This is a genomic window from Micromonospora sp. NPDC049230 (assembly GCF_040647875.1).
Classification (GTDB): domain Bacteria; phylum Actinomycetota; class Actinomycetes; order Mycobacteriales; family Micromonosporaceae; genus Micromonospora.
Window position 1 is genome coordinate 124682 of sequence record NZ_JBEZCZ010000007.1, and the last position, 56282, is coordinate 180963.

The 56282-nt window shown below is 70.9% G+C and carries 47 protein-coding genes, 2 tRNA genes and 1 riboswitch (1 of these 50 cut by a window edge); of the genes, 31 read left to right on the forward strand and 18 right to left on the reverse strand.

The genetic code is table 11. The features are described 5' to 3' along the window. The 3 genes from AB0A95_RS08995 to AB0A95_RS09005 form a co-directional block, all read left to right on the forward strand. Window positions 1-2676, forward strand: partial view of a hypothetical protein gene (locus AB0A95_RS08995; protein WP_357555050.1) — the 3' portion only. The gene continues 168 nt to the left of window position 1, outside the view; the window shows 2676 of its 2844 coding nt (coding positions 169-2844); the start codon falls outside the window, past its left edge; the stop codon is at window positions 2674-2676. A gap of 103 nt (window positions 2677-2779) precedes the next feature. Further along, on the forward strand, window positions 2780-3370 hold the full coding sequence (locus AB0A95_RS09000; RefSeq protein ID WP_357555051.1) for a TetR/AcrR family transcriptional regulator: 591 nt from the start codon (window positions 2780-2782) through the stop codon (window positions 3368-3370). A 71-nt stretch (window positions 3371-3441) separates the two neighbouring features. Then, the gene (locus AB0A95_RS09005; protein WP_357555052.1) at window positions 3442-4779 is read left to right on the forward strand and encodes a biotin carboxylase N-terminal domain-containing protein; all 1338 of its coding nucleotides are present in this window, start codon (window positions 3442-3444) and stop codon (window positions 4777-4779) included. Window positions 4780-4882: 103 nt separating this feature from the next. Here the strand turns inward: AB0A95_RS09005 and AB0A95_RS09010 are convergent, their stop codons facing one another. Continuing rightward, window positions 4883-5710, reverse strand: a complete 828-nt coding sequence (locus tag AB0A95_RS09010) for a hypothetical protein (protein ID WP_357555053.1) — start codon at window positions 5708-5710, stop codon at window positions 4883-4885. Window positions 5711-6610: 900 nt separating this feature from the next. Between AB0A95_RS09010 and AB0A95_RS09015 the strand changes: the two genes are divergently transcribed. Continuing rightward, window positions 6611-7531 (forward strand): hydroxymethylglutaryl-CoA lyase, encoded by a 921-nt coding sequence (locus AB0A95_RS09015; RefSeq protein ID WP_357555054.1) that lies wholly within the window; start codon window positions 6611-6613, stop codon window positions 7529-7531. Between the two features lie 54 nt (window positions 7532-7585). Here AB0A95_RS09015 and AB0A95_RS09020 read toward each other — a convergent pair whose 3' ends face one another. Further along, window positions 7586-8146: a snapalysin family zinc-dependent metalloprotease gene (locus tag AB0A95_RS09020; protein ID WP_357555055.1), complete on the reverse strand. Its 561-nt coding sequence runs from the start codon at window positions 8144-8146 to the stop codon at window positions 7586-7588. A 170-nt stretch (window positions 8147-8316) separates the two neighbouring features. Between AB0A95_RS09020 and AB0A95_RS09025 the strand changes: the two genes are divergently transcribed. From AB0A95_RS09025 to AB0A95_RS09035, 3 genes are all read left to right on the forward strand, one after another. Beyond that, on the forward strand, window positions 8317-9849 hold the full coding sequence (locus AB0A95_RS09025) for an acyl-CoA carboxylase subunit beta (protein WP_357555056.1): 1533 nt from the start codon (window positions 8317-8319) through the stop codon (window positions 9847-9849). A gap of 78 nt (window positions 9850-9927) precedes the next feature. Then, a complete protein-coding gene (locus AB0A95_RS09030; RefSeq protein ID WP_357555057.1) occupies window positions 9928-11076 on the forward strand; it encodes an acyl-CoA dehydrogenase family protein in 1149 nt (382 codons plus the stop codon). Window positions 11077-11254: 178 nt separating this feature from the next. Continuing rightward, window positions 11255-13945, forward strand: a complete 2691-nt coding sequence (locus AB0A95_RS09035; RefSeq protein ID WP_357555058.1) for a helix-turn-helix domain-containing protein — start codon at window positions 11255-11257, stop codon at window positions 13943-13945. A gap of 228 nt (window positions 13946-14173) precedes the next feature. On the opposite strand, the gene AB0A95_RS09040 is transcribed toward AB0A95_RS09035, so the two are convergent. After that, a complete protein-coding gene (locus tag AB0A95_RS09040) occupies window positions 14174-14695 on the reverse strand; it encodes a MarR family transcriptional regulator (protein ID WP_357555059.1) in 522 nt (173 codons plus the stop codon). 100 nt (window positions 14696-14795) lie between these two features. Here AB0A95_RS09040 and AB0A95_RS09045 point away from each other — a divergent pair, with 100 nt between their 5' ends. Next, window positions 14796-15377, forward strand: coding sequence for a YceI family protein (locus AB0A95_RS09045; RefSeq protein WP_357555060.1), 582 nt, complete (start codon window positions 14796-14798; stop codon window positions 15375-15377). 271 nt (window positions 15378-15648) lie between these two features. Continuing rightward, window positions 15649-17127 carry a glutamate--cysteine ligase gene (locus AB0A95_RS09050; RefSeq protein WP_357555061.1) on the forward strand — a complete coding sequence of 493 codons (1479 nt, stop codon included), beginning with the start codon at window positions 15649-15651 and terminating at the stop codon, window positions 17125-17127. A gap of 160 nt (window positions 17128-17287) precedes the next feature. Here AB0A95_RS09050 and AB0A95_RS09055 read toward each other — a convergent pair whose 3' ends face one another. After that, window positions 17288-18757: a hypothetical protein gene (locus AB0A95_RS09055; protein ID WP_357555062.1), complete on the reverse strand. Its 1470-nt coding sequence runs from the start codon at window positions 18755-18757 to the stop codon at window positions 17288-17290. Between the two features lie 126 nt (window positions 18758-18883). Here AB0A95_RS09055 and AB0A95_RS09060 point away from each other — a divergent pair, with 126 nt between their 5' ends. Together AB0A95_RS09060 and AB0A95_RS09065 are read left to right on the forward strand one after the other, a co-directional pair. Beyond that, the gene (locus tag AB0A95_RS09060; protein WP_357555063.1) at window positions 18884-19570 is read left to right on the forward strand and encodes a PASTA domain-containing protein; all 687 of its coding nucleotides are present in this window, start codon (window positions 18884-18886) and stop codon (window positions 19568-19570) included. Between the two features lie 159 nt (window positions 19571-19729). After that, on the forward strand, window positions 19730-20611 hold the full coding sequence (locus tag AB0A95_RS09065) for a PASTA domain-containing protein (RefSeq protein WP_357555064.1): 882 nt from the start codon (window positions 19730-19732) through the stop codon (window positions 20609-20611). A 60-nt stretch (window positions 20612-20671) separates the two neighbouring features. Here the strand turns inward: AB0A95_RS09065 and AB0A95_RS09070 are convergent, their stop codons facing one another. Further along, a complete protein-coding gene (locus AB0A95_RS09070; RefSeq protein ID WP_357555065.1) occupies window positions 20672-21133 on the reverse strand; it encodes a hypothetical protein in 462 nt (153 codons plus the stop codon). Between the two features lie 98 nt (window positions 21134-21231). Further along, on the reverse strand, window positions 21232-21516 hold the full coding sequence (locus AB0A95_RS09075; protein ID WP_357555066.1) for a hypothetical protein: 285 nt from the start codon (window positions 21514-21516) through the stop codon (window positions 21232-21234). A 624-nt stretch (window positions 21517-22140) separates the two neighbouring features. Here AB0A95_RS09075 and AB0A95_RS09080 point away from each other — a divergent pair. The 3 genes from AB0A95_RS09080 to AB0A95_RS09090 all read left to right on the forward strand — a co-directional run bounded on the left by AB0A95_RS09080 (window position 22141) and on the right by AB0A95_RS09090 (window position 23814). Next, window positions 22141-23022 (forward strand): helix-turn-helix transcriptional regulator, encoded by an 882-nt coding sequence (locus tag AB0A95_RS09080; RefSeq protein WP_357555067.1) that lies wholly within the window; start codon window positions 22141-22143, stop codon window positions 23020-23022. Beyond that, entirely contained in the window at window positions 22992-23213 is a 222-nt protein-coding gene (locus AB0A95_RS09085; RefSeq protein WP_357066294.1) for a DUF397 domain-containing protein, read from the forward strand. The genes AB0A95_RS09080 and AB0A95_RS09085 overlap by 31 nt, the downstream gene beginning before the upstream one ends. Before the next feature lie 199 nt (window positions 23214-23412). Continuing rightward, window positions 23413-23814: a hypothetical protein gene (locus tag AB0A95_RS09090; RefSeq protein ID WP_357555068.1), complete on the forward strand. Its 402-nt coding sequence runs from the start codon at window positions 23413-23415 to the stop codon at window positions 23812-23814. Here AB0A95_RS09090 and AB0A95_RS09095 read toward each other — a convergent pair. Then, window positions 23782-24381, reverse strand: coding sequence for a hypothetical protein (locus AB0A95_RS09095; protein ID WP_357555069.1), 600 nt, complete (start codon window positions 24379-24381; stop codon window positions 23782-23784). The genes AB0A95_RS09090 and AB0A95_RS09095 overlap by 33 nt on opposite strands. A 215-nt stretch (window positions 24382-24596) precedes the next feature. Here AB0A95_RS09095 and AB0A95_RS09100 point away from each other — a divergent pair, with 215 nt between their 5' ends. Further along, window positions 24597-26153, forward strand: a complete 1557-nt coding sequence (locus AB0A95_RS09100) for a S8 family serine peptidase (protein ID WP_357555070.1) — start codon at window positions 24597-24599, stop codon at window positions 26151-26153. 73 nt (window positions 26154-26226) lie between these two features. On the opposite strand, the gene AB0A95_RS09105 is transcribed toward AB0A95_RS09100, so the two are convergent. The 3 genes from AB0A95_RS09105 to AB0A95_RS09115 all read right to left on the reverse strand — a co-directional run bounded on the left by AB0A95_RS09105 (window position 26227) and on the right by AB0A95_RS09115 (window position 28294). Then, window positions 26227-27033: a WecB/TagA/CpsF family glycosyltransferase gene (locus AB0A95_RS09105; protein ID WP_357555071.1), complete on the reverse strand. Its 807-nt coding sequence runs from the start codon at window positions 27031-27033 to the stop codon at window positions 26227-26229. Beyond that, on the reverse strand, window positions 27030-28145 hold the full coding sequence (locus tag AB0A95_RS09110; RefSeq protein WP_357555072.1) for an NAD-dependent epimerase/dehydratase family protein: 1116 nt from the start codon (window positions 28143-28145) through the stop codon (window positions 27030-27032). Before AB0A95_RS09110 ends, AB0A95_RS09105 begins: the two co-directional genes overlap by 4 nt. A gap of 63 nt (window positions 28146-28208) precedes the next feature. Further along, window positions 28209-28294: transfer RNA gene (locus AB0A95_RS09115), tRNA-Leu, on the reverse strand. A 205-nt stretch (window positions 28295-28499) separates the two neighbouring features. Between AB0A95_RS09115 and AB0A95_RS09120 the strand changes: the two genes are divergently transcribed. The 8 genes from AB0A95_RS09120 (at window position 28500) to AB0A95_RS09155 (ending at window position 38229) form a co-directional block, all read left to right on the forward strand. Beyond that, complete coding sequence (locus AB0A95_RS09120) at window positions 28500-29288, forward strand: DUF3662 and FHA domain-containing protein (protein WP_007454122.1); 789 nt, start codon at window positions 28500-28502, stop codon at window positions 29286-29288. A gap of 6 nt (window positions 29289-29294) precedes the next feature. Then, window positions 29295-29780 carry an FHA domain-containing protein gene (locus tag AB0A95_RS09125; protein WP_357066314.1) on the forward strand — a complete coding sequence of 162 codons (486 nt, stop codon included), beginning with the start codon at window positions 29295-29297 and terminating at the stop codon, window positions 29778-29780. After that, window positions 29777-31246 carry a PP2C family serine/threonine-protein phosphatase gene (locus AB0A95_RS09130; protein WP_357555073.1) on the forward strand — a complete coding sequence of 490 codons (1470 nt, stop codon included), beginning with the start codon at window positions 29777-29779 and terminating at the stop codon, window positions 31244-31246. Before AB0A95_RS09125 ends, AB0A95_RS09130 begins: the two co-directional genes overlap by 4 nt. Before the next feature lie 30 nt (window positions 31247-31276). Further along, window positions 31277-32767, forward strand: coding sequence for an FtsW/RodA/SpoVE family cell cycle protein (locus AB0A95_RS09135; protein WP_357555074.1), 1491 nt, complete (start codon window positions 31277-31279; stop codon window positions 32765-32767). After that, window positions 32764-34269 (forward strand): penicillin-binding protein 2, encoded by a 1506-nt coding sequence (locus AB0A95_RS09140; protein WP_357555075.1) that lies wholly within the window; start codon window positions 32764-32766, stop codon window positions 34267-34269. The genes AB0A95_RS09135 and AB0A95_RS09140 overlap by 4 nt, the downstream gene beginning before the upstream one ends. 1 nt (window position 34270) lies before the next feature. Then, the gene (locus AB0A95_RS09145) at window positions 34271-35704 is read left to right on the forward strand and encodes a protein kinase (protein ID WP_357555076.1); all 1434 of its coding nucleotides are present in this window, start codon (window positions 34271-34273) and stop codon (window positions 35702-35704) included. Then, a complete protein-coding gene (gene pknB / locus AB0A95_RS09150) occupies window positions 35701-37521 on the forward strand; it encodes a Stk1 family PASTA domain-containing Ser/Thr kinase (RefSeq protein WP_357555077.1) in 1821 nt (606 codons plus the stop codon). The genes AB0A95_RS09145 and pknB overlap by 4 nt, the downstream gene beginning before the upstream one ends. 75 nt (window positions 37522-37596) lie before the next feature. Next, window positions 37597-38229: an ElyC/SanA/YdcF family protein gene (locus AB0A95_RS09155; RefSeq protein WP_357555078.1), complete on the forward strand. Its 633-nt coding sequence runs from the start codon at window positions 37597-37599 to the stop codon at window positions 38227-38229. 35 nt (window positions 38230-38264) lie between these two features. Here AB0A95_RS09155 and AB0A95_RS09160 read toward each other — a convergent pair whose 3' ends face one another. Genes AB0A95_RS09160 through AB0A95_RS09175 form a run of 4 tightly spaced genes read right to left on the reverse strand, consistent with a single transcriptional unit; the run spans window position 38265 to window position 41506 of the window. Then, window positions 38265-38915, reverse strand: coding sequence for an aminodeoxychorismate/anthranilate synthase component II (locus AB0A95_RS09160; RefSeq protein ID WP_357555079.1), 651 nt, complete (start codon window positions 38913-38915; stop codon window positions 38265-38267). A gap of 2 nt (window positions 38916-38917) precedes the next feature. Next, window positions 38918-39196, reverse strand: a complete 279-nt coding sequence (locus tag AB0A95_RS09165) for a hypothetical protein (protein WP_357555080.1) — start codon at window positions 39194-39196, stop codon at window positions 38918-38920. Between the two features lie 4 nt (window positions 39197-39200). After that, a complete protein-coding gene (locus tag AB0A95_RS09170; RefSeq protein ID WP_357555081.1) occupies window positions 39201-40709 on the reverse strand; it encodes a class E sortase in 1509 nt (502 codons plus the stop codon). Then, window positions 40706-41506, reverse strand: a complete 801-nt coding sequence (locus AB0A95_RS09175) for a DUF881 domain-containing protein (protein ID WP_357555082.1) — start codon at window positions 41504-41506, stop codon at window positions 40706-40708. The genes AB0A95_RS09170 and AB0A95_RS09175 overlap by 4 nt, the downstream gene beginning before the upstream one ends. 220 nt (window positions 41507-41726) lie before the next feature. On the opposite strand from AB0A95_RS09175, the gene AB0A95_RS09180 reads away from it, so the two are divergent. From AB0A95_RS09180 to AB0A95_RS09200, 5 genes are all read left to right on the forward strand, one after another. Next, window positions 41727-41990 carry a cell division protein CrgA gene (locus AB0A95_RS09180; RefSeq protein ID WP_357377361.1) on the forward strand — a complete coding sequence of 88 codons (264 nt, stop codon included), beginning with the start codon at window positions 41727-41729 and terminating at the stop codon, window positions 41988-41990. A gap of 208 nt (window positions 41991-42198) precedes the next feature. Further along, window positions 42199-44397 (forward strand): (Fe-S)-binding protein, encoded by a 2199-nt coding sequence (locus tag AB0A95_RS09185; protein ID WP_357555189.1) that lies wholly within the window; start codon window positions 42199-42201, stop codon window positions 44395-44397. Window positions 44398-44507: 110 nt separating this feature from the next. Continuing rightward, entirely contained in the window at window positions 44508-45830 is a 1323-nt protein-coding gene (locus AB0A95_RS09190; RefSeq protein ID WP_357555083.1) for a hemolysin family protein, read from the forward strand. After that, window positions 45823-46824 carry a hemolysin family protein gene (locus AB0A95_RS09195; protein WP_357243231.1) on the forward strand — a complete coding sequence of 334 codons (1002 nt, stop codon included), beginning with the start codon at window positions 45823-45825 and terminating at the stop codon, window positions 46822-46824. Before AB0A95_RS09190 ends, AB0A95_RS09195 begins: the two co-directional genes overlap by 8 nt. Before the next feature lie 167 nt (window positions 46825-46991). Continuing rightward, the gene (locus AB0A95_RS09200; RefSeq protein ID WP_357555084.1) at window positions 46992-48005 is read left to right on the forward strand and encodes an NlpC/P60 family protein; all 1014 of its coding nucleotides are present in this window, start codon (window positions 46992-46994) and stop codon (window positions 48003-48005) included. 58 nt (window positions 48006-48063) lie between these two features. Here the strand turns inward: AB0A95_RS09200 and AB0A95_RS09205 are convergent, their stop codons facing one another. Further along, window positions 48064-50046 (reverse strand): N-acetylmuramoyl-L-alanine amidase, encoded by a 1983-nt coding sequence (locus tag AB0A95_RS09205; RefSeq protein WP_357555085.1) that lies wholly within the window; start codon window positions 50044-50046, stop codon window positions 48064-48066. Window positions 50047-50279: 233 nt separating this feature from the next. Then, window positions 50280-50415, forward strand: a riboswitch (cyclic di-AMP (ydaO/yuaA leader). Window positions 50416-50482: 67 nt separating this feature from the next. Here AB0A95_RS09205 and AB0A95_RS09210 point away from each other — a divergent pair. After that, on the forward strand, window positions 50483-51469 hold the full coding sequence (locus AB0A95_RS09210) for an NlpC/P60 family protein (protein WP_357555086.1): 987 nt from the start codon (window positions 50483-50485) through the stop codon (window positions 51467-51469). A 65-nt stretch (window positions 51470-51534) separates the two neighbouring features. Here AB0A95_RS09210 and dcd read toward each other — a convergent pair whose 3' ends face one another. Next, on the reverse strand, window positions 51535-52113 hold the full coding sequence (gene dcd / locus AB0A95_RS09215; protein ID WP_357066363.1) for a dCTP deaminase: 579 nt from the start codon (window positions 52111-52113) through the stop codon (window positions 51535-51537). Between the two features lie 99 nt (window positions 52114-52212). On the opposite strand from dcd, the gene AB0A95_RS09220 reads away from it, so the two are divergent. Continuing rightward, entirely contained in the window at window positions 52213-52770 is a 558-nt protein-coding gene (locus tag AB0A95_RS09220; protein WP_357555087.1) for a pyridoxamine 5'-phosphate oxidase family protein, read from the forward strand. Between the two features lie 556 nt (window positions 52771-53326). After that, window positions 53327-53400: transfer RNA gene (locus AB0A95_RS09225), tRNA-Gly, on the forward strand. A gap of 326 nt (window positions 53401-53726) precedes the next feature. Here AB0A95_RS09225 and AB0A95_RS09230 read toward each other — a convergent pair. Both AB0A95_RS09230 and AB0A95_RS09235 read right to left on the reverse strand, forming a co-directional pair. After that, a complete protein-coding gene (locus AB0A95_RS09230; protein WP_357555088.1) occupies window positions 53727-54542 on the reverse strand; it encodes a cellulose-binding domain-containing protein in 816 nt (271 codons plus the stop codon). Between the two features lie 327 nt (window positions 54543-54869). After that, entirely contained in the window at window positions 54870-55919 is a 1050-nt protein-coding gene (locus AB0A95_RS09235; protein WP_357555089.1) for an LD-carboxypeptidase, read from the reverse strand. Window positions 55920-56282: the final 363 nt, after the last annotated feature.

Consider the following 56282-nt stretch of genomic DNA (forward strand, 5'->3'; position numbering starts at 1 on the left):
GGCGAGCCGGCGAAGTCCTTCGTGACCTTCTCCTGGTGTCTGTCCGAGTTCGACAGTGACCCGCAGCCCTACCACCAGCGTCACCTGCACCAGTTGCTGTGGCACTTCAAGTACATGGTCAACGGCCTGCTGAACTTCCCCGAGGTGCCGCTCGACCGCACGTACGCCGTGCTGGACGACATGGAACGCCGCTACCGGGCCGGCGGGCACAGCCTCCAGACCGTCCACAAGCACCGGTTCGAGGTCGCCGACCACGTGGGTGACGCCGAGGCGGCCGCGCACTGGTACCGGCTCTGGCAGACCACCCCGCGCGACGAACTCTCCGACTGCGCCGGCTGTGATCCGACGAGTCAGGTGAGCTACCTCGCCGACAACGGGCGCGACGCCGAGGCGGTGGAGCTGTCCGAGCCGGTGCTCGCCGGCCGGCTCAGCTGCAACGAGCAGCCGCAGGCGATCCTCACCGCGCTGCTCCTGCCGTACCTGCGAACCGGGCGGGTCGAGGAGGCGCGGGACGCGCACCGGGAGGCGTACCGCCGGCAGCGCGGCAACCTCGCCGACCTGTGGGACATCGGCGACCACATCGAGTTCTGCACGTTGACCGGCAACGAGGCGCGGGCTGTGGAGCTGGTCGAGCGACACCTGGACTGGTTGGACAAGCCGCCGTCGCCGGCCGCCGCCATGCACTTCGCGGCGGCTGCCGCAGCGGCGTTGCGGCAGGCCGGCGAGTCGACAGTGTATCGCCGGGCCGCCGAGGGCCAGCCGGCCGCCGAGGTGTCCGCGGCTGCGCTGGCGGACGAGTTGGCCGAGACCGCGACCGGTCTGGCCGCCCGCTTCGACGCCCGTAACGGCACCGCCCACCAGTCGGAGTGGATCGCCCGTCGGCTGGCCGTGCGGGCGAGCGGGGAGCATCTGCCGCTGTCGGCGAGTGTCCGCCGCCGCCCGACCGGTCGGACCGCCGACCGGGCGGAGCGGGTACGGCCCGGCAAGGCTGAACGACCCCTCGTTGACCTGCCCGCCGACGCCGGCCCCGAGGACCTGCTGGACCTCGCGGACCAGGGCTGGGGTCGACACGACCAGGCCACCTTTCGGGCGGCGCTTGCCGCCTTCGACGAACGGTTCGGCTCTGCCGAGCTGCCCGCCCGTACGTCCGCGCACCGGTTGGCGCTGCGGGCGGGCGAGCGTGCCGACGAGGAAGACCTCGAGAGCGCGGTCGAGCTGAACCGGGCGGCGCTGGAGCTGTACCGGGAGGTGGGTGAGGACGTGCCCGCCCAGGTGATCGCCGGGCGGCTCGGCGTGCTGTTGGCCCGGTCCGACGAGGGCGCCGAGGAGGGGCTGATGCTGGCCCACGAGGCGGCCGAGGCCCTGGACCGGTCCGGCGACGCCCGGGAGCGGGCGGGCGGACACGTCCGGGTGGCGTCGGCGCTGCTGCACCGGGAACGCTGGGCGGACGCGCTCGCCGCGCTCGACCGGGCACCGGCCGACGCGGGCGGCGACAGGCATCTGCTGGCTCGGATCGCGACGTACCGGGCGCACCTGCTGGAGCAGTTGGACCGCCTCGACGAGGCTCGCGTCGCCGTCGACGAGGCTCGCCAGCTCGGTCGTGAGCTGGGCGTCGGCGAGGTGATCCTGACCGCCTGCCTGGCCCATGCGCGGATGACCGACGATCCGGCGGACGCCGTGGCCGCCTGCGACGAGGCGTTGGAGGCGGCACCGGCGGACGCCGAGCTGCCGGTCCGAGTCGCCCGCGCTCGGGCGTTGCAGTCGGCCGGCCGGGCCGTGGACGCGGTGGACGACTTCGTCGAGGCGGTGACGCTGTGCGTGGAGCGGGGCGCCGAGGGGGACGCGTTCCTGCGGTGGGAGCTGGCGAACGCGTACCAGATGGTGGGCCGGCTCACCGAGGCCGCCGAGGTCGCCGAGGAGGCCGTGCTCGGCCTGGATCGGATGGGCGCCCAGGCCGAGGCCGACCGCTGTCGGCACCTGTTGGCCGGCGTCTACGCCAGGCTCGGTGCTGTTGACCCGGCGTTGGCCCTGCTGGAGCAGTTGGCCGTCAATCTGGACGGCCCGGACAATCTGCCCTACCGGGCGCAGGTGCTGGAGGAGGCCGGCGGGATCCTCTTCGACGCCGACCGGGACGCGCTGGCGGGCGAGCGGTTCGCCGCCGCGGCTGAGGAGTACCGGCTCGGCGATCTGCCACTGGACGAGCTGCGCGCCCGCCGGCGGGAGGTGAACGCCTGGCTCTGGGCCGATGACCGGGAAGCGGCGCTGCGGGCCGTCGAGGTGGTGGACGGGGTGGCGGCGAAGCTGGCCGGGCAGACGGAGCCGTCGGTGACGTACGAGCTGGCGATGGCGGCCGAGTGCGGAGCACGGGTGCTCACCGGGGAAGGTCGACTCGACGAGGCGTTGGACCGGCTCGACGGGGTGCCCGACCGGTTGCGGTCGATCGAGGCGTTCAGTGAGGCCGCCATGGCCGAGCGACTCACCGGTGAGCTGCTGCTGCGCCTGGACCGGCCGGCCGAGGCGGAGGTGCTCCTGCGCCGGGTGCTCGGTGGGCTGCCGGCCGACGCGCAGCCGGTCCGCCAGACGGCCTGGCTGCTGGCTCGTGCGCTGGATCTGCTCGATCGACCCGCGGAGGCCGCCGCACTGCGTGCGGAGCACGACCTGGAGGAGGACGACTGACCCGCAGCGGGCCGCCCCCGACCAGGTCAGGGGCGGCCCGACAGCGGTGCGAGCGAAACTCACCGGCAACCACCGCACACGGTTCGCGGTCTAGGCTTGCCCGGTGACGGTGGAGCAGCAGACACGGGGTGCGGGCCGGCGCAGGTCCCGCAAGGACGAGATTCTGGAGATCGCGGTCGGTCTGTTCGCCGCCCGTGGTTATCACGGTGTGTCGATGGACGACATCGGCGGGGCCGCCGGGGTTACCGGTCCGGCGCTCTACCACCACTTCGCCGGCAAGGAGGCCATGCTGGCCGCCGCGCTCATCCCGGTGAGTGAGGGGTTGCTGGCCGGCGGGCGGGAACGCGCCGCCGGGCGCTCGGACGACCCGCGCGGAGTGCTGGAGTCGCTTATCGATTTTCACGTCGAGTTCGCGCTGGCCAACCCGGCAGTGATCGCGTTGCACCTGCACGAGTTGGACCGCCTGCCGGAGGAGCCGCGGCGACGCATTCGCCGCCTGCAACGGCTCTACGTCGAGGAATGGGTGACAGTGCTCACCGCGCTGCACCCGGGCATGCCCGACGGCGAGGCGCGGGTGCTCGCGCACGCCGCGTTCGGCCTGATGAACTCGACCCCGTTCCTCGGTGGTGAGGTGGACCGGCGACGTCGTGCCGAGTTGTTGCGCGGTGCGACACTGGCCGCGCTGCTCGCCTGAGCCGACTCGTCAGAAGCAGGCCGGTCATGATTCCCTGACATCGTCCCAACATCCGGACGCCGGGAGGAAAAATGATCGAGTCACTGCTGGTCGCCAATCGGGGCGAGATCGCCCGCCGGATCATCCGCACCGCCAGGCGGCTCGGCATCCGCGCGATCGCTGTGTATTCGGAGGCCGATGCCGACCTGCCGTTCGTCGCCGAGGCGGACGAGGCGGTCCTCATCGGCGCACCGGCCCCGGCGCAGAGCTACCGCAACACCGAGGCGATCCTCGCCGCCGCGAAGTCGACGGGTGCGCAGGCCATCCACCCCGGGTACGGCTTCCTGTCGGAGAACGCCGACTTCGCCCGTACCGTCGAGTCGAGCGGCCTGATCTGGGTCGGGCCCCCCGCGGACGCGATCACCGCGATGGGCGACAAGATCAATGCCCGGAACCTGATGTCGGCGGCCGGTGTCCCGGTCGCGCCCGGCACCACCGATCCGGCCGCCGACCTGGACGCGGCGCTGACCGCCGCCGCCGAGATCGGCTATCCGGTGATGGTCAAGGCCGCAGCCGGCGGTGGCGGCATGGGCATGGCCGTGGCCGTCGACGAGACCGCGCTGCGCACCGAGTACGACAAGGTGCGGGCGTTCGCCGAGCGGATGTTCGGTGACGGCTCGGTGCTGATCGAGCGGTTCTTTCCCCGGGTGCGGCACGTCGAGGTGCAGATCCTCGGCCTGGCCGACGGCCGGGTGGTGGCGCTCGGCGAGCGGGAGTGCTCGGTGCAGCGACGCAACCAGAAGCTGGTCGAGGAGTCCCCGTCGCCGGCGGTCTCGCCGGAGCTGCGGTCCCGCCTCCTGGCGGCGGCGGTGCGCGCGGGTGAGGCGGTCGGTTACCGCAACGCGGGCACTGTGGAGTGCCTGCTCGATCCGGCCTCCGGCGAGTTCTTCTTCCTGGAGATGAACACGCGGCTCCAGGTCGAGCACCCGGTGACCGAGTACGTCTACGGCATCGACCTGGTCGAGGAGCAGCTGCGGGTGGCGTCCGGGTTGGCCCCGACCTTCGATCCGGACGCGCTGACGCCACGTGGCCATGCCATCGAGATGCGGATCAACGCCGAGGACCCGAAGCGTTTCCTGCCCGGCCCCGGTGTGATCAGGACCTGGGTGGAGCCGACAGGTACGGGTGTGCGGGTGGACTCCGGCTACACGGAGGGCAACACTGTCACGCCGTTCTACGACAGCCTGCTGGCCAAGCTGATCGTCAGCGGCGCCACCCGAGACGAGGTGCTCGACCGCGCGCAGGAGGCGGTGGCCGCCTTCCGGATCGAGGGCCCGAAGAACAACGTCCCCTTCTTCACCGAGCTGCTGATGAACGAAGAGTTCCGCTCCGGCTCCTACGACACCGGCATCGTCCCCCGCATGCGCTGACCCAGCCCACCCCGGTCGGGTTGATCAAGAGCTTCGTGTCATCCGGGGCCGAAATCCTGACACCAACCTCTTGATCAACCCGGACCGGCGGGGGTGGTGGGCCTCAGGGACGGTTGCGCAGGTTGTGGCCGCGGGTGTGCCAGGGCTCGGGGGCCAGCTGGGGCGGCTGCTCCCTGCTCTGCCCGGGCAGGCCGACGGTGCCGGTGTCCAGCCGGGGTGCGCGGTAGCGGTCGTGCGCCGAACCGCCGGCTCTGGCTTGGCTGGGCGGGAAGTGTCTGGTGTTGGGCGGCGGCCCGTTCAACGGGTCGCGTTGTCGAGGCAGGGCGTCCGGCGCGGGGCCGCCGCTCATCGACTGACTGGCAAGGTCGGCCCGTAGCTGGCTGATCTCCACCCGGTGGGCCACCACCGTCTGTTCCAACTCCTCGATCCTCTGCTGTAGCCGCCGTTCGAGGTCCGAGCCGGTGCGCGCCTCGGTCGACCGCTCGGCCCGGTCGCCGCGGGTGCCGGTCGGCGGCTCCTCGTCGCGGGCCAGCGTGTACAGCTCGGCGAAATGGTTGAGCGTCGCCTGGCGGAGCGCGGCCGGCAGCACATGCTCGACCACCAGCACCACCGTCTGCCAGGGCGGGCCCTTGCTCTCGGCGGTGAAGTGCCGGGACAGCCTCTTGCGCAGACGGGCCAGCTTCTTGCGCGAACCCGCCCGGTCGCGTTCGGATCGGGGCTTGTAGATCCGATCGGCCAGCTTCTGCCAGGTGTCGATCGGCCCGATGTCGGGGCAGTTCTCCACCACGTCGCGGACCGCCAGCGCGTACGTCGCCACGGCGGGGTTGGCGTAGCGCCGCTGGTATTTCGCTTCCAGCGTGGATCTCGGGACCAGTCGGTGTCTTCGGGGGCGTTCCTCGGGCGGCAGCGGGATATCTGCTTCCGTGGTCATGTCGTTCCTCTCAAATTGGTCGTCATGCGGGTCCTTCCAAGAGCGCACATGACTCGGACCAGTATTTGTACCGCCTCTGATCAAGCATCCGTGTATTGAAGCCTGTGTCACCAGTCAGATTCTGGCCGGGTGGCTGGCCGGGTAGGGCTGCCCGATGACCGATCGTTCAGCCCTTACGCCAGAACGTTTTTGGCCGGGTCGTGGTCGCGCCGCGTGCGCCGCACGGGTTGGCCGGGTCGAGCTGCCGCGACCCGGTCACAAGATCGTCATGTTCCTCGGACCAGGTCGTTGTCGTAGCGGACGGGAAAGCGCCCACGCTCATACCGATTGGTTGTTGATCGTGGGAAAGTCGTGGAACTTCCATCGACGGTGAGTCCCATCGCTATTGCGGACCGATTACCGGGAGGATGAGATGATCGGCAATGGTGTGCGCCGGCCGAACGAGAGTCGGCTTATGGTCGGCATTCTGCGAAAGGCGTCCCTCGGCACCGATGGTGCCGTGGTGCTGGCCCTGGTCGTGGGTCGAGAGGACGCCGCCGCGTGCGCCGGCGCCCTCTCGACCGCACTCCGATGCGCTGCGGAGCTCTTGGAAGGACCGTCGCAGCGCTGACCACCGGAAGCGTGCTGACGGCGGGGCCGAGCCGATGGCCGGCCCCGTCGTCCCGCCGGCATCAAGGTAGCCACCCCTGTGCCGGTGGTTCTATCGCACCGGGAGCGAACGGAACCTTTCGGTCCGATTGGGCCCCGAAGGGTGGCCGGAAGCTGGCCAGAAGGGCCACTACGGCAGGCCGGGCCGCGCGCCCCAACTCGGCACGTCGGGCCAGCAACCGGTGCCGCTACCGTTGTCGGTGCAGGGCTGGAACAGCCATGGCCCGACGTCACAGCGAGGTGACCACCCTTATGACAGACCTGCCAAACTCCGTGTCGATTCGCGAGGTCGGGCCACGGGACGGGTTGCAGAACGAGGACCCCATCCCGACCGAGGCCAAGGTGCGCCTGCTCGACGCCCTCTCCGGCACCGGCGTACGCCGGATCGAGGCGGTGTCGTTCGTGCACCCCAGGGCGATTCCGCAGATGGCCGACGCCGACGAGGTGTGGCAGCGGGCGGTGCGGGCCGACGGGGTGCGCTACTCGGCACTGGTGCCGAACACCCGAGGCGCCCAGCGCGCCCTCGCGGCCGGTTTCACCGAGATCGAGGTGGTGGTCTCGGCCAGCGACACGCACAACCGGCGCAACGTCAACCGATCCACCGACGAGTCACTCGACGACATCGCCGAATTGGTCGATCTGCTGCACGGCGCCTCCGCGCGGGTCGAGGTGATCGTGGCGACAAGCTTCGGCTGCCCGTACGAGGGGGAGATCGACCCGAAGCGGGTGGCCGGGATCGTGGACCGGGTGGTCCGTGACGGCGCGGACCGTGTCGCGTTCGGCGACACCACCGGCATGGGCACGCCGCGTCGGGTCCGTGAGCTGCTGACCGCCGTACGCGACCGGGACGCAAGCGTGCCGGTGCTGCTGCACTTCCACAACACCAGGGGTACGGCGCTGGCGAACCTGTTGACCGCGCTGGAGCTGGGAGTCACCGAGTTCGACGCCAGCGTGGGTGGTCTGGGCGGCTGCCCGTACGCACCGGGGGCGAGCGGCAACCTGGCCACCGAGGAGGCCGTGCACATGCTGCACGACATGGGCATCGACACCGGCATCGACCTGGCGGCTCTGATCGAGGTGGCGGAGTTGGCCGAGGAGTTGCTCGGCAAGAAGCTGCCGTCCGGCGTGCTGCGAGCCGGCCCGCGTACCCGGCTGACGCCGCTGCCGAGCTGAGGCCGCGACGAAGGGGCCGGCGCACGCGCCGGCCCCTTCCATCTGTCAGGTCGATCAGCTCACCGGGGTGAGCACGCTCGGCCAGCTGTCCCGGAAGATGTCCGCACTACGGTCGGTAGCGCTGAACGTGCCGGCGAAGAGGTTGCTCACCCGGTTCGCCTCGGCGCTGCTCGGGTACGGGTTGGTGCAGCCGGTGCCCGCGCTGCCACCGGACATCAGGATCGCGCAGTTGCCGTTGTAGTTGTCCGGCAGCCCGAGGATGTGCCCGATCTCGTGGGTCATGATCCGCAGCGGGCTGTACTGCGCGGCCTGCTGGGTGTCGATGTAGACCCGGCCGTTGCCGAGGCTGGTCCGCACGGCGTACGAGCCTCCACCGGTGATCTGGTAGATCCGCAGGTTGGAGCCGCAGTTGGCGGAGAGGGTCAGGTTGACTGTGGCGTTGTTCCAGATCGAGGCGGCCTGGTTGGCGGTGCCGGCGTAGGCGCCTGCCTGGCTGGTGTTGTAGCAGATGGTCGCGGCGGCGGACGCGGGCGCGGGGTTGGCGACCGTGACGCCGAGGGTGGCACCTGCCGTCGCCACCAGGGCGACCGCGAGCCGACTGAGTCGTGAGGTCATCGCTGACTCCAATCCGGGAGGAGGGGGTGTCAGGAGCCTAGCGACAAGTATTCATGTTATTCAATGTCTTGTGCTGGGCCTCGCCCGTCTGATTCGCTCATGGGTCGCGGGCGGTCGCGCCGATGCGCTAGCCTAACGATCGTTCAGGTCAGTATGGCGGAGGAGTCGGCGTGACGCTCGACGGTGAGGCACTGGAGCAGCTGCGCAAGCGAGCCCGGTCCGGCGGCGCGGACAAATACCATGCCGCCAACGCGGCCAAGGGCAAGCTCTTCGCCCGCGAGCGGGTCGCACTGCTTGTCGACGAGGGCTCGTTCGTCGAGGACGGCCTCTACGCCAACGCGCTCGCCGATGGGCTGCCCGCCGACGGCGTGGTCACCGGCACCGCCACCATCGACGGCCGGCAGGTCTGCCTGATGGCCAACGACTCCACCGTCAAGGCCGGCAGCTGGGGCGCCCGCACCGTCGAGAAGATCATCCGGATCATCGAGCGGGCGTACGGCGCCGGCGTGCCGATGGTCTACCTGGTCGACTCGGCCGGCGCGCGCATCACCGACCAGGTCGACCTCTTCCCCGGCCGCCGCGGTGCCGGCAAGATCTTCTGGAACCAGGTCCGCGCCTCCGGCTCGATCCCGCAGGTGTGCGCGCTGTTCGGCCCGAGCGCCGCCGGAGGGGCGTACATTCCGGCGTTCTGCGACGTGGTGGCACTCGTCGACGGCAACGCGAGCATGTATCTCGGCTCGGACCGGATGGTCGAGATGGTCACCGGCGAGAAGACCACACTGGAGGCGATGGGCGGGGCCAAGGTGCACACCGCCGAGTCCGGCGTCGGGCACTTCCTCTGCAAGACCGAGGCCGACGCGCTCGACGTGGTGAAGACCTACCTGTCGTACCTGCCGGCGAACTGGACCCAGACGCCGCCGACCGCCCCGGCGGTCGCCGCGCCCGCGAAGGCCGACCTGGCCGCGCTGGTGCCGGTCAGCGAGCGGCAGGCGTTCGACATGCGGCGGTACGTCAAGGGCCTGCTCGACGAGGGTTCCTTCTTCGAGATCCAGGCGCTGTGGGCCAAGGAGCTGACCATCGGCTTCGGTCGGCTGGACGGTCAGGTCGTCGGCGTGCTCGGCAACAACTCGATGTTCAAGGGCGGCGTGCTCTTCGTCGACTCCGCCGACAAGGCCACCCGGTTCGTGCAGCTCTGCGACGCGTTCAACGTGCCGCTGCTCTTCCTCAGCGACGTCCCCGGCTTCATGGTCGGCAGCGCGGTGGAGAAGCAGGGCATCATCCGGCACGGCGCCAAGATGATCACCGCGATCTCCGAGGCGACGGTGCCGAAGATCTGCGTGGTGGTTCGCAAGGCGTACGGCGCCGGCCTCTACGCGATGGCCGGCCCCGGGTTCGAGCCGGACGCCACCATCGCCCTGCCCAGCGCGAAGATCGCGGTGATGGGGGCCGAGGCCGCCGTGAACGCCGTCTACGCCAACAAGATCTCGGCGATCGAGGACGAGGCCGAACGGGCCGCGTTCGTGGCCGCCAAGCGTGCCGAGTACGAGCAGGACATCGACGTCGTCCGACTCGCCAGCGAGCTGGTGGTGGACGCCATCGTCGAGCCGCACGACCTGCGCACCGAGCTGGTCCGTCGCTTCGCCGCGGCGCGTACCAAGGATCGGCACTTCTCTCGCCGTCGGCACGGCGTCACCCCGGTCTGACCCGACGGCCGACCCCGTACCGCCACCCGTCCCCGGCGTCACGAGCGCCCGACGGCACCGTCCCCACAGGAGGATGAGATGGACTTCCGGCTCACCGACGACCAAACGGCGCTGCGGGAGAGCGTGCGGGACTTCGCGCGCGAGGTGGTCGCCCCGGTCATCGCCGAGCACTACGAGCAGCACACCTTCCCGTACGAGGTGATCCGTCAGATGGGCAAGATGGGCCTGTTCGGCCTGCCCTTCGGCGAGGAGCACGGCGGCATGGGCGGCGACTACTTCGCGCTCTGCCTGGCTCTGGAGGAGCTGGCCCGGGTCGACTCCAGCGTGGCCATCACGCTGGAGGCGGCTGTCTCGCTGGGCGCGATGCCGATCTACCGGTTCGGCACCGCCGAGCAGAAGGCGACGTGGCTGCCCCGGTTGCTCAGCGGCGAGGCGCTGGCCGGCTTCGGGCTCACCGAGCCGGGCACCGGTTCGGACGCCGCCGGCACCCAGACGCGCGCGGTGCTCGACGGCGACGAGTGGGTGATCAACGGTTCGAAGGCGTTCATCACCAACTCGGGGACCGACATCACGGCCATGGTGACAGTCACGGCGGTGACCGGCACGAACCCGGACGGTTCCAAGGAGCTGTCGACGATCATCGTGCCGACCGGCACGCCCGGGTTCACCGTGGCACCCGGCTACTCCAAGGTGGGGTGGACCGCCTCGGACACCCACGAGCTGACCTTCGACGACTGCCGGGTGCCGGCGGCCAACCTGCTCGGCGAACGGGGCCGCGGCTTCGCCCAGTTCCTGCGGATCCTCGACGAGGGTCGGATCGCCATCGCGGCGCTCGCGGTCGGCCTGGCCCAGGGCTGCGTCGACGAGTCCATCAGGTACGCGAAGGAGCGGCACGCCTTCGGCAAGCCGATCGGTGCCAACCAGGCCATCCAGTTCAAGATCGCCGACATGGAGCTGAAGGCGCACACCGCCCGGCTGGCCTACTACGACGCTGCCGCCCGGATGCTGGCCGGCGAGCCGTTCAAGCGGCAGGCCGCCATCGCCAAGCTGCACGCCAGCACTATCGCTGTGGACAACGCCCGGGAGGCCACCCAGATCCACGGCGGGTACGGCTTCATGAACGAGTACCCGGTGGCCCGGTTCTGGCGGGACTCGAAGATCCTGGAGATCGGCGAGGGCACCAGCGAGGTGCAACGCATGATCATCGCTCGTGATCTGGGCCTCTGAGATTCCCACCGGGTAGGCCTGTGGCGAAGTCCAACAAGGGGCTTTGACACAGGCCCTGGGCCGCCCAGTCGGCCCCGACCGGGCTGTCCGTAGGGCTGTCGGATTATCGGCCAACGGGGCGTCGGTAGCCCGACGTTCGGCTGCCGACGGTCGTAGTCCATCCGTACTCTTCGTGGCCATGACTCCGGATCATGATCGGTCACGGAGCCCGGCTGGGCGTACCCCCCTGTCGGAGCTGCTCCGCGGGCATCGACGTGCCGCCGGCCTGACCCAGGCCGAGCTGGCTTCCCGGGCCGGGGTGGGTGTGCGGACGGTGCGTGACCTGGAGCGCGGCCGGGCGGTCCGGCCGCAGCGGACCACTGTCGAGCTGCTCGCCGCGGCGTTGGCGTTGGCCGGCACCAGCCGGGCGGCGTTCCTGGCCGCGGCCCGCGGCCCCTCCGGCGCCGACCCGCCCCGGGCGGACGCCACCCCGACGGCGCTCGGGATCGGTGGCAGGACGACGGCGGAGGCGGCATCCGTCGACCTGCCGGCGGCACTCCCGCCGCCGGTCGCGCTGGTCGGCCGGGATCGTGACCTCACGGAGCTGGCCGAGATGCTGACCGCCGAGCGCGGGCCTCGGCTGGTGAGCCTGGTCGGGCTGGCCGGGGTCGGCAAGACCGCTCTGGCGACGGCGGTGGCGCATCTGGTGGCCGTCGACCATCCGGCCGGTGTGGCCGGGATGCTTGTCGGCGAAGGCTCGGACGGGCCGGACGTGCTCGCCGCCTCGATGGGCGTCCTCGGCGCGGCGCGGCTACCGGAACTCGTGACCCGGCTCGCCGGGCAGCCGGCGCTGCTGGTGATGGACGCGGTGGAGCGTGCGCCCGGCCCGGTGGCCACGGCGCTGCACCGGCTGCTCGCCGCGCTGCCCTCGCTGCGGGTGTTGGTCACCGGGCGGCACCCGGTCGGCCTGCCCGGCGAGAGAGTCTGGCCGGTCGCGCCACTCGACGTGCCGCCACCGGGCGCGGAACGTTCCGGATCGACCCCGCTCGACACGTGGCCAGCTGTCGCGTTGTTCATCTCCCGGCTCGCCCAGGTCCGTCGGGAGCCGCCCACCCGCGACGAGTTGCCAGCGCTCGCCGCGCTGGTCCGCCGGCTGGGCGGGCTCCCCTTGGCCATCGAGCTGATGGCCGCCCGGGGCCGACTCCTCGACCTCACCGAACTCCTCGACCGGTACGGCGACCGGGTGCTCGACCTCGCCACCCCCGCCGAGCCGGCGGCCCACCCCGGCTGGGACGCCCCGGATGCGCGCACCCGCTCCACCGGTGAAGCCGACACGGGTTCGGCGGCGGGCTCGGTCACCCTGCGCGAAGCGGTGGCGACCAGCTACCGCCTGCTGGCGCCGGACGAGCGGGCAGCGCTGCGGCGGCTCGCCGTGTTCGGCGACCGCTGGTCGGTGGAGTTGGCCGAGGAGATGCTCGGCGACGAGGCCGACCGGGACGGCACAGTGGCGATCGACCCCGTCGCGCTGCTGGACCGGTTCGTCGAACTGGGGCTGCTGAGCGTACGCGGCACCGGGCCGTTCCGGTTCCGGCTGCTCGACGCGGTCCGCGACTACGCCGTCGAGCAGGCGGCCGGCGCCGGCGAGTTGACGGGCATCCGACGTCGGCACGCCGAGGTGATCGCGCGCCTGGTGGCCCGGACCGCGAGCGACCTGGTCGGCCCCCGGCTGCCCGACGCGGTGCACCGGCTGGACGAGATCAGCAGTGACATCAGCTCGTCGCTGGTCCACGCCGCCACCGACGACCCGTTGACCGCGCTGCGGCTGGCGGCGTGCCTGACCCGCTGGTGGCGGTTCCGTGGGCGCGACGTCGCCGGGCGGCAGTGGCTGCGGCGGTTGCTGGCGGACCCGCGGACCGCGCACGCCGCTCCGATCCTGCGGGGCTGGGCCGCGCTCGGGGTTGCCCGGCTGGCGGCCGAGCACGGCGCGGGCGCCGAGGAGCTGTCGACGGCGCGTGCGGCGTTGGACATCTTCCGGCAGGCCGGCGACGTCACCGGGGAGTTGGAGGCGCGAAACATGCTCGGCACCCTGCTGATCTCCGTCGGCGGGCAGGACGAGGCTCGCGAGCAGGCCGAGACGGCGCTGCGGTTGGCCGCCCGCAATGGACGTACCCGGGATCTGGCGGTGGCCCAGAACAGCCTCGCCTGGCACGAGATCCGGACGGGTGACCTGGCCGCGGCCCGGCGCAGGCTCGCCGCTGTGGACCGACTCGCGGCCGAGAGTGGCGAGCAGCGACTTCGGGTGTTGGCCTGGGCCAACCGAGCCGAGGTCGCCCGTCTGGAAGGCTGGTACGCGGACGCCGTCGACCAGGGCCGGCGGGCGATCGCGGCGTTGTCCGAGTTGGGTGATCCGAGACGCCGCCGCCGGGTGCTGGGGAAACTCGGGCTGGCGTTGGCCCAGGACGGGCGTGGTGCGGAAGCGACAGAGGTGCTCACCGAGTTGCGCGCGGGGACCGTCGACGCGATGGCGGCCGAATCGCCGCGGGCGTCGGCTCGGCGGGGCGTGGTGCCGCGACAGCGCTCGGAGGACGCGGCGCTCTCCTCGGGTGGGCCGGAGGCTGGGCTCTGTGCGCTGATCGAGGGCAATCTGGCGCTGCACCGGGGTGACCGGGAGTTGGCCGCCGAGTGGTTCGCCGCCGCCGTCGACGCCAAGGGTCAGGATCACCGAGACGTGGTGGAGGCGCTTGTGGGACTGGCCGCCAGCACCGCGAACCCAGCCGTCCTGGACCGGCTGGAGCGGGTCTGCGAGGAGAGCGGCATTCGGCTGCTGCCACAGGAGTCAGGCCTGCTCTACGCGCTGACCGCAGTCCGGAGTGGCCCGGAAGCACCCTAGTGCTCTGCCGCTGGCGAGCACGCGGCTGATGGACGTCGGGGCGGGGAGTGGCGCGGACGAAGAGCCCCCTTGGTGCTACCCCTCGCTGATCGCCCGCGCCGTCACCCCCCGGTTGATCCCCGGTGCAGGAAGCCTGCCACCGCCATGGAGGCGGAAAGTCAGGTTAAGCGGCATTCTTCGGCTTGGCTGGCTCAGTTCTGCCGCTTTTTCTGCCGCTACTGGCCACTGTCACCGCCCCGGTGCGCACCGCTGGGTGCCGGCGGTCTGCTGCTCGGGGCTGACGTCGTCGCTGCCGGCGGTGGCGCACGGATGCGCGGCGTCGCGGACCCGGCGTAGCCCGTCGAGCAGGGCCGCGAGTGCCTTCGGGTCGAGTTGGCCGGTGAACCACTGCTCGATCATCTGTAGATGCCCGGGCAGCGTCTCGTTCAGTCGCTGCATTCCCGCGGCGGTGACGACCGCGTACGAGCTGCGCCGGTCGTTCGGGCAGGCCCGCCGGGTGAGCAACCCGTCACGTTCCATCCGGTCGACCACGCGCGTCACGCCGCTTGTCGACAACGAGGTCTGTGCGGCGAGGTCGGTCATCCGTAGTTGGTTGCCCGGCGAGCGGGCCAGTCGGGTGATGACCTCGAACTCGACCGAGGAGAGGCCATGCTCCTCGAGTTGGGCGGTGAACCGGGCTGACAGCCCGGCGTGTGCCTCGAAGAGTAGGCCGACAGCGGTGATCCGGGGATCGTCGAAGACGTTGGTCACTTGTTCATCCTAGCAGTACTTGACACAGGGAATATTGTTGCGGTTATATTTGCTTCGGCAGTCGTTCGGCTATTAAACATTCCCCCTGGAGGACAGCAGCATGACCAGCAGCACCGATGTGGTTACCCGCGACTGGGACGGCCTCACCATCCCGGCGGCTGGCACCTACGCGCTGGACGTGGCACACAAGCGTGTCGGCTTCGTCGCCCGGCACATGATGGTGAGCAAGGTCCGCGGTGAGTTCAAGGAGGCGACCGCCACCATCACCATCGCTGAGGATCCGCTGCAGTCGTCGGTCTCCGCCACCATCCAGGCCGCCAGCATCGACACCAACCAGACCGACCGGGACGCGCACCTGCGCAGCCCCGAGTTCCTGGACGCGGAGAAGTTTCCGACGCTCGAGTTCCGCAGCACCGGGGTCAAGTCCCGTCGTGGCAGCGAGTTCGTGCTCACCGGTGAGCTGAGCATCAGGGGCGTCACCCGTCCGGTCGAGCTGGAGGCGGAGTTCGAGGGTGTCGGCCGCAGCCCGTTCGGTCAGGACATCTTCGGTTTCTCCGCGAGCACCGAGATCGACCGTGAGGAGTTCGGTCTGACCTGGAACGTCACCCTGGAGACCGGGGGCGTGCTGGTCAGCCGCAAGGTCAAGATCGAGATCGAGGGTGAGGCCGTCCGTCAGGCCTGATCTGCCCCGGATCGCCGGTACACCGGGCCCGCGCCGCACGTCGGCGCGGGCCCGGTGTCGTCTCCACCGCCAGCCCCGAGATCGTGGTAATTGTCACGACTTGTTCGCGCCGCCCTCGGGTCCATCGGGTGAACGACGGGGTACAGATGGCGCCACGAGTGCGTCCGCTCCGGCCTCTGGCCCCGGTCAGGTGCGCGCTCTTACCGTGAAGGGTTCACAATGCGCTTGCCGGGAGGCAGAATCCCGACCGCGCCGGCTGTCGGGAGGACACATGGGCAAGGACGTCGCGCAGGGCGCCTTCACCCGGGAGGATCGAGTCCGCTACCGGCAGAAGGTGCGACGGTGCCTCGATGTCTTCGCCCTCATGCTTGACGACTTCGGGTTCGACGCCGACCGGCCGATGACAGGGCTGGAGATCGAACTCAACCTGGTCGACTCGGCGGCCGAGCCGGCGATGCGCAACGAGGAGATCCTCGCCGACATCGCCGATCCGCTGTTCCAGACCGAACTGGGACAGTTCAACCTGGAACTCAACGCCGAACCCCGACTGATCGACGGCACCGGCTTCGCCGACTACGAGCGCGACCTGCGCGGCAGCCTCTCCAGAGCCGACGAGCGTGCGGCCAGATCCGACGCGAAGATCGTCCTGGTCGGCATCCTGCCCACCCTCACCGAGGGGCACCTGGTGGAGGACAACCTCTCCACCAACGAGCGCTACCGGGTGCTCAACGACCAGATCGTGGGCGCCCGCGGCGAAGACATCGAGCTGGACATCCGCGGTGTCGAGCAACTCCGGACGCACACCGACTCCATCGCCCCCGAGGCCGCCTGCACCAGCCTCCAGTTCCACCTCCAGGTCGCACCGGACAGCTTCGCCGACTACTGGAACGCCTCCCAGGCCATTGCCGGCGTGCAGGTGGCGGTGGGCGCGAACAGCCCCTTCCTGTACGGGCGTCAACTGTGGGCCGAGACGCGGATCGCCCTGTTCCAGCAGGCCACCGACACTCGCCCGGACGAACTCAAGGCCCAGGGCGTACGACCCCGGGTGTGGTTCGGTGAGCGGTGGATCACCTCGATCTTCGATCTCTTCGAGGAGAACGTTCGGTATTTCCCGCCGCTGCTGCCGATCTGCGAGGACGAGGACCCGGTGGAGGTGCTGCACGCCGGCGGTGTGCCGCAGCTCGGGGAGTTGAGGCTGCACAACGGCACTGTCTACCGGTGGAACCGCCCGGTCTACGACATCATGAACGGTCGACCGCACCTACGGGTGGAGAACCGGGTGCTGCCGGCCGGCCCGACGGTGGTGGACATGCTCGCCAACGCGGCCTTCTACTTCGGGCTGGCGCGGGGTCTGGCCGAGGCGGACCGCCCGATCTGGAGCCAACTCACCTTCAGCTCCGCCGAGGAGAACTTCCAGGCCGCCGCCCGCCGGGGCCTCGATGCCGTGCTGCACTGGCCCGGGCTCGGCGACGTGCCCGTCACCAAGCTGGTGCTGGAGTGGTTGCTACCCACCGCCGCGGCCGGCCTGGACGGGTTCGGCGTCGCACCGGCCCAGCGGGACCGGCTGCTCGGCATCATCGAGCAACGCTGCCGCACCGGCCGCAACGGCGCCGTCTGGCAGACCGAGGCGGTGTGGGCGGCCCAGCGGGGCCTCGGCATGGACCGGTCGGCCGCGCTGCACCACATGGTCCAGCGCTACGCCGAACTCCAACGCCTCAACGAACCCGTCCACACCTGGCCAGTCCCCTAACCCACCCCCACCCCCCACCCCACCCCCGATCGCGTCGATCATGAGGTTATTGCCGCGACACGCCGTGTCGGATGGCAACAACCTCATGATCAACGGGGCGGGGCGGGGCGGGGCTGGGTGGGGTGGGGCTGGGCGGGGGCGGGGAGTGGGGGTGGGTGGGTTAGTTGGAGGTGGGGCGGGTGGATCGGCGGGTTGCGCCGGTGGGGCGGGCGCTTGGTGTCGGAGCCTCTGCGGGGGCGGAGACGGATGGTTCGGTGCGCGGCGCGGGCACCCTCGGTGCGGATACCCGGGGCGCTGCGTCCGGACCTGGCGCTGCGTCCGGACCTGGCGCTGCGTCTGGACCTGGCGCGGCACCCGGGCCCGGTGTGGGGCCTGCCGTGGTTGTCTGGAGTGCGGCGTCGGTCCTGCCGCGTCGAAGCGTGGTGGCGACGGACGAGCGGGAAGTCGACGGCTCAGAGTCGGGCTCGGCGTACGGAGCCGGATCGGTCCCAGGGGTCGGCCCGTCGACGGTGGCTCGGGTCGAGTCGACCTGAGCAGCCGGGCGGGCGTCCGTCCTCGGGACCGGGGCAGCCGCACCCCGACTCCGCTCGGCGCGATCGGCGAGGACAGCGGCCACCACGGAGCCGCCGATGCCGGCGAGCACCGCGTACGGGGCGATCAGCTGGGTGGACAGCTGCGCGGGGCCCAGCGTCGACAAGTGCGGCAGGGTGGTCAGGTAGGCGAGCGCGACGAGCACCGGACCGGCGGCGCCGGAGGCCGCGGCCCCGACGCGGTGCCCGACCGACCGGGCGCTGCGCCGGGCGGCCAGCACGCCGATCAGCAGCGCGGGCACGAGTGCCAACAGTGCACCGGGCCAGTAGAGCTGGTCGGCGATCCAGTATCGCGGCTGGTCCGGATCGAGCTGCCAGGTGCCGAGCTGGGCACCGGTCAGCCCTCGTCCGACGCGTACCCCGTCGATCACCGAGACCACCGCGAGCAGCCACAGCCAGGCGGCGGTCGCTGTCACGTTGACCGCGGCGGCCCGAGAGCGGAGCGCCCAGACCGCGACGAGCACACCGATCAGGATGCCCAGCGACGCCTGCACGGCGGCGGTCAGTTGCGGCTCGCCGGTGTCGGCGCCGGTCGCGACCCTTGCGGGAACGGCGATCAGCAGTACGGTGACCAGCCCGCCGACCCCGGCGCCGAGCGCCAGGGCCACCCGCCGCAACAGGCCGCCTCGGTCGTCGGACGGCACCTCGGCCGGCTGCGGCGACCGCCTCTCGGCCGTCTCCGGGCCGGACCGGTCGTCGGCCGGCTGGGGTGATCGCCGGTCGGTCGTCTCAGGGTCTGTGGTGTCGATGGCAGGTGGAGGCGCGACGTCGGAAACCTCGGTCGCCGGCGGCTTGGGCGTCGTGGATGCGCCGCGCTGGTGTAGCCGCTGCGCCCAGACCGCGCCGAGGACCGTCGAGCTGGCGGCGAGCCAGGTGGCCCAGGCGAGGCCGTCGGCCCAGGCCGTGTCCGTGGCCCCGAGATCGGTGGGCGTCCAGGTGATGACGCCGAGCCCGTAGCCGAAGCCCAGTTGCGCGGCGCCCGCGCCGGCAGCGATTCCGATCGCGGTCGCGATCGACACTCCCCAGCCCTGTCTGGCCATGCCGGGCAGCGTAACGTCCCGTCGTCGGTGCGGCGAGTCGCAACGACCCGCCGGTATGGACGGACCGTCGGTGCGGCGGATTGGGCGGCGGGCGGTACGGTCGCCGGTGATGAGGCGGTGGGCGGTATGACGGACACGAACACGGGCTCGCAGGATGCCGCGGGCGGCGGCACGAGCCGGGCCAGCGTGCTGCTGGGTGGTGGGTTGGCCGTTGTGCTGCTCGCCGCGATCGGCGCGACCGGCGGCTGGCTGTTGGCCGGCGACGGTGACCCACCCTCGAGGGATCCGCTGGCCGCCGCGACCACGACCGCTCCGCCGACCAGCCGGGCCACCGCGCCCCGGCCGAGCACCGGCCGGGCCACGCCGTCGGCCGTCCGCACCTCCGCCACGGCGACCAGGGGGTCCGGGCTGACCGTGCCACCGGTGGTCGGCACCGACTTCGAACAGGCCCGGGACGTGCTGCGCGAGCAGCGACTGGGCTGGCGGCTGGTGTTCGGCGGCGGGTCCGGTCGCACGGTCGAGAGCACCTCACCGACCGTGGGCACCGAGGTCGCCCGGGGGACGACTGTGCAACTCCAGGTGGCGGGGCCGGCACCAGCGGCCGAGGTGCCGGACGTGGTCGGGAAGGACTGCGCCAAAGCCGTCGACGATTTGATCGACGAGGGCCTCTACCCGCGTTACATCAGCGGCCGCAACGGAAAGGTCGCCCGGCAGGAGCCGGTGGAGGACGGCCCGGCCCGGTGGAACGACGAGGTCAGCATCTGGTGCGGGTCGGGCGCTCCCGAACAACCGACGGCGAAGCCCACTCCCTGATCTCGGGCCGGCAAGCCGCGGCTGCCCGGCGGGATCGGTGCGCCTCGCTTGTGCGCGGGCGGCGCGGCTCGGCACGCTGCTCCCCACCGATGGCCGGTTGGGAGGCTAGGTTGACGGTCGAGGGCCATGACGCCCGTCCGGTCCGGGAAAGGACGTGCGATGAGCGACGACCGCCAGGAGCCGCCCGCCGGCGAGCACGACGACGACCGGACCCGCCCCCTGCCACCGGCCACCGACCGGGCGGAGCCACCGCAACCGACCCGACCCGCCAGCGCACCGGACGAGACGGCGCCGATCGACCGGGCGGCCCCGGCTCATCCCGCCGCGTCGCCCGACCAGACCATGCCGATCGACAGTTCCGCGGGCACGCCTGCCGGGCCGGGCACGCCGCCGGGTACCCCGGTCACTCCGGGCACGCCGGCGGACCAGACGACCCGGATACCTGTGGAGCAGACGACCTCGCCGTCGTGGTCCGGGCGGGCCGAGGTGCGACCGTCCCGGCCGGAATCCGGCAGCGAGTGGTACGTCGAGGAGCAGGGCGGCCGGCGCTGGTGGCTGCCGATCCTGTGGGGTGTGCTCGCGCTGCTGCTCGTCGGGCTGCTCGGGGGAGCGCTCTGGTTGGCGCTCGCCCAGCGCGATGACGACCGGGACGACCCGGCTGTCACCCCGTCAGCCCCGTCAGCCAGTGCGACAAGTGCCACGAGTGCCGCACCGACCAGTGCCTCCCCCAGCTCGGCGGCACCGACAAGTGAGTCACCGAGCGGTTCGCCGACCACCAGCGCGCCGGACGAGGTGCCGGTGCCGCCCCTGGCCGGGCTGCCGCAGGCCACCGCCGAGGGGTTGCTGGGCCGGCTCGGCATCTCCTACCAGGTGGTGTACCGCCCGTCGGAGCTGCCACCGGGCACCGTGGTGGGCACCGAGCCGGGAACGGGCACGCCGGTGTCGACCGACGACGAGGTGTCGTTGATCGTCTCCCAGGCCCGGCCCTCGACCGGGGTGAACCCGACCGCGCCGACTCCGACGGTCACGAGCACGCAGTGACCGGTGGTCACCGCCTCCGGCGGCGGGTGCCAGCCGGGCCGAGGCTGACCTGACCGGTGCTCACCACCTCCGCCGGCGGGTGCCGACCAGGCCGAGGCCGGCCATGGAGATGGCGAGACCGAAGATCCCGGACCAGAACAGGGAGCGGCGGACGTCCGGCGCGGTGTCGTGGGCCGGAGCTGCCTCGGTGAGTTCCTGACGGCCGTCGGACTGGCCTCCGGCGCCGCCGCCGACCACCGGCCCGGTCGGGTCGGTGCCGACGGCATGCTCGCCCGGGCCATCGGCGCCGAGCCAGTCGGGTTCCTCGTGCGCCGGTGGACCGTCGTCCGTCGGCGGGTCGGCGTCGACCACGGTGATCTCGGGTGCGGGCACCGGTGTGGCCAGCCGGGTGGACGACATCGCCGGGTCGTGGACGAGGACCAGGATCGTGGCCACCGCGCCGAGGAGGGCGAGCAGTCCGAATGCGTAGGCGATGAGGGAGCGGTGGTGCCGCCGCAGGGCGGGCTGATTGACCATGACCATCCCAGGGTCAGGGTCCTGGACGCGCGGGTGGAACAGTGCCGGGGTGGGCGTACCAATTCTATGGTGACGGCACGCCCACCGGCGGCGGATCGGGTCGGTCAGCCGACCCGGATCGGGGTACGCGTGACCGGTCGCCGGGCGCGTACGGTGTGCGGGCGCGGCTCGGGGGCTGCCTGTAGCTGTTGCAGCCCTGCCCGCTGGACGAAGATCGACCGTCTGTTGACCGCGTCGCCAGCGGTGTTCAACTCGTAGCCGTCGAGCCAGAGCCAGCCGTCATAGGTGGGCCAGTCCAGCACTCGGATCACCCGGAACTTGATGGGCCTGAGGAACTGGACACTCGCCGCGCGAGTCACGAGCAGTACGTCACCGGTGCGGGGAAGCACATGGGCTCCTGGGGAGGAATGGCCGGCAACTGTGCCGGCGGTGCCTGAACGGGGGACGTCTCGGCCGGCGACGGGGTCGTGCCTCGTGAACCGGTGGTGCGGATGGCGGTGGCCGGGCCGTACCTCGCTGGTGGCGTGCCGCCACCCGACCACCACCCGGATGCTTCCGGGGGCCGCGCCCGCCGCCGCAGCTTGCCGGCTTGCAGCAGCGGGGTCTTTACCCCCGGAGCAGGTCTCGGTCGTGTCGGCCGGGCCCGCGTCGCGCCCGATGCCCCCGGCTCGGTGGGGTCACCACTGCGCGGGAGTGGACGGAGACGCTGAGTAACCCGTGCCATACGGACAGAGTGCATGAGGGACGTGCCACATGCAAGTTGCACGTCGACTTTTGCCGATACGTGAGCGAGTCCCGCGAAAGGCCTATTGAAGCCTTCCTCGTACGGACGGCACACTGGGACCGGTTTCGCCCGTCGCGGCCGGCCGAGGACCGACACCACCCCTCGTCGCGAACGCCCGCCGGACGACGGTCGCGCCACCGGCGGGTGTCATCAGTGGCGCGTCGACCGGAGGTAGCCCGAGTGGGGTCGAGCAGCCAGCGGCGGGGATCAGCGATTCGCGGTTTGCGCGATGAGTGAGCGGCGCAGTCCCACCATCAGACGGCGGAGGCTCGGCGCGGAGCTGCGCCGCCAGCGTGAGTCCGCCGGGATCACCATCGAGGTGGTCGCCGAGCAGTTGGAGTGCTCGGCGTCGAAGGTCTCCCGGATCGAGACCGGGCACACCACCGCCACCCCGCGCGACGTCCGGGACATGCTGCGGATCTACGGGGTGGTCGGCGCCGAGAGTGACGAGCTCGTGCAGATCGCCCGGGAGGCCCGCCAAAAAGGTTGGTGGCATCCGTACAGCACGGTGCTCGTCGGCGCGTACGTCGGTCTGGAGGCGGCGGCGAGTTCGATCCGGGCGTACGAACAGCAGGTCGTGCCGGGTCTCCTGGAGACCGAGGAGTACGCCTCGGCGATGATCCGCGCGGCCCGGCCGGACTTCACCGCCGATCAGGTGCACCAGAGGGTGCGTGTCCGTTTGGGCCGTCAGTCGTTGTTGACCCAGGACGATCCGGTCGATCTGTGGGTGGTACTCGATGAGGCGGTGGTACGTCGGCCGGTAGGCGGGGACGAGGTGATGCGTGGCCAACTCAAGCGGTTGGTCGAGGTTGCCGAGCTGCCGAACGTGACGCTGCAGGTCCTGCCCTTCGAGGTGGGCGCGCACGCCGGCATGGACGGCACCTTCACGATCCTCAGCTTCCCTGAGCCCGGTGATCCGGATGTTGTGTACGCGGAGAACGCCACGGGTGGGCTTTTCCTCGAGAAGAGCGACGAACTGCAGAAGTACAGCTTCATCTTCGATCACATCCGCGCTGCGGCCATACGTCCAGAGGAGTCTGTCGCACACATCGCAAAACTGGCAGAGGAGCCGTTGTGGAAATGGCGACCAAAGGGTTCCCCGTGGACCTGACGCAGGCAGCATGGTTCAAGAGCTCGAAGAGCGGGCCGAACTGTGACAACTGCGTGGAGGTGGCGTACGTGACGGGGGCGGTCGGAGTGCGGGACTCGAAGGACAAGGCGGGCCCAGCCCTGGTCTTCGCACCGAGTGACTGGCATGCCTTCGTCGGCGGCACCCGAGGCGGTGCGTTCGGCGCGGTCTGACCGAGTGGTCAACTGAGGTCCCCGTCCGGATCCGGACGGGGACCTTGCCGTGTCCGGGGGAGGGTCGGGCGGGGTGGCGGGGCGAGGTTCCGCCGGGATTCCCGTCGCCACAGCCGGCCCGTCTCGTTGAACCGGTCGGTACGGCGCGGGTCGACGACCCGTCGCCCCGACCGGCAACCGAGCGAGGTAGGCGAGACGGATGACGACGATCGGGTCAGACAATCTCACCAGCGGTCCGGGCAAACCGGAGCGGTTCGGTGGAAAGTACCGCGGAGCGCGTCGGGACAGCGTACTGACCGAGGTGGTTTCGACAGACCAGGAGATGAGCGGGCGGGACGGGTCGGTCTCCGAGTCGGCCGATATTCCGCTCTCGCTGCCCTCACTGGACCCGAACCCGCTGGTGGAGCCGTCGTTTCCGCCCACCGGCTGGCCGATGGAGCCCAGCGGCTCGCTGGCCGACCACCCGCTGCTGCGCGGTTTGCTGATGGAGTTGCCGCCGAGGGGCAGCGTGCCACCGCCGGGCTGGCTGGACCGCTGGTTCGAGGCGACCAGGGCGATCCTGGAACTGCTATACGTGCAGGGCGCCGGCCGTCCGCGCTGATCGCGGAACGCTGGGCTGGGCCCGCTCGGCGAACCGGCTGTGCCGCAGGGCGTGCCGGACCCCGATGGCGATCACCGCGAGCGCGCCCACGGTGATCGCCGGCCCGGTGACGCCCGGGTCGGCGCCGAGATCGGTGCCGATCGCCTCGATCACCGCCGGCACCGTGGCCAGGGCGGTCACCTGTAGCGGCAGGCCGACGAGCGGGTGGGCCGCGGCGGCGCGGAGCCCGTGTGGCGCCGGCGTGCCGGGGGCGCTGACGAACGCTCCCGCCCCGGCCCGCAGCCGCCGGATCCGCCGGAGGGAGCAGACCGTCGCCACGAGCGCCGGACCGGCGGCCAGGGTGAGCCCGGCCGCGGCACTGTCGACCGGCGCGGTGCCGGCACTGAGCAGGCCCGCGCCGAGCACGGCCGCGGTGAGCGCCACGCCGGTCAGAGCCAACACCAGCAACCATCCGGTACGCCGGCGCAGCAGGCAGGTGGTGCGCAGCCGGGGGAGCCCGTCGGCCACGACGCCGGCGGCCAACCAGACGGCGGCTACCGGAAGCAGGATGGTGAGTTGACTCTCCATGTTCGAGAGTCTTTCCCGAATCGCGCCGGTGCGAATCCGGGCCGGTCCCCTGTTCGCCCCGGACCCCAGGCCCGTAGGGGTCATCGCACCGAGATATGGACGTTTCGGCATGTCCAACTACCTGGTCGCTGACTTACCCTCAGCTAGATCGGCAATTGTCGATTGATGTTGGGACCGGTGGTCACGTTCCACCACCGGTCAGAGGGAGGTAGGAAATGGGTCTTCCACGAAGGTCCGTACTGGTCGGGGTGGCCACGGCGACCGTGCTGGCCGTCGGCACGCCAGCCCTGGCCGCCGAACCCGCGGGCGAGGTCAGGGCCGCCGGCGGAGCCACCGCCGTGCCGGACAGCTACATCGTCGTTCTCAAGGACAGCGCCGTGGCCCGCGACCGGGTCGGTGACACCGCGAAGCGGCTCTCCGGCCGCCACGGCGGCACCGTGGCCCGCACCTACGGCGCGGCGCTGCGCGGCTTCGAGGTCAAGGTCAGCGCGAGCGCGGCGGCGCGGATCGCGGCCGACCCGGCGGTGGCGTACGTCGAGCAGAACCACACAGTGTCCATCTCCGGCACACAGGCCAACCCGCCCTCCTGGGGCCTGGACCGGATCGACCAGCGCAACCTGCCGCTGGACAGCTCCTACACCTACCCGAACACGGCCAGCAACGTGCACGCCTACATCATCGACACCGGCATCCGGTTCTCCCACAACGACTTCGGCGGCCGGGCCACGTCCGGCTACGACTCGGTGGACGGCGGGGCGGCCGACGACTGCAACGGGCACGGCACGCACGTCGCCGGCACCGTCGGCGGATCCTCGTACGGGGTGGCCAAGGCGGTCCAGCTCGTCGGCGTCCGGGTGCTGAACTGCTCCGGCAGCGGCACCAACGCCGGTGTGATCGCCGGCGTCGACTGGGTCACCGCCAACGCGATCAAGCCGGCGGTGGCGAACATGAGCCTCGGTGGCGGCGCGAACAGCTCACTGGACAACGCCGTGCGCAACTCGATCGCCTCCGGTGTCACGTACGGCCTGGCGGCCGGCAACGACAACGGCGCGAACGCCTGCAACACCTCGCCGGCGCGTACCACGGAGGCCATCACCGTGGGCTCGACGACCAGCTCGGACGCCCGCTCGTCGTTCTCCAACGTCGGCACCTGCCTGGACATCTTCGCGCCCGGCTCGTCGATCACCTCGGCCTGGTACAACAGCAACACCGCGACCAACACGATCAGCGGCACCTCGATGGCGACGCCGCACGTGGTCGGCGCGGCGGCGCTGGTGGCCAGCGCCAACCCGAGCTGGACCCCGGCGCAGGTCCGCAACCAGTTGGTGGCCAACGCCACGCCCAACGTGGTGAGCAACCCCGGCTCTGGCTCACCGAACCTGCTGCTCTACGTGGGCACCGGCACCACCCCGCCGCCGCCCACCGGCTGCACCGGCACCAACGGCACCGACGTGTCGATCCCGGACGCCGGCGCGGCGGTGACCAGCTCGATCACCATCTCCGGCTGCGGTCGCAACGCCTCGTCGGCCTCCACCGTGGCGGTGAACATCGTGCACACCTACCGCGGTGACCTGGTCATCGACCTGCTCGCCCCGGACGGCAGCGCGTACCGGCTGAAGAACAGCAGCACCTCGGACAGCGCCGACAACGTGAACACCACCTACACGGCCAACGTGTCCGGTGAGGCCGCCGACGGCACCTGGCGGCTTCAGGTACGGGACACCTACTCGGCCGACACCGGCTACATCAACACCTGGACCCTGACCGTCTGACCCTGCCTCCCGCACGACCGAGGCCCCATCCCGAAGAGCTCGGGTGGGGCCTCGTGTCGTACGGGATCGGGGGTCAGACCGAGAAGGTGGTCGGCCGCTCGGTGGCCGGCGCCGGCGGGCGGGCCTTCCACAGGCCGACCTTCTGGGCGGCGAGCCGGGTCAGGTAGGCCGGGTTGAGGATGACGTAGCGGCGCCAGAGCCGCTTCGGCTCCAGACCGAGACGCCAGAACCACTCCAGGCCGGCGCGCTGCATCCAGCGCGGGGGCTGGCGCAGCAGGCCGGCGTGGTAGTCGAAGGCCGCGCCGACCGCCATCAGCGGCATGTCCAGCAGCGGCCGCATGGCGTACGCGAAGACCTCCTGGCGTGGGCAGCCCAGCCCGACCAGGACCAGCCGGGCACCGCTGGACCGGATGCGGTCGGCGATCTCGGTGTCCTCACCCGGCTGGACGGACCGAAACTTGGACGGCTCCACCCCGGCGATCTTCAGTGCGGGGAACATCCGCTCCAGTGCCGGGATCAACCGGGCGAGGGTCTCCTCGGTCGAGCCGTACAGGTAGACCGGCAGGCCCTCGTCGGCGAAGCGGGACAGCACGTGCAGGGTCAGCGTCGGCCCGTAGACCCGGTCGGCGAGCCCGGCGTGGTGCAGCAGGTTGAGCGCCCACCGCACCGGCTGCCCGTCCGGCGTGACCACGTCGAAGGAGTTGAGCCGGGCGTTGTGCGCCGGGTCCAGCACCCCGGTCATCACGCCGTGCACGGCCAGCGCGGTGAGCGCGAGCGGACGCCGCTCGTGCGCCGCGGTCACCACCGCGTCGGTCGCCGTCGCGTAGTCGGTGGCGTCGACCAGGACGCCGAGCACGTTGCGCTTGGTCCGCGCGGTCATGCCTTGAATACCCACTTGCCCACGTTGGCCTCGTAGATCTCCCGCAGGATCATCGGCACGTCGTAAGTGATCTTCCAGTCCGGGTACTGCGCCTCGAACCGCGCCATGCTGCTGACATACCACTGGTGGTCGCCGGTGCGGTTCTGCTCGACGTAGTTGATCCGCGCCTCGCGGCCGGTGATCTCCTCGGCGATCCGGAACGCCTCGATGTGGGAGGTGTTGGAGTGCCGGCCGCCACCGAGGTTGTAGACCTCGGCGGAGCGCGGGGCCCGGAAGAACGCCTCGAACGCGGTGAGCACGTCGCGTGAGTGGATCGCGTCCCGGACCATCTTGCCCTTGTAGCCGAACAGGTTGTATGTCCGGCCCTCCATCACGCAGCGCATCAGGTACGCCAGGAACCCGTGCAGCTCGGCGGCCGAGTGCGCCGGACCGGTGAGCGTGCCGCCGCGGAAGCAGGCGGTCTTCATGTCGAAGTAGCGCCCGTACTCCTGGACCATGACGTCCGCCGCGACCTTGGAAGCGCCGAAGACCGAGTGCAGCGAGTGGTCGATCGACATCTCTTCGGTGATGCCCTCGTACCAGCGATGGTCCTCGGGCAGTTCGTACCGTGTCTCCAGCTCGACCAGCGGCAGGCTGTTGGGCCGGTCGCCGTAGACCTTGTTCGTCGAGCAGTGGATGAACGGCGCGTCGATCGCGTGCCGGCGGGTGTTCTCCAGGATGTTGAGCGTGCCGCCGGCGTTCACGTCGAAGTCCGTGTACGGCTCCTTGGCCGCCCAGTCGTGACTCGGCTGAGCGGCGCTGTGGATTACCACGGCGATGTCCGAGGCGTACTTCTTGAAGACCTGCTCCAGGCCGTCGCGGTCCCGGATGTCCACCGCGAAATGCGTGTACGCGCTGCCCAGGTCGCGAGCGAGCCGCTCAAGGCTCCAGGATGTGGAGCCGTCCTCGCCGAAGAAATACCGGCGCATGTCGTTGTCGATGCCGACGACGTCCAGACCGAGGCCGGCGAAGTGCCGGACCGCCTCGGAGCCGATCAGGCCACCCGACCCTGTCACCAACGCGACACTCACACGCCACTCCCGGTCCATCGGAGGCAGAATCCATCGCAGCATAGCGTGACGTCTGGCCCGTCCCGATATGACGGAAGGGCCCCGCATAAGCGGAGCCCTCGTCGGTGGTGGGGATGGGGGGAGTTGAACCCCCACGCCCTTTCGGGCACACGGACCTGAACCGTGCGCGTCTGCCATTCCGCCACATCCCCGTGGCACAACCCGGAACACTGTAGCCGCCCCGGCCCCGCTGTCTCCAGCGGCCCCGGGAATACTACGCTGTCCAAGCGCTCGCCACTAACGGTTACCGTTCGTGGCGGACGAAAGATTAGCACGGCAAACCCGACCCTTCCGAACGGGTCGAGAGCAGGTGGCCGAGCGGCGTGTGAGCTGCGCGCGCGCCGGCCGGATACCATCATGTCCTCGGGACCCGAGGAGGAGCCGGTGAGCGTGCTGCAACGCTTCGAGAAGCGTCTGGAAGGCCTGGTAGAAGGGGCCTTCGCCAAGGTCTTCAAAGGGGTGGTCCACCCCGTGGAGATCCTCAACGCCATGCAGCGGGAGGCCGAGGCGCACAAGGCGATCCTGGCCGGTGGGCGCACGTTGGTGCCCAACCGCTACGTGATCGATCTCTCGCCGTTCGACCACAGTCGGCTGGCGCCGTACGCCGCTGCGCTGGCCCAGGAGTTGGCCCAGTCGCAGGCGGAGTTCATCGGCGAGCAGGCCTGGACGGTCTATGGCGACGTGATCGTCGAGATCGAGCGAGGCGAGGGCCTGGACACGGGCATGTTCCGTGTCACAGCCGAGGTCTACACCGGTGGCGAGGTCGCCCCGGTGTCGGCGCCCGGCTACGACGCCGGCCCGCCCGCCTACCCCGCGTACGACCAGGGTGGTGGCTACGGCCCTCCGCCCGGTCACGGTGGCGGTCGCAACGTGCGGCTGGTCTCCGGCGACGGTCGCACCTACCCCCTTCAGATGGGGTCGACGGTGATCGGTCGCGGCGACCAGGCCAACCTGCGTCTGCCCGACGTCGGCATCTCCCGGCGACACGCCCGGTTGGATTTCGACGGGGGTCAGGTCGTGCTGACCGATCTGGGGTCGACAAACGGCACCATGGTCAACGGGCAGCGGGTCTCCGCTGTCGCACTCAACCCCGGTGACATGGTCCAGCTCGGCACGACGACGCTGACCTTCCGCGTGGACGGCTGACCCGCCTTGCCGGAACTGGTCATCACAGTTGCCCGGTTCGGGTTCCTGATCCTGCTGTGGATCTTCGTGTTCACGGTGGTCGGCGTGATCCGCCGGGACCTCTTCGCGGGCGCCCGCTCCGGGCGTCTGGTGGCCGCGCCGCGCGCGGTGGGCGCCTCGACGGGGCAGGCGACGAAACCGGCGAAGGTCAAACGGGGAAGGGCGGCACACCAGCTCGTGGTGACAGCCGGTCAACTGGCCGGCACCAGGATCACTCTCGGTGAAGCGCAGATCACCATTGGTCGGGCTGAGGACTCCACCCTGGTCATCACCGACGACTACGCCTCCGCGCGACACGCCCGGCTCGTGCCGCGCGAGGGGCAGTGGTACGTCGAGGACCTCGGCTCGACTAACGGCACGTACCTCGATCGCGCTAAGGTCACCGGACCAACCCCCGTCCCCCTCGGCGTGCCGATCCGGATCGGCCGCACTTCCCTCGAATTACGGCCATGACTCTGACCCTGCGCTATGCGGCCCACAGCGACCGCGGTCTGATCCGAGACGGCAATCAAGACTCCGTCTACGCCGGGCCGCGGCTACTCGCCGTTGCCGACGGCATGGGCGGCATGGCCGCCGGTGACGTCGCCAGCAACATCGTCATAGGTGCCATGGCGCCGCTCGACGAGGACGTCCCCGGGGACGCTCTCGTCGACGCGTTGCGTTCGGCAGTGGGCACCGCCAACCAACAACTCCGCGACACCGTGGACGCCAACCCGCAGCTGGAGGGGATGGGCACCACGCTGACGGCGACCCTCTTCACCGGCAGCAAGCTGGGGATGGTCCACATCGGCGACTCGCGGGCCTACCTGCTGCGCAACGGTGATTTCGCGCAGATCACCAAGGACGACACGTACGTCCAGATGCTCGTCGACGAAGGCCGGATCAGCGCCGAGGAGGCGAGCAGCCACCCACAGCGGTCGCTGCTCACCCGGGCCCTCGACGGCCGGGACATCGACCCGGAATACTCGGTGCGCCAGGTGCTGCCCGGCGACAGGTATCTGATTTGTAGCGACGGCCTGTCGGGTGTGGTCAGCGCCGAGACCATCGGCGAGACTCTGCGGGAATACACCGACCCGCAGCAGTGCGTCGAGCGGTTGGTGCAGCTCGCGCTGCGCGGCGGTGGCCCGGACAACATCACGGTGATCATCGCCGACGCCACGGATCAGGACATCGTCGAGGCCAGCCCGATCGTCGGTGGTGCCGCCGCCCGGGACCGGGGCATGGCGACCTCCGCTGACGACTCGACTCCGGCCGCCCGGGCCTCGGCGCTCGCCGCGCCGCGTCCGGCCGTGCCCGAGGAGCCGGCGGCTTCGGACGACGAACCGGACCGTCCGAAGCGCCGCCCGGTGCGCACCGCCGCCATGGCGCTGGCCCTGCTGGTGATCGTGGGCGGAGGGGCCTTCGGGGGCTGGACGTACACCCAGCGGCAGTACTACGTGGGAGCCACCGAGGAGGGCCAGGTCGCCGTCTTCCGCGGCGTCCAGGGTGAGATCGCCGGGATGGACCTCTCCACGGTGCACCGCCGCAGCGGCACCCGACTGGACGACCTCACTGTCGCCGCGCAGGACACCGTACGGGTCGGCATCCGGGCCAAGAGCGAGCCGGACGCCGAGCGTCAGCTCGCCGAGCTGACCAGCGACTCCCCGAGCAACCCCAACCTGAAGCCGCTCTGCCCGCTCGATCCGTCCGCCGCGGCGGGTGGCACGCCGACGCCGGCCAGTGCGAGCCCGAGCCCGAACGGCAGCCCGAGCCCGAACGGCAGCCCGAGCACCATCGCGTCCCCGACATCCAACGGGGTTGTCAGCGCGAGCCCGACCGTCGGCGCCACCGCCATCGGCTCGTCCACCACACCCGACGTCACGCCCTCCGACTCGGCCACGCCGGCGCTCGACCCGGCCGCCTGCCGATCTCCTGAGTGAGCGTCGGCTGAGATCCCGAGGATTCCACCTGTGACCGTAGCGGCCACACCGGCACCCTCGCCCGCCACCGCGGGCGAGCAGTCCGGCGTACGCCTGGCGCGGTCGCGCCGCAACGCCGAGCTGTCCCTCCTGCTGCTCGCCATGGCGTTGGTGGCCGCCTACGGGGCGACCGTCGAGGCGAACCTGCTGGACACCGTCACCCCGGACTTCTGGGTGCCCGCCGCCGCGCTCGGCGCGGTCTTCCTCGGCCTGCACCTGGTCATCCGATTCCTCGCCCCGTTCGCCGACCCGGCGCTGTTGCCGGCGGTGGCCCTGCTCAACGGGCTCGGGGTGGGCTTCCTGCGCCGGATCGACCTGGGCGACGCGCCAGTGGCCGACCGGGAGAGCCTGGCCACCTTCGCCGGCATCGGCGGGCGGCAGTTGGCCTGGACGCTCGGCGCGGTGATCCTCGCCGCCGGCCTGCTCGCCATCATGCGCGACCACCGTTCGGTCTCCCGGTACGCGTACACCCTGGGGTTGGCCGGCATCGTGCTGGTGATGCTCCCGGCGGTGTTGCCCCGGAGCATCTCCGAGATCAACGGTGCGAAGCTGTGGATCCGGGTGGGTGGTTTCTCCATCCAGCCGGGTGAGTTCGCCAAGCTGGCGCTGCTCGTCTTCTTCGCCTACTACCTGGTCCGCAAGCGCGAGGTGCTCTCGCTGGCGAGTCGACGGTTCCTCGGCATCGACTTCCCGCGCGGGCGCGACCTCGGCCCGGTGGTCGGCGTCTGGCTGGTCAGCCTCATGGTCCTCGTCTTCGAGAAGGACCTGGGCACGTCGCTGCTCTACTTCGGCATGTTCGTGGTGACTCTCTACATCGCCACCGAACGGGTCAGTTGGCTGCTGATCGGTCTCGTCCTCTTCTTCGGTGGGGCCTACCTCGCCTACGTCCTCGGTTCGACTGTCGGCGGCCCGTTCGCCAACTTCTACGTCCGGGCGGAGATCTGGCTGGACCCGTTCGCCGACCCGACCGACAAGGGCTACCAACTCGTGCAGGGGTTGCTCGCCCTGGGCACGGGTGGGCTCTTCGGCGCCGGGCCGGGCGGCGGCCAACCGGACAGCCTGCCCGAGGTGCAGAACGACTTCATCTTCGCTGGCCTCGGCGAGGAGCTCGGCCTCTTCGGGCTCTCCGCCCTGCTCGTCGTCTACCTGTTGATCGTGGAGCGGGGGCTGCGGGCCGCGCTCGCGGTCCGGGACTCGTTCGGCAAGCTCCTCGCCGGCGGTCTCGCGTTCACTCTCGGCCTCCAGGTCTTCGTGATCGTCGGCGGGATCAGCAAGCTCATCCCGCTGACCGGTCAGACCACCCCGTTCCTGTCCGCCGGTGGCTCGTCGTTGATGGCCAACTGGTTGCTCATCGCCGTGCTGCTGCGGGTCTCCGACGGAGCCCGCCGGCCGGTCGGCGGGAGCGCCAGCAAGGCCGCCCGACCCACCGGTGGCACACCGGAGCAGCTGCACGGTGCTCCCACGGAGGTGATCAAGCCGTGAACGCACCACTGCGCCGGGTCGGCGTCGTCGTCATGGTCCTGTTCGGCCTGCTCTTCGCCAACCTCAACTGGGTGCAGTTCCAGAAGGCCGACGAGTACCGCACCAGCGACTACAACGGTCGGGTCCAGGTCGCCGACTACAAGCGCAAGCGCGGCAACATCGAGGCCGGCGGCACGGCGGTGGCGACAAGCAAGGAGACCACCGGCAGGCTGAAGTTCCAGCGCACCTACCCGGCTGGCGCGGAGTACGCTCACGTGCTCGGCTACAAACCGGTCAGCCTGGCCGACACGGGCATTGAGCGGGCGGAGAACGACTTCCTGGCCGGCACCAGCGACCAGCTGATCGGTGACCGGATCAAGGACATGTTCACCGGCGACGAGAGCGGTGGCGGCAACGTGCTGCTCAGCCTCTCCAAGAAGGCCCAGGACACGGCGTACAACCAGCTGCGGAACAACCAGGTGGGGGCGAAGCGGGGCGCGGCCATCGCCATCGACCCGCGTACCGGGGCGGTGCAGGCGCTTGTCTCCATGCCCAGCTTCGACCCGAACCCGCTGGCCAGCCACACCGACAAGGACGCGGCCGCGGCGTACAACAAGCTGGAGCAGGACCCGGCGGGCCCGCTGAAGAACCGGGCGCTCTCCGAGACACTGCCGCCGGGCTCCACGTTCAAGATCGTGGTCGCCGCGGCGGCACTGGAGAACGGCGTCGGCAAGACCACCCAGATCGCGGCCGGTCCCAGTTGGACGCCGCCCACCTCCGGCACCCCGATCCGCAACGCCGACCCGTCGATCTGCCCCCAGTCGAAGGTCACCCTGCTGGACGCGGTCACCGAGTCGTGCAACACCGGCTTCGCGCAGCTCGGCGTCCGGCTCGGCGCCGACGCTGTCAAGGAGAAGGCCCGGCAGTTCGGCTTCGAGCAGGAGGACCTGACAGTCGGTCACCTCGGCGAGGACGGCCTGCCCACGGCGGCCAGCCGGACCGGTGACATGCTGAACCCGGACGGCAGTGTCGACCAGGCCGCACTGGCCCAGTCCTCGATCGGCCAGAACAACGTCCGGATGACCCCGCTCGAAGGCGCCATGATCGCCGGTGCGATCGCCAACAACGGCAGCCAGATGCGACCGTACCTGGTCCAGCAGTTGCTCGCCCCGGACCGGACCACCAGCTACTTCACCGCCAAGCAACGGGAGCTGCGTCAGCCGGTCGAGCCGCAGGTCGCCGCCGACCTGCGCGAGATGATGGTCAGCGTCGTCCAGAACGGCACCGGCCGGAAGGCCGCGATCAGCGGCTACACGGTCGGCGGCAAGACCGGCACCGCGCAGTCCGCACCCGACCGGCCCGACCACGGCTGGTTCATCGGCTTCGTCCTGGACAAGAACGGCACCCCGATCTCCGCGGTCTGCGTGATGCTTGAGCAGGCCGGGCCCGGTGGCAGCGGCGAGGCAGCCCGGATCGCCGGTCAGATCATGCGGGCCACCATCGCCGACCCCGGGGGGCGCTGACATGCTCAGCCCCGGCGTCCAGCTCGGCAACCGCTACCGTCTCGACGAGCGGATCGCCAGCGGCGGCATGGGCGACGTCTGGCGCGGCACCGACCAGGTGCTCGGCCGGACGGTCGCGGTCAAGAGCCTGCTTCCCGCCCTGCTCGACGACCCGGACTTCGCCGAGCGGTTCCGTGGTGAGGCCCGCACCATGGCGACGATCAACCACCCCGGCGTGGTGGACGTCTACGACTTCGGCAACGACCAGCAGATCGCTTTCCTGGTCATGGAGTACGTCGAGGGCGACGCCCTGTCGTCCACGCTGAGTCGGGTCGGCCGGCTCACCCCGGCCCGGACGATGGCCCTCGTCGCACAGGCCGCCGACGCGTTGCATGCCGCGCACGAGAAGGGCATCGTGCACCGCGACGTGAAGCCGGGCAACCTGCTGGTCCGGCCGAACGGCACGCTGGTGCTCACCGACTTCGGTATCGCCCGCTCCGACCTGGTCGGCCAGCTCACCGCCGCCGGTTCGGTGCTCGGCACCGCCTCGTACATCTCTCCGGAGCAGGCGACCGGCGGTGTGGCCACTCCGGCCTCCGACGTGTACGCGCTCGGCGTGGTCGCCTACCAGTGCCTGGCCGGGCGGCGTCCGTTCGAGGGCGACAACCCGCTCGACATCGCGATGCGGCACGTCCGGGAGACGCCTCGGCCGCTGCCGTCCGACATTCCCCCGCAGGTGCGGACGGTTGTCGAACGGGCGTTGGCGAAGGACCCGGCCGCCCGTTGGCCGAGCGCCGCGGCCCTGGCCGGGGTCGCCCGTCAGCTCAAGGCCGCGCTTTCCCAGCAGGCCAGGGCCGGTGGCAACTCCGGGCCGGTCTCCGCGGCACCGGCCTCACCGGCCGCGCCGGGTCGGGCCCAGGTGCCGCAGGCGCACCAGATGCGGCCACCGGGTGCCCGTCCGCCGGCCGCCGCCGGGCCGAGACCGACAGCTGTCGCGCCGGCCCAGCAGCCACGGCCCACCGCTGTCGCGCCGGCTCAGCAGCCACGACCTACCGCTGTCGCGCCGGCCGCTCGACCGCCAGCCGCACCGAACGGCTACCCGCGCGGTGCCGCGGCGGTGCCGACCGCACCCCGGCAGCAGCAACAGCCGGCGTACGCCCGGCAGGCCGGCCCATCGACGCCGTCACCCGAGCCTCGGCGGTCCCGACCGGGAATGGTGCTTCTCGCCATCTTGCTGGCCGTGCTGGTCCTGCTCTGCTCCGGCGTGATTTCCTACTACCTGAACAAGCAGTCGCAGGCCGGCGAACCCGTCGGGTCGAGTGCGCGCACCGTGACGTCCGGCGTGCTGCGACTCGACGGGCGCGACGATGTGACCCAGACGTCGTACCGTCGGGAGATACGACTCCAGCCGGGCGACGGCGGGACGACGACGAGCGAAGGACGACAGACGCGATGACAGCGCAGGCCCGCCTGCTCGGTGGCAGGTACCAGGTCGGCGAGCTGCTCGGCTACGGCGGCATGGCCGAGGTGCACCGCGGTCGCGATCTCCGGCTCGGTCGGGACGTCGCGATCAAGATGCTCCGCACCGACCTGGCTCGGGACGCGACGTTCCAGATGCGGTTCCGTCGGGAGGCGCAGAACGCCGCCTCGCTCAACCACCCGGCGATCGTGGCGGTCTACGACACCGGTGAGGAGACCGCGCCGACCGGCGAGACACTGCCGTTCATCGTGATGGAGTTCGTCAACGGACGGACCTTGAAGGAGGTCCTCGGCGCCGAGGGGCGGCTACAGCCGCGCCGGGCGCTGGAGATCTGCGCCGACATGTGCGCCGCGCTGGAGTTCAGCCACCGGCACGGCATCATCCACCGGGACATCAAGCCCGGCAACGTGATGCTCACCCAGACCGGCCAGGTCAAGGTGATGGACTTCGGCATCGCCCGTGCGCTGGCCAGCGGCGCGACCACGATGACGCAGACCAGCGCGGTGATCGGCACGGCACAGTACCTGTCCCCGGAGCAGGCGCGCGGCGAGGCCGTCGACGCCCGCTCCGATGTGTACGCGGCCGGCTGTGTGCTCTTCGAGCTGGTCTGCGGGCACCCGCCGTTCGTCGGGGACAGCCCGGTCAGCGTGGCGTACCAGCATGTCCGGGAGACGCCGCCGACGCCGAGTGACATCAACCCGGATGTCACCCCGGCCGTCGACGCGATCGTGTTGAAGGCGCTGTCGAAGAACCCGCTCAACCGCTACCAGAGCGCCGGCGAGATGCGGGCCGACCTGCTCCGCGCCGCCGCCGGCCGGCCCGTGCTGGCTACCCCGGTGTTGCGCGAGGCGGAGACTGTGGCGATGGCACCTGCCGGCGGTCGGGGTGGCTACCCGGTTGCCGCCGGTGGGCCCCAGACCGGGCAGATTCCGGCCCGGGTGGGTGATCCGCGCCAGCGCAAGGCGTCCTCCTGGGTGATCGCGACGTTCAGCGCGGTCGGCGTGCTGGCGGTGATCGCCCTGGTCGCCGCCCTGCTCTGGAACATGCAACAGGACAAGGCCAACAAGCTGGTGCCCAACCTCAGCGGCAAGAGCCAGACCGTCGCCTTCACCGAGATCCAGGGCGCCGACCTCCAGCCGAAGCTGGGTGACCCGATCCTGGCCAACGACTGCACGAAGGGCACCGTCGCCAAGCAGGATCCGCCACCGAACACTCGGCTGGAGCAGGGCAGCGCGGTGACCATTCAGCTCTGCGACGGCAAGCCGGCCGTGAAGATCCCCCCCGGCCTGGTCAACTCCCAGTACGAGCTCGTCAAGTCTCAGCTTGAGGGCCAGGGGTTGAAGGTCCAGGACAAGCAGGTGGACAACCCCGCGGCGAAGGGCACCGTGCTCAAGCTGACCCCGCCGTCGGGGACCACCGTCGCGCAGGACAGCACGGTGATCGTCGAGGTCTCCAAGGGCAACGTCGGCAAGGTGCCCAACGTGGTCAACTCCACCCGCGACGAGGCCGCCCAGGAGCTTCGCGAGGCGGGTTACAAGGTCGAATTCCGCGACGGTGACGAGGTGCCGGCGGACCAGGCCGGTCGGGTCCAGAGGCAGAATCCGACCGCGGGCACCGCACTGGCCAAGGACAGGACCGTGACCATTGAGATCGGCATTCCGTTGAAGGTGGTCGACCCGCCGCCCAGCGGTACGCCCAGCGGCACGCCGTCGGTCACGCCGACCACGCCCGGCAGCGGGGGCGGCGTCGGTCTGCCGTTCCCGCCCCCGCCGGGCCGGCAACCCGAGGACTAGGCCTGTCCCGGTATGAGCGACGCCGAAGCGTCGGGTGTCGTCCCGGTACGCCGACGTCCTCGACGCCTCAGACGCGTGGCCGTCCTGGCGACCGCCGTGCTGCTGCTCGCCAGTCTTCCGTGGCTGTGGACGACGACTGCCGCCCGCGGCCACCTGTACGCCGAGGCCGACGCCCCGGCCGCCGAGGTGGTGATCGTCCTCGGTACCGCCGTGGCGGCTGATCGGCGACGGCCGGGCGACCGGCTCGCCGGCCGGTTGGAGACCGCCGCCGAGTTGGTGACCAGCGGGCGGGCCAAGGTCGTGCTCGTGTCCGGCGACGGGGGCGGCGCGTCGGGTGACGAGCCCGCGGTGATGACGTCGTACCTCACCGAACTCGGCGTCGACGCGCGTCGCGTGGTGGCCGACCCGTTCGGCCTGGACACCTACGACAGCTGTGCCCGGGCGCGCGAGGTGTACGGCGTCCAGCGGGCCCTGATCGTGACCCAGTCCTACCACGTGTCCCGCGCGGTGACGCTGTGCCGGCATCTCGGCCTCGACGTCGACGGGGTCACCGCACGGTGCGACGGCTGCGGTCCGGTCCTGCTCGCCGAGAAGTCGATCCGGGACTATTTCGCAAGCGGCAAGGCGGCGTGGGACGCGGCCCGGGATCGGGCCCCGGCGGTCCGCTCACCCGTGGACCCGGCGGTTCAGGACGCGCTGCGCGGCTGACCCGGCCAGCGGGACGCCCCACCGGCCGAGCCGCCTCAGGTGGTGGCGAAGGCCGCCCGGCGGCGGGCGTCGACCTCGGCGGCCAGTGCGGGGGCGCGCTCCAACGCCTCCCGGTGACCGCAACCGGCCAGCCAGTTGGCCAGCATCAGGTGGCCGCCCTCGGTGAGCACCGACTCCGGGTGGAACTGGACGCCCTCGATGGGCAGCGTCCGGTGCCGCATCGCCATCACCACACCGGAGCCGGTCCAGCCGGTGACCTCCAGCTCCTCGGGGAGCGTGTCGGGCAGTACGGCGAGTGAGTGGTAGCGGGTGGCGGTGAACGGGTCGGGCAGGCCGGCGAGTACGCCCACCGAGTCGTGGCGTACCTCGGAGGTCTTGCCGTGCAGCAACTCGGGTGCGCGCGTCACCGTCGCACCGAACGCCTCGCCGATCGCCTGGTGGCCGAGGCAGACGCCGAAGATCGGCAGCTCGCCCGCGTACCGTCGGATGACGTCCAGGCAGATGCCGGCGCGGTCGGGGCTGCCCGGCCCGGGGGAGAGCAGGATGCCGGCCGCGCCCACACTGCCCACCGCCTCGACGTCGATCTCGTCGTTGCGGCGGACCTCGCAGTCCACGCCGAGCTGGCCGAGATATTGCACGAGGTTGAAGACGAACGAGTCGTAGTTGTCGATCACCAAGATGCGCATTGTCACCTGCTCGGGGAGGGCGGCGCCGGGTTGTTCTGGTTGGTGTCGTACGGCAGGTCGTGCTCGTCGCCGGCCGGGGTGTCGCCGGTCACCGGGCCGCCGTCGCCCGATTCGGCGGGAACACCCGACTCGACCTGCACGTCGTCGAAGGGCAGCAGGGGCTCGGCCCACGGAAAGGCGACGTACCAGAGCAGCGCCACAGTGGCGGCCACCAGCAGCACCGAGCCGACCAGTTTTCCGACCACGCCGAACGGCAGCTTGCGCCAGATGAACGCGTACATCCGGTCAGCCTCCCAGCTCAGCCGGCCGGCCCGCCGACTTGGGTTGGGTGCGGTCCAGCTCGGCGTGAATGATCAGCCGCTGGTAGTTGTCCCACTTGGGGTTGCAGGTGGTCAGGGTGAGCATCCGCTTGGTCGGCTTCTTGTTCGGCTCGCCGGGCACCGGTGCCACCACCTCCACCTGGGTGGGTCGGACGATCCGCGACTGCGACACCCGGTAGACGTACCAGTCGGTCTTGCTCTCGACCACGATGGCGTCGCCCTCGCCCAGCTCGTCCAGCCGCCAGAAGGTGGCCCGGTTGCGGTGCCCGGCGACGGAGAAGTTGCCCACCTGGCCGGGCATCGCGCTGGTCGGGTAGTGGCCCGGGGCGTAGCGGATGTCCTCCTGGGTGACGCCCTCGACCACCACCAGGTTCTTGTCGATCTTGGGGATGTAGAGGCCGGCGAGCGGCTTGCCGCGTACCGGCGGCGAAGGCTTGCCAGCCGGGCGAGCCGACGGGACGACAGTCGGGTCGTCGGTCGGGCCCCACTGCTCGGCCAGTTGGTTGGTGAGGTCGTTCTGGTGGGCGTCGACGATCGCCGACTTGCCCCACACCTCGTAGCCGGCGAAGAGCAGCACCACCAGACCGAAGGTGATCAGGATTTCGCCGGTGACGCGGACACCGGTGCGGATTCGTGAGCCGAGCGACGGGCGGGTGAGCTCGGAGTAGACGCTCTTGTAGCCCTCGCCGGTCTGGTGTGGTCGGAGCTGGACCACCCGCTCGCCGCGCCGGGGTCGGGGCGGCTCGGCGGGGTTGTCGCCGCCGGTCGGCTCCTGCGGACCCGGCGTACGGGGGACGGCACCCATCAGCGTTGTCGAGTCCATCGTCGGCGGCCGGGTGGTGGGCCTGGCGGACACGACGGGAATCAACGCGGTGGCGGCGGGGTCGGCGACGCGCTCCGGCCCGCTGGGCGGGACCTGGCCCGGCCCGGCCGCGGAGGAGGTCTCCTGGCCGGCCGGGGAGCCGGTCGGTCGGGTGGGCCGGGCGGCGATCTGGGGGATGAACGCGGTCGGCGCGTCGGCAACCGGCGACGTGGGAGGGCCGGACGGTGCGGGTTGACTCGGCGTGCCGGAGGTCGTCGACCGGGTCGGCGTCCCGCCGGACGTGCCCGGGACGGTCGGGGTGGCACCCGACGCGCCACCGGTGGCCGACGGTTGGGCGGGTGCGGCCGGTTGGGTGGGTGCGGTCGGATGGGTGGGCGCTGCCCCGGGCGTCGCGGCGCCCGGCCACGGCGGAGGTGCGTCGACCCCCGGGCGGCCGGTGGTGGGGGCCGGGTCGGCCGGGCGGGGAGGCTCGGGTGGGGTCGACGGGCGTGCCGCACCGGGGCGGGCGGGCAACACCGGCTCAGGCCAGTTGCCGGTCGGGGTCGGTCGGCCAGGCGTCGGCTCGGGTCTGTCGACCTTGGGCAGGAAGGCTGTCGGATCGTCGGTCTGGTCCCGGTGTCGCCCGTCGCGACGTTCGTCCGGCCCGCTCATTTAGGCACCGTAGCCGAGCGCAGGGAGGTCGAGTCCTCGAATGCGGGGACCCGCACCGTGGAGACCGTCTCCTTGTAGCCGAGCTGGTAGTCGTCGACCGCGTCCTTGAACCACTGGACTCCCTGGGAGCTGGCGAGGGCCTGCTGGAGGGCAGCGGGGTCGCCGATCGCTACGATCTTGAACGGTGGGGAGTACACCCGGCCGTGCAGCAGCAGGGTGTTACCGACGCAGCGTACCGCGCTGGTCGCGAGCACGCGGACGTTCATGATGGACATGGCCTCCGCTCCGCCGGCCCAGAGCGCGTTTACCACCGCCTGTACGTCCGCCTGGTGCACCACCAGGTCGTCGTTGCTGGCGTCCGACTTGGTCTGGTCGAGCTGCGGTGCGTCGTTCAGCTCGACAGTGACCCCGGGCCCGCCGAGGGCGGTGAACCCGGCGGCCTGGAGGCTGCCCTGGGCGCGATTCTGCTGCTCCTTGATCGGGGCGTCCGAGCCGGCCAGGGTGTTGGTCCGTTGCTCGACCTCGCCGCGCAGCGTGGCGGCCCGGCGTTCGCTCGCTGCCACCTGCTCGCGCCGGTCCTCGATGAACTGGTTGAGTTGGGGTCGCCGGTCCTCCCGCAGGGCGGTGCCGCCGGCGGTGGTCGCGGTGGTGGTGAAGAGCAGGCCCGCCGCGGCGGCGATCAGGGGCACCCCGATCGACCAGCCCGGACGCCGTTGACGCGGGCGCCGGGGCAGCAGCCCGGCGGCGGCCCGTCGGAGGACCTTCTGCCAGGAGGTTGCGCCGGATGTGTACTCCACCGAGCGTTCCTTCCGCGTGTCGGGGATCGGTCCGCCCCGGCTGGCCGGTGATGCGAACAGTCCCGCCTTTTTCGGTCACTCCGTGCACCGGCCTGACCCCATTCATGGTCCGGACGGGCAATCGGGACTACGCTAGCTGTCGAACATTATTGGCCATGGACCGTCGCCCCCGCGCCCGGTTGTCAGGCCGGACGAGGTCGTCACCCCTCTGGAGAGCGTCGTGCCCAAGTCTCAGGTCCGCAAGAAGAAGGTGTACACCCCGCCGACGGACGTCCGTCCGACGACGGCGGCGTCGACGCGCAAGCCTAGCCCGGTGTGGTTGCCGGTCACCGCTGTCGCCCTGATCGTCGTGGGCATCGGCTGGCTGGTGCTCTATTACCTGTCCGAGCAGGAGTACCCGGTCGCCGCGTGGGGCTACTGGAACCTCGCTGTCGGTTTCGGCGCGATGGTCGCCTCGCTGGGGCTGCTCTCCCGCTGGCGCTGAGCCGGCTCGGGGCCGTCGCGTCGGCGGTCCCACGTCCACCCACAGCGCCCCTGCCCGGCAGGATCGGGTGGGGCCCCCTATGGTGTCCGCAGGCAGCGTGGCCTACTGCGAGATGACTCACGTTACTGCTGGGTAACCTTCGCGTAGGCTGCACTGCATGACCGAGCACGGCGAGGTCATCAGGCAGCAGACCGGGGAGGCCAACTCGATGGGCAGCGTCCAGATCGTCACCACGATCCTCGCGGCCGCCATCACCGCCGTGGCGGTGTGGCTTGCGGTGCGTGCGGTCCTGAAGATGGTGGCAGTCATCCGGCTCGGGCAGCCGGCACCGGAACGGTTCAGCGACAAGATCACCCGCGCCCGGACCATGCTCGTCGAGACGGCCGGCCACACCCGGATGCTCAAGTGGGGCGTGGTGGGCGCCGCGCACTGGTTCGTGATGGTCGGCTTCGTCGTGCTGTCGCTGCTGGTGCTCGAGGCGTACTTCGAGGTGGTCACCACCGACGGTGGCCTGCCGGTCATCGGGCACTGGACGATCTTCGGCCTGGTCACCGAGATCATCGGGGTGCTGGGTCTGGTCGGCATCCTGGTGCTGATGGCGATCCGGCTGCGCAACCGGCCGACCCGGCCGGGCGGGCGGTCCCGGTTCACCGGCTCGACCATGTGGCAGGGCTACTTCGTCGAGTGGATCGTGCTGCTGGTCCTGGTCTTCGGGTTCGTGATCCGGGGTTTCAAGGTCGCCACCGACCACTTCGAGTTCCCGGTCTGGGCCACCCCGGTCAGCCACGCGGTCGGCGCGGTGCTGCCGGCCTGGGCGGACGGGGTCAGCGTCGCCGCCGCCATCAAGATCATCATTTCGATGACCTGGCTGATCGTCATCTCCCTGAACGTCACAATGGGTGTCGCCTGGCACCGCTTCCTGGCGTTCCCCAACATCTTCTTCAAGCGCGAGCCGGCCCGGCCGGCCGGCTCCGGCCTCGGCGCGCTGCGCCCGATGACCAGCCAGGGCAAGCCGCTCGACTTCGAGGAGGCGGACCCGGAGAAGGACCAGTTCGGCGTCGCCCACGTCGAGCAGTTCACCTGGAAGGGCCTCCTGGACTTCAGCACCTGCACCGAGTGCGGGCGCTGCCAGTCGCAGTGCCCGGCCTGGAACACCGGCAAGCCCCTGTCACCCAAGCTGCTCATCCTGAGCCTGCGCGACCACGCGTACGCCAAGGCGCCCTACCTGCTGGCCGGCGGCGGCAAGGACCTGACCGGCGAGGAGAAGGCCACCCAGGCGCAGCTCGCCCACCTGGACGTGCTGGCCCTGGCCGAGGCCGACAAGCCGCTGATCGGCACCGCCGAGGAGGGCGGTGTCATCGACCCGGACGTGCTCTGGTCCTGCACCACCTGCGGCGCCTGCGTCGAGCAGTGCCCGGTCGACATCGAGCATGTGGACCACATCGTCGACATGCGCCGCTACCAGGTGCTGATCGAGTCGAGTTTCCCCTCCGAGGCCGGCGTGATGCTGCGCAACCTGGAGAACAAGGGCAACCCGTGGGGTGCGCCGCAGAACACCCGCGAGGACTGGACCAAGGGCCTGGACTTCGAGGTGCCCCGGGTCGGCGAGGTGGACGACTTCGAGTACCTGTTCTGGGTCGGCTGTGCGGGTGCCTTCGAGGACCGGGCCAAGAAGACCACCCGCGCGGTGGCCACGCTGCTCAACGAGGCGGGCGTGTCGTTCGCGATCCTGGGCGAGGGCGAGACCTGCTCGGGTGACCCGGCACGGCGGATCGGCAACGAGTTCGTCTTCCAGATGCTCGCCCAGCAGAACGTGGAGACGCTGAACGAGGCGTTCGAGGGCCGGGACAGGGCCAAGCGCAAGATCGTCGCGACCTGCCCGCACTGCTTTAACACCCTGGGCAACGAGTACGGCCAACTCGGCGGCGAGTTCGAGGTGGTCCACCACACCCAACTGCTGGCCCACCTGGTCGCCACCGGCAAGCTCACGCCGGTGCAGCCGGTCGACGGCGGCGTCACCTACCACGATCCCTGCTACCTGGGCCGGCACAACCGGGTCTTCGCGGCACCCCGGGAGGTCCTCGGCGACGCCATCGCCGGCGAGCTGACCGAGATGCCGCGCAACAGCGAACGCTCCTTCTGCTGCGGTGCCGGCGGCGCCCGGATGTGGATGGAGGAGAAGATCGGCAAGCGGATCAACGTGGACCGGGTCGAGGAGGCAATGGCCACCGGCGCGAGGACTGTCGCCGTCGGCTGCCCGTTCTGCTCGACGATGCTCAACGACGGGGTCAACGGCAAGGGCGCCGGCGAGCAGGTCGAGGTGATCGACGTGGCGAGCGTGCTGCTCCGTTCGGTCAAGCCGGAGCAGCCGCAGGGCGGCAGGGAGACGACGCCGGTCGCCGGCTGAGGCGCGTACACCCGGGATCTGTTCACCGACGGCGACGGCGGCCCCGTGCGGGCCGCCGTCGCCGTGCAAGAATCTCGCCGAGGTGAGGCGACATCGACGGCCTGCTCTTGATGACGCTGTTGCCCCTGGTCGGCTTCGTTGCGCTGACAGTGGGCAACGCGTTCTTCGTCGCGGCCGAGTTCGCCCTGGTCACTGTCGACCGCGCGGAGATCGACAGGCGGGCCGCCGCGGGCGACCAGGCCGCCCTGACGGTACGCACCGCGCTGCGCGAACTCTCCTTCCAACTCTCCGGCGCGCAGCTCGGCATCACCATCACCGCGCTGCTCACCGGCTACCTGGCCGAGCCGGCCCTGGCGCGGCTCTTCACGCCGCTGCTGCGCCCGCTGGCCGGGGAGAGCACCGGGCGCTACACCCCGTTCCTGGCGTTGGCCCTGGCCACGCTGCTCTCCATGCTCTTCGGTGAGCTGGTGCCGAAGAACGCGGCGCTGGCCCGGCCCATGCCGGCGGCGCTGGCCACGGCCGGTCCGATGCACACCTTCTCCCGGACGTTCGGCTGGCTGATCCGGGGCCTGAACGGTTCGGCGAACCGGCTGGTCCGGGCGCTCGGCGTCGAACCGCAGGAGGAGCTGGCCAGTGCCCGCTCACCGGAGGAGTTGGGCCTGCTGGCGGCCATCTCGGCCCGGGCCGGCGCGCTGCCGACGGACACCGCGATGCTGCTGCGCCGCACCATCCGGTTCGGCGACAAGCGGGCCGCCGAGGCGATGACGCCCCGGGTGGACGTGGTCGCGCTGCGCGCCACGGCCACCGTGGCCGAGTTGCTCGAACAGTCCCGGCAGACCGGGCGGACCCGGTTCCCGGTGTACGAGGAGACCCTGGACCTGGTGACCGGCGTGGCCGGGGTGCCCGACGCGCTCGGTGTGCCCCTTGCCGACCGGGCCTCGACCATTGTCGGGTCGGTGGCCCGTGAGCCCGTCTACGTGCCGGAGAGCCTCAATCTGGACGGCGTGCTGGCGGCCCTGAAGGCGGCCGGGGCCGACCTGGCCATCGTGGTCGACGAGTACGGCGGCACGGACGGCGTGGTGACGATCGAGGATCTCGTCGAGGAGTTGGTCGGGGAGATCGCCGACGAGTTCGACCCGGCGAGTGTGGACGACACGGACCCGGTCGAGTTGAGGGTGCCCGGCGGCGAGCGCACGGTGCTCGTCGACGGGGTGCTCCGCTCCGACGAGTTGGCCGAGCAGACCGGCTTCCGGCTGCCCGAGGGGCCCTACGAGACGTTGGCCGGGTTCCTGATGGCTCAGCTCGGGCACATCCCGCTGGCCGGCGAGACGGTCGAGGCGGACGGCTGGGAGTTCACTGTGGTGGAGGTGGAGCGGCACCGGATCGAGCAGGTCCGGGTGTTGCGCCCGGCGGAGCCGGACGACGATGACTGAGCTGCTGGTGACAGTCCTGCTGCTGCTCGGCAACGGGTTCTTCGTGGGCAGTGAGTTCGCGCTCATCGCATCCCGCCGGACGGTGATCGAGCCGCTGGCCGCCGGGTCGAAGCGGGCCCGGTGGGCGCTGTCGGCGATGAACCAGATCCCGCTGATGATCGCCGGCGCGCAGCTCGGCATCACTGTTTGCTCGCTGGGCCTGGGTGCGATCGCCGAGCCGGCGTTGGCGCACCTGCTGGAGCCGCCGTTCCATGCCGCCGGCCTGCCCGAGCGGGCGGTGCACCCGGTGGCCTTCGTGCTGGCCCTGGGCGTGGTGGTCTTCCTGCACACTGTCGTCGGTGAGATGGTGCCGAAGAACATCACGCTGGCCGGTCCGGAGGTGTCCGCGCTCTGGCTCGGTCCGGCGATGCTTGCGTTCTGTGTGGCCACCAAGCCGCTGCTGCTCGCCATGAAGTGGGCGGCCCGCCGGGTGCTCGCGATCTGGCGGATCGAGGCGTCCGAGGCGGTGAAGACGGTGTTCACCGCCGAGGAGTTGGCCGGGCTCGTCTCCCAGGCACGCACCGAGGGGTTGCTCGACGCGGAACAGCACGCCCGGATCACCGGCGCGCTGGCCCTGCACAGCCGCACGGCGGCGGACGCGCTACAACCGTGGTCGACGGTGGTGACGGTGGCCGAGGACGTCTCGCCGGCGTCGCTGGAGGTGTTGGCGACCCGGACCGGACGGTCCCGGTTTCCGGTGGTGCAGCGCTCGACCCGTCGGGTGCTCGGCTTCGTGCACGTCAAGGACGTGCTCGGGTACGCGGGACAGGGTCGCCGGTCGCCGGTGCCGGCCCAGGTCTATCGGCCGCTGGCGGTGGTGCCGCCGGAGCGTACGCTGGCGGACCTGCTGCTGGCCATGCGCCGGGAACGGCGGCACATGGTGCTGGTCAGCGACGGCCGGCGCCCTCTCGGTGTGGTCACACTCGACGATGTATTGACCGCAATTGTTGGATGATTCGCCAATACCCATGGTGTGCAGTTGGTTGCCCGACAGTGACGGTTATTCCGCTCGCCTTGATTACCGCCCCGCGCTTCCCTAATGTGGGGCACCGACCGCTGTGGGTCGTCTGCCTCGGCCCTTCCCTCACGCGAGGCGCCCGGCGGTCGGTTGCAAAGGAGTCGGTGCCGGTGGCAACCATGCCCCCTCATCGTCACGACCTGTTTGCGTCTGCTCGGCCGGGTGTTCTGCGCCGTGCCACTCGCCGCCTGCTCGTCCTGGCGGCCGCCGCGGTGGTCGGCGCGGGCCTGCTCGCCGCGCCGGTGCACGCCGCGCCGACGGTCGACGAGATCGAGGCGCAGATCGACAAGAAGTGGGAGCAGTTGGAGCCCACCATCGAGCAGTACAACAAGGTCAGGGCGCAGCTGAAGGTCAACCGGCAGAAGTCGGTTGACCTGCAGAAGAAGATCGAGCCGCTGGCGTTGCAGAGCGAGTTGGCGCTCAACCGGGTCGGCGATCTCGCCTCCCGCTACTACATCTCGGGCCCGTCGCACGACATTGGCGCGCTGCTGGTCAGCGCCAAGCCGGACACGCTCACCGAGCAGCTCACCATCCTCGATCGGCTGGCCGCGCAGGAGCGCAAGGAGGTCGAGGGTGTCCTTGCCGTACGGGCCAAGTACGACGGCGAGAAGCAGAAGCTGGACACGCTGATCGCGACCCAGACCAAGCAGCAGAACGAGCTGGCGGCCAAGAAGAAGCAGATCGACGCCGAGATCAAGCAGCTTGAGGCGTCGATGCCCAAGACCACTGTCAAGACCGCCGGCTGCCCGACCATCAACGGTGTGGTTTCCGTGGCCGCCCAGAAGGCGATCAAGACCGCCTGCCAGCAGGTCGGCGATCCGTACGTCTGGGGCGCCGTCGGCCCGAACTCGTTCGACTGCTCGGGGCTGACCCAGTACGCCTACAAGTCGGCCGGGATCTACCTCACCCACCACACCGGAGACCAGTGGAACGAGGGCAAGGCCGTCGCGCGATCCGAGGCCCGTGCCGGTGACCTGGTCTTCTTCTACTCCGGTCTGAGTCATGTCGGGCTGTATCTGGGTAACAACCAGATGGTGCACGCGCCACGAGCCGGTAAGCCGGTGTCGGTGTCCAGCATCAACACCATGCCCGTCGCCGGGTTCCGCAGACCTGGCTGATCCACCTCGCGCGACACGACGGCCCCCGGTCACCGCGACCGGGGGCCGTCGTGGTTTCTCAGCGGGGCGCACCCACCGGGGACGGCAGGAGCTGCACGTCGGCCAGGTCGACGTACATGATGCGGTGGCCGAACTGGATCTGCGCGTACCGGTTCTTGCCCCGGATCACCGTCCAGTCGCCGGGCGAGGATCCGTCGACAGTACTGGCCCGGTAGTACTCGCCCGGCAGCACCGCCCCGACGGCGTACCGCTGTCCGGCGGCCAGGGTGTACTGAAGCGGCGAGATCGCCTGGTAGGGCACTCCTGCCGGGTAGGCGGCCTGCTCCGGGTAGGCGCGTCCGTAGACCGGGATGGTGGCCCGGCCGGGCTTCGGGGTTGCCACCACGCCGGCGGTCCAGCTGGCGGTGGGCGCCGACGTCGGGTTGTGGAACCACGCCCGCTGCCCGAGGTACCAGATCGCCGTCCAGTCGCCCTGGCGGCCGGCAAGCGCGTACGTCTGACCGGCGGAGGCACGGGCACCGTGGTCCGACACCTCCATCGTGTTGGGGGTGCCGTCGGGGCGCAGCGCGATGTCGTTGACGAGCGGCGCGTCCGCGGCCGGCGCGGAGCGCAGCACCACCGCCGAGGAGCCGCGTGGCGCGCACGGCACACCGGCGGTGACGCAGCCGACGAACGCCGGCTGGTTGGTGGCGAAGTCCGGGTCGATCCGGACCAGACCGGTGGCCGGGGTGCCGGTGTCCAGCCGGGGCGCGTGCAGCAGCGTGAAGTAGTGCGTCCAGTCCCAGTACGGGCCGGTGTCCCAGTGCATCCCCGCAACGTTCGCGGCGACGGTGCCGGGCACGTTGTCGTGGCCGATGATGTGCTGGCGGTCCAGCGGGACGCCCAGCCGCAGCGCGAGGTGCCGGACCAGCTTCGCCGAGGCCCGGTACATCGCCTCGGTGTACCAGGTGCCCTGCGCCGCGAAGCCCTCGTGCTCCAGCCCGACCGCCTTGGCGTTGACGTACCAGTTGCCGGCGTGCCAGGCGACATCCTTGGTCCTGACGTGCTGGGCGACGTGCCCGTCCACCGAGCGCAGCGTGTAGTGCCAGCTCACGTAGGTCGGGTCCTGCACGAGTTGCAGGGTGGTCGCCCAACTCCCCTCGGTGTCGTGGATGACGATGTACTCGACCTTCTGCCGGGCGGGCCGGTCGGACAGGTCGTGGTTGCCGTAGTCCCCGTCGCCGAACGCCGCGTAGGGCGCCGGGATCCACTCGCAGGAGATGGTGCGGGGGCACTCCAGCCCGTCCGGGCGGGCGAGCCGGCGTAGACCCAGCCGGTCCAGCCAGGAACGCTCCGGGCGGATCGCCCGGGCCGGCAGCGTGATCCGCGCTCCGTCATCGGTCATCCGCGACGCGCCCGTGCCGATGGTGGTGAAGACCTCGTCGGCGAAGGCCGCCGCGGCGTCGGCGGTGTCCGCGCCGGCGTAGCGGGCCACCGCGCCGTACCAGGTGGCCGGGTCGGTGCCGGCACCGACCGGCGCACCCAACGCCCGCTGGTACGAGGCCAGCAGCGCCGCGCCGCCCCGGATGTTCACGCCGACGTCGGTACGCAGCGAGTCGGGGGCCGCGCCGGTCAGCGCGGCGGCGGCGTCCACGGTCTGCAACGCGGCGGCCGATGGTGTCGGGTCCGCCGGCCGAGGCGCGGGTTCCAGCGAGGTACGGGAGTCGTCGCCACGCGGATCCTCGGTGCCGCTGCCGGTGTTGTGGTGGCCGGCCACGGGGAGCGCGGCCACGCGTCGGGCGTCGGTCAGGTGCATCGGGCCGTAACCGCCGCTGGTGCTGGGTGTGCCGGCGTTGCTGTCCCAGCGGGACTCCAGGTAGGAGACGCCGAGCAGCACGTCGGTCGGTACACCGAACTCGGCCGCCGCGGCGGCGTACTGCTGCTGGCGGTCGCCGCCAGGCGCGGCGGCGGCGTTGGCGGGTGGCGGCACCGCGGTCGCGGCGGCGACCACGGCGGCGGCGAGCAGTGCGCGCCGGCCGGAGGACAGGGTTGGATGGTGCATCGAACCCCCCAGATTCCACGGGTGCAGGTCAGGTCACCTTCGCGCCGCCCGGGAGCCCGCGTCAATACCTTTCTATGTGTCGACCTGTCTGGAAAGAAATCTTCGCGTGTGGTCGGTGCCCCCTCCGATCGGTACGGAGTGTCACGGCCGCGCGGGTTGCGGAGGGGTAACAAGCGTCTCTACTCTGGTCTTTTGTCGGCCCGATAGCAGCTCCGCCCAGCCCGGGCGGTAACGGACCGACACCGCCGAGTCGTTTCCGAACGAACCGGGGACCCATGTCCCCCGGGGTGAATCCGCAGCCACTGCGGTAGGGCGCCGACTTCCCGCCCGAACCCGTCAGCTAACCCGGTAGGCGGTCAGGAAGAAGGAGTACGGAACCCCGGTGGCACTCCATGCCCCGCGGCCGTCGTCCGAACGGTCGGCAACAGCCGGCCCCATGCCGATCGCGCCGCGCCCACGCTGGTCCCGCTTCACCACCGCGCTCGCCGCACTGGCCGGCGTCGCCGTCGTCCTGGCCGGCAGCGCCACGGCGGCCCACGCCGACCCGTCCGTCGCCGAGATCGAACGCCAGATCGACGCCGACTGGAACAAACTCGAACCGATCATCGAACAGCACAACGCCACCCGGATCGACCTCGCCGCCAAGCGCAGGCAGGCCGACGCGCTGGCCGCCCGGATCGCCCCGCTGGAGCGCCAGGTCGACGCCGCGATGGACAAGGTCAGCGCCCTGGCGGTGCGCGCGTACAAGGGCGAGAACGTGCTGACCGTGAACGCCGTGCTGGGCAGCCGGTCACCCAGCGAGGTGGTCGGACAGCTGGAGATGCTCGACCGCTTCGCGCACAACCAGCAGCAGAACGTCCGCGAGGTGGCCGACCTGCGCGACACGTTGGCCGGGCAGAAGGCGCCGCTCGATGCGATGGTGGCCCAACTGACCCGCACCGAGGCTCAGCTGGCGGCGAAGAAGAAGCAGATCAACGAGGAGATCGACAAGCTACAGAAGCTGCGCCTCAAGGTGTACGGCAGCGGTGGCGGCGGTCCGCTGCGCCCGGCGCCCTGCCCTGCCAGCTATCCCGGTGGCGCCGCCGGCACGGCGGTCAAGTTCGCCTGCGCGCAGATCGGCAAGCCCTACGTCTGGGGTGCCGAGGGCCCGAACTCGTACGACTGCTCCGGGCTGATGCTGGCCGCCTGGGCGAAGGCCGGGGTGTCCCTGCCGCACAACGCCGCCGCGCAGAGCCGTGCCACCAAGAAGGTCGGCAAGCCCGACCTGCGCCCCGGTGACCTGGTCTTCTACTACAGCGACATCCACCACGTCGGCATGTATGTCGGCGGCGGCTGGGTGGTGCACGCCTCGCAGGCCGGCGAACCGGTCAAGATGAAGGGGGCCGATGACGGTCAGGTCCACAGCTACGGCCGTCCAGGCTGATCAGTGCGCTGACCGGGGGCCCGTCGCGATCCGTCGCGGCGGGCCCCCGTTGTCACGGGTTCACTTCAGCGGGTGGGCCAGGTGCGCCAGTGCTGCCAGGCGCGACTCGGCGTCGGCCCCCGCTGCCCCTGGTAACGCGAGCCGTAGACCGCCGACCCGTACGGGTGCTCGGCCGGCGAGGAGAGCCGGAAGATGCAGAGCTGCCCGATCTTCATGCCCGGCCAGAGAGTGATCGGCAGGTTCGCCACGTTCGACAGCTCCAGCGTGACGTGACCGGAGAAGCCGGGGTCGATGAAACCGGCGGTGGAGTGCGTGAGCAGCCCCAGCCGTCCCAGCGAACTCTTGCCCTCCAGCCGGCCGGCGAGCTGGTCGCCCAGCGAGATGACCTCCAGCGTCGAGGCGAGCACGAACTCACCGGGGTGCAGCACGAACGGCTCCCCGTCGGGCACCTCGATCGCCGACGTCAGGTCGTCCTGCTGCATCGCCGGGTCGATGTGGGTGTAAAGGTGGTTGTTGAAGACCCGGAACAGCCGGTCCAGCCGTACGTCGATGCTGGAAGGTTGGACCAGGGTGGGCTCGAACGGCTCCAGGCCCAGCGTGCCGGCCTTGATCTCGGAGACCAGGTCGCGGTCGGAGAGCAGCATCGGACCACCATAGCGGCGGCCCGAAAACCCACCAGATTCGGTGCCGGTGACCAGCGCGTCGAGGTCGCTGCTCGTACATTTGTTCGATAGAATGCTCACATGGCTTCCTGGTCCGAATTCGCCGCCGACGAGCCCCGACTCGCCGACGGGATCCGCGTTCTCCTCCAGCAGTACGGGCCGGGCTTCGGCTACCTGGCCACGGTCCGCGCCGACGGCGGGCCCCGGGTCCATCCGGTCTCCCCGGTCATCACCGACGAGGGTCTCTTCTGTTTCATCATCGACTCTCCGAAGCGCCGTGACCTCGAACGCGACGGCCGCTACGCGCTGCACTCGTTCCCCCCGGAGGAGAGCGACGACGAGGCGTACGTGGCGGGGCGCGCCCGTCCGGTGACCGATCCGGCCCGGGTGGCGCAACTGGCGCAGAGCGCCCGCGCCGAGCCGCAGGTCGACTGGAGGCTCTTCGAGTTCACCGTCGACGTGGCGATGCTCACCCGCCGCGAGCAGCACATCGCGGGCGTCCCGGGCCTCGCGCCGGGTCGGCCGGCCGTCCGGGTCTGGCTCGACCCGCACGCCCCGGCGGCGACTGCCGCGCCACTCACGGTGCCGCAGACCCGCCCGGCCCGCCGCAGCCGTGACGTCCAGTGCACAGCCGCCTGACCGCAGACCAAACACAGCGGGTGCCGGCTCCGTCGTAACGGAGCCGGCACCCGGCTGTACGCACCGCCCCGCCCCGCGCCGCCCGGGCTTGCCCGACATCGCCCGACACTGCCCCGTGTCGCCCGGCACTGCCCCGTGTCGTCCGGCACTGCCCCGTGTCGTCCGGCACTGCCCCGTGTCGTCCGGCACTGCCCCGTGTCGTCCGGCACTGCCCCGTGTCGCCCGGCGTCGTCCTGCGTGGTCCGGCGTCGCCCTGCACTGCCCCGTGTCGTCCGGCGTCGTCCGGCACTGCCCTGCGTCGCCCCGCGTCGGCCCCGTCTCGCACGGCACCGCCGCGCGCCGTCCTGCGGGCGCCGCCCCGCATGATCGACTCGGTTTTGGTGAAATCGCGGTGTCCCGGCCGCTCAGACACCCCGACTTTCAGGAACCCGAGTGGATCAAGCCGGGCCGAGCCCTGGCCGAACCAGGCAGAGCGGGCAAAACGGCGCGCGGGCAAGCGGCGGGCCGGGGTGCCTGGGTGCACGGGCCCGGCGACTCGGGTACAGTGGTGCCGCTTGCGGGTGTAGTTCAATGGCAGAACATCAGCTTCCCAAGCTGACAGTGCGGGTTCGATTCCCGTCACCCGCTCCAGTCGCGAGAGCCCTGGTCAGGACCGATGGTCCCGCCAGGGCTTCCGTCGTTCTAGATGGCTGAAACAGGGCGCTGTGCCATTAGCCCGCCTCGGCGCCCGTCCCGTCGTCCTCGGCGGCCGGTCGCGTCCGACGCCTGCTCGGCTTGTGTCCGGCCGCCCTGACGGCCTTGTCGATCGCGTCGGCGATGACCTGGTCGCCTCCCGATTGGCGTGTTGATAGATCAGCGCCGCGCGGGGACTGTCGTGGCCCATCCGGGCCATGATGTCTCGCAGGCTGGCGCTGGGCGCCCGCGACGCGAGCGTGTTGCCGGGCCCGGTGTGCGGGCTACCCGGCGGCGCAGCCGACATTGTTGAGCGTGAACGCGATCGGCACCGCGTCGCTGGCCTGCCAGGTGCCCAGGACGCCGAAGTCCACCGAGGCGCCCGGCGCCACCAGGGGGTTGTAGCTGAGGTTCCGGGCCGTGACGGTGGCACCGCTCTGCTGTGCCGTGGTGGACCAGGACTGGACGATGTGCTGGTCACCGGGGAAGGTGAAGCTGAGCGCCCAACCGTTGATCGGCACGGTGCTGGTGTTCTTGATGGTGATCTGGGCGGTGAAGCCTCCCGGCCACTCGCTCCCGGTGCGGTAGCTCACGGTGCAGGGCGCCACCGGCGGCGGGTCGATCGGCACCGTGGCGGTCCGGGTGAGTCGCGTGCCGGTGGCGCTGTTCTCTAGCAGGACCGTGACCTCCAGGCCGGTGGCCGTACAGCCGGAGGGCACAAAGTAACCCTCCTGCCAGCTGAAGGTCGCGCCCGGATCGACGGTGACCGCCCAGCCAGGCAGCGAGGGGAGGGCCGGGCAGCCGGTGGGGATGCCGGGGGTGGAGCCGACGAACCGGCCGTAGATCGCCGTGCCGACCTGTTGCTGTTGGGCGGTGCAGTTCTGCCCGACGGCGGTGGCCCTGACGACCTGGCCCGGAACCACCCGGGGCGGGTTGAAGGTGAGCGACTGGATCTGGACGGTACCGGCGCAGGCGTCGGCCGGGACGGTCGCGCCGGCCGGGGCGGTGCCGGCCGGCTCGGCCTGCGCCGCCGCTGCGGGGACGGCCAGTGCACCGGCGGCGCAGACGGCGGCCGCGGCGAGGGTCAGGAGCGTACGCAAGAGGGTCCTCCTGGGTGAGCCGGGGGATACGGGCCTCGCCAGTTGACCGCGTCAATCAATGGCTGTCAATTGATCGGATCGGCGGTCGTCTCCACCACGCGTCGCACCGGCTCGCCGCCGGAGACCGCCGTGATCTCCCGACCGGCCCCCTCGGCCAGGACGGGTTGGCGCTGCCAGCCGGACAGGTATCGGCCGGATCGGCCGATACCTGGGCGTTCCGTAACCAAGGAGCAGGTCGCGCTCCGCAGCCGCCACCTGTGTCTCGACTCGCCGCACGGCGACAGCGGGGCCGAAAAGGCAACCGCCGGCGTGTCGAGTGGGCGGGCTCTACCGGTAGTCGGCGAACACTCGGCGTTCCACGCCGTCAACGGTCACCAGGCCGCCATGGGGAAGGATCCACTGCGGCCGGGTGTGGCCGAAGGGAATGCCGACACAGACCACTGCCTCCGGGTTGTATCGGGTCACCACGTCGACGACCGTGTCGCGCTGCTGCTCGCGTAGCCGTGCCCGGTCCGCGGCAGGGGGTCGGCGCGTCTGGTCGGAGACCGGCGGACGGGCGACCAGCACCGCGTCGACGGCGCTGAGGAGACCGCGTTCACCGAGCGATCGGACGATCCAGCCGACCTCGCGGGCCGGCAGAAGCTTCTCCGACGTCTCGATGACCAGCACCCCGCCCCGCAGAGCCTCCGGGGGAAATGGGAAGCGCCCCGCCGTCAGGATCCACTGGATGACCTCCAGGCAGCCACCCCAGGTGGGGCCGGTGACTGCGCGGCGCGGCCCGTACCAACTCCATGGTTCCGTCGGTTCGCGTTCTCCGAAGGACGTCAACGCCCCCGGGTCGGCCCAGTCGATTCCGACATCCTCGGACTCGCCCGGGTCGGTGATCTCCAACCGCTCGCCGGTGAGTAGCGCCGCTCGCAGCGACCGGGAGTGGATGTCGTCGACGGCTGGCCCGGGGCCGAGGTGCACCTGCGAGGACCCGCCGTAGAAGCTGGCGATGCCGAGGCCCCAGAGCCAGTGGTGCAGGTTGGTGTTGTCGCTGGTGCCGAGGAACGGCTTCGGGTCGGCTCGGGCGAGGTCGGCGTCCAGATGCGGGATGACGGTGATCTGGTCGTCGCCTCCGACGACGGCGAGAAGGCCGCGTACCTCAGGATCTGCGAAGGCGGCGTTGATGTCCGCCGCCCGCGCCGCCGCGGTCGCACCGACCTGGCGGGTGGTCGGGTATTCGACCGGCACGAGGCCGGTCAGGTCGGCGAGCCGTCGCATGGCCTGTTCGTGGATCTCGGGAAAGGCGCCGGCCGCGGCGAAGGACGGCGAGAGAACCGCGATCTTGTCCCCGGGTCGAGCCTTCCGAGGACGAACAAGCTCATGCGTCATGTCGAGATCCAACAGGTACGCCAGTTCGCCCGCATCCTATTTCGCGACAGGTTGGAGCAGGACTGACCAATCCCTATCGGGCGTTCACCGGGATCAGCAGGTCGATCTCGTCGCGCCGCCGGTAGAACTCGATGCTGGGACGCGTCGAGTCGTGGTCGGCGACCTGTTCCGGTATGCCCCATCGGGCGGGCCGAAGACCCCGAAGAACTTCCGCCCCTGGAGTGACCCCACAAGCGTTTCCAGGCGACCCCATGCCTCGGTGATCGCGTCCTGCTCATCGGCCGTGGCGATGAACAGGACCGGCGTCTCGTCGCGTACGACGCGCCGTGTGGTCAGGTCTTGTGCCGGCGTCGACGCATTCAT

What these genes read in the sequence shown, in the direction of transcription:
- AB0A95_RS09105 (WP_357555071.1), bottom strand. Translation starts at nt 27,033, where the DNA reads ATGACCGCGCGGACCAAGCGCAACGTGCTCGGCGTCCTGGTCGACGCC.
- AB0A95_RS09100 (WP_357555070.1), top strand. Translation starts at nt 24,597, where the DNA reads ATGGGTCTTCCACGAAGGTCCGTACTGGTCGGGGTGGCCACGGCGACC.
- AB0A95_RS09210 (WP_357555086.1), top strand. Translation starts at nt 50,483, where the DNA reads ATGCCGATCGCGCCGCGCCCACGCTGGTCCCGCTTCACCACCGCGCTC.
- AB0A95_RS09190 (WP_357555083.1), top strand. Translation starts at nt 44,508, where the DNA reads ATGACGCTGTTGCCCCTGGTCGGCTTCGTTGCGCTGACAGTGGGCAAC.
- AB0A95_RS09220 (WP_357555087.1), top strand. Translation starts at nt 52,213, where the DNA reads ATGGCTTCCTGGTCCGAATTCGCCGCCGACGAGCCCCGACTCGCCGAC.
- AB0A95_RS09130 (WP_357555073.1), top strand. Translation starts at nt 29,777, where the DNA reads ATGACTCTGACCCTGCGCTATGCGGCCCACAGCGACCGCGGTCTGATC.
- AB0A95_RS09090 (WP_357555068.1), top strand. Translation starts at nt 23,413, where the DNA reads ATGACGACGATCGGGTCAGACAATCTCACCAGCGGTCCGGGCAAACCG.
- AB0A95_RS09020 (WP_357555055.1), bottom strand. Translation starts at nt 8,146, where the DNA reads ATGACCTCACGACTCAGTCGGCTCGCGGTCGCCCTGGTGGCGACGGCA.
- AB0A95_RS09080 (WP_357555067.1), top strand. Translation starts at nt 22,141, where the DNA reads ATGAGTGAGCGGCGCAGTCCCACCATCAGACGGCGGAGGCTCGGCGCG.
- AB0A95_RS09010 (WP_357555053.1), bottom strand. Translation starts at nt 5,710, where the DNA reads ATGACCACGGAAGCAGATATCCCGCTGCCGCCCGAGGAACGCCCCCGA.
- AB0A95_RS09050 (WP_357555061.1), top strand. Translation starts at nt 15,649, where the DNA reads ATGGGCAAGGACGTCGCGCAGGGCGCCTTCACCCGGGAGGATCGAGTC.
- AB0A95_RS09160 (WP_357555079.1), bottom strand. Translation starts at nt 38,915, where the DNA reads ATGCGCATCTTGGTGATCGACAACTACGACTCGTTCGTCTTCAACCTC.
- pknB (WP_357555077.1), top strand. Translation starts at nt 35,701, where the DNA reads ATGACAGCGCAGGCCCGCCTGCTCGGTGGCAGGTACCAGGTCGGCGAG.
- dcd (WP_357066363.1), bottom strand. Translation starts at nt 52,113, where the DNA reads ATGCTGCTCTCCGACCGCGACCTGGTCTCCGAGATCAAGGCCGGCACG.
- AB0A95_RS09195 (WP_357243231.1), top strand. Translation starts at nt 45,823, where the DNA reads ATGACTGAGCTGCTGGTGACAGTCCTGCTGCTGCTCGGCAACGGGTTC.
- AB0A95_RS09095 (WP_357555069.1), bottom strand. Translation starts at nt 24,381, where the DNA reads ATGGAGAGTCAACTCACCATCCTGCTTCCGGTAGCCGCCGTCTGGTTG.
- AB0A95_RS09110 (WP_357555072.1), bottom strand. Translation starts at nt 28,145, where the DNA reads ATGCTGCGATGGATTCTGCCTCCGATGGACCGGGAGTGGCGTGTGAGT.
- AB0A95_RS09030 (WP_357555057.1), top strand. Translation starts at nt 9,928, where the DNA reads ATGGACTTCCGGCTCACCGACGACCAAACGGCGCTGCGGGAGAGCGTG.
- AB0A95_RS09185 (WP_357555189.1), top strand. Translation starts at nt 42,199, where the DNA reads ATGGGCAGCGTCCAGATCGTCACCACGATCCTCGCGGCCGCCATCACC.
- AB0A95_RS09060 (WP_357555063.1), top strand. Translation starts at nt 18,884, where the DNA reads ATGACGGACACGAACACGGGCTCGCAGGATGCCGCGGGCGGCGGCACG.
- AB0A95_RS09065 (WP_357555064.1), top strand. Translation starts at nt 19,730, where the DNA reads ATGAGCGACGACCGCCAGGAGCCGCCCGCCGGCGAGCACGACGACGAC.
- AB0A95_RS09005 (WP_357555052.1), top strand. Translation starts at nt 3,442, where the DNA reads ATGATCGAGTCACTGCTGGTCGCCAATCGGGGCGAGATCGCCCGCCGG.
- AB0A95_RS09205 (WP_357555085.1), bottom strand. Translation starts at nt 50,046, where the DNA reads ATGCACCATCCAACCCTGTCCTCCGGCCGGCGCGCACTGCTCGCCGCC.
- AB0A95_RS09170 (WP_357555081.1), bottom strand. Translation starts at nt 40,709, where the DNA reads ATGAGCGGGCCGGACGAACGTCGCGACGGGCGACACCGGGACCAGACC.
- AB0A95_RS09055 (WP_357555062.1), bottom strand. Translation starts at nt 18,757, where the DNA reads ATGGCCAGACAGGGCTGGGGAGTGTCGATCGCGACCGCGATCGGAATC.
- AB0A95_RS09145 (WP_357555076.1), top strand. Translation starts at nt 34,271, where the DNA reads ATGCTCAGCCCCGGCGTCCAGCTCGGCAACCGCTACCGTCTCGACGAG.
- AB0A95_RS09015 (WP_357555054.1), top strand. Translation starts at nt 6,611, where the DNA reads ATGACAGACCTGCCAAACTCCGTGTCGATTCGCGAGGTCGGGCCACGG.
- AB0A95_RS09035 (WP_357555058.1), top strand. Translation starts at nt 11,255, where the DNA reads ATGACTCCGGATCATGATCGGTCACGGAGCCCGGCTGGGCGTACCCCC.
- AB0A95_RS09085 (WP_357066294.1), top strand. Translation starts at nt 22,992, where the DNA reads ATGGCGACCAAAGGGTTCCCCGTGGACCTGACGCAGGCAGCATGGTTC.
- AB0A95_RS09045 (WP_357555060.1), top strand. Translation starts at nt 14,796, where the DNA reads ATGACCAGCAGCACCGATGTGGTTACCCGCGACTGGGACGGCCTCACC.
- AB0A95_RS09120 (WP_007454122.1), top strand. Translation starts at nt 28,500, where the DNA reads ATGTCCTCGGGACCCGAGGAGGAGCCGGTGAGCGTGCTGCAACGCTTC.
- AB0A95_RS09235 (WP_357555089.1), bottom strand. Translation starts at nt 55,919, where the DNA reads ATGACGCATGAGCTTGTTCGTCCTCGGAAGGCTCGACCCGGGGACAAG.
- AB0A95_RS09165 (WP_357555080.1), bottom strand. Translation starts at nt 39,196, where the DNA reads ATGTACGCGTTCATCTGGCGCAAGCTGCCGTTCGGCGTGGTCGGAAAA.
- AB0A95_RS09070 (WP_357555065.1), bottom strand. Translation starts at nt 21,133, where the DNA reads ATGGTCATGGTCAATCAGCCCGCCCTGCGGCGGCACCACCGCTCCCTC.